This window comes from Klebsiella sp. C349492 (assembly GCF_042055345.1).
In the GTDB taxonomy this organism is placed as follows: domain Bacteria; phylum Pseudomonadota; class Gammaproteobacteria; order Enterobacterales; family Enterobacteriaceae; genus Klebsiella; species Klebsiella scottii.
On the sequence record NZ_JANQCE010000001.1, the window covers coordinates 856,192 to 910,843 of the forward strand.

The following is a 54,652-nucleotide window of genomic DNA, read 5'->3' on the forward strand; positions in this document are numbered from 1 at the left end:
AGCTGCTGATGCAGGAAGTCGAACAGCAGGCCCAGGCGCTGGCTTTCCCGCGCTTTCGCCACCGGGCGGACAACCTGCTGGGCCTGGGCGCCGTCGCGGTGCGGCGAGATAACCAGCCGGCGGGCAACCGTATTCGCCGCATCAATGCCGTAGTCTTCGCGCACCAGATGCAAACATAGATCGATGCCCGCGGCGCTGCCTGCCGATGTCATCACGTTCTCGTCGCCCACGTACAGCACATCGTCGATGACCTCCACCTGCGGGTAGCGCTGGCGCAGCTGGTCGGTATAGCGCCAGTGGGTTGTCGCCCGGCGGCCGTTAAGCAGGCCGGCGGCGGCGAGCACGAACACGCCGGAACAAATCGAGATGATGCGACAGCCGCGGGCGCGGGCGGCAACCAGCGCCGCGCAGAGCTCTGCGGGAACCGGGGCATCAATCCCGCGCCAGCCGGGTACCACAATGGTCTGCGCCGTGTTGAGTAAATCCATGCCGCCATCGGCCACCAGCCGTATACCGCCGGTCGCGCGAAGCTCGCCGCTGTCGACGGCCGCTACCGCAAACTGATACCAGCCGGCGCCCATTTCCGGGCGCGGCAGGCCGAAGATCTCTACCGCCACGCCAAATTCAAAGGTACAGAGGCCATCGTAGGCCAGCGCAACCACCCGATGGCGTGACAACGTCACGGTGGAGATTGGCATGATTTCAGCGTTTTCTGTCATGGTTGCCAGCGGATAACAAAGAGAAGGTGTCATTAAATTAGTGGTATCACAGACAAGGAGAATACGCCATGAGTGTTGTTACCGAATTTACCCCTGCCGTACCCGCTGAAGCCGCCGCCTGGTTCCGCAAAAAGCTGGGTCTTGAAACCGATTGTGCTGACGTCTACCGGGCGATGAGCGAAGGCGAAGCCGATTTTGTCCTGCTGCACGTCGTCGGCAGCGCGGAAGCTTTTGCCCGCCGCCATCTTCCCGGCGCGCTGCATATCCCGCATCGACAAATTGATGCCGCCAGAATGAGCGAATGGCCGGCGGAGACGCTGTTCGTGGTTTACTGCGCCGGCCCGCACTGTAACGGCGCGGACGTCGCGGCGCTGCGGCTGGCGCTGCTGGGGAGGCCGGTGAAGCTGATGATCGGCGGCCTGACCGGCTGGCAGGACGAAGGGCTGCCTTTCGCGGATTGAGGCGAGCGGCGGTCAGCCTGCGCAGATAAAGCTGACCGCTGGATGAAATTATTTCATCAGCCATGAAATTTTCTCGTTTGCCGATCGCCATATCGCGTGCCACTATTTGGACATATAGCCATCCAGAAGTCTATAAATTCAAATAATGAACTATCACGGTGGGCAACTAAACCGGCCCGCCGCTAAGGAGACACCATGCAACGTTCACAGGCCCCGTTCCGCGCTGATATCGTCGGCAGCTTCTTACGTCCGAATGCGATCAAGCTGGCGCGCCAGCAGTTTGCCGAAGGCGCCATTGATAGCGGGCAGCTGCGGCGGGTGGAAGATGAAGCGATTCGCCAGCTGGTACAGCAGCAGTGTGACTGCGGCCTGCACGTGGTGACCGACGGGGAGTTTCGTCGCGCGTGGTGGCACTTTGATTTCTTTGACGGCCTGCAGGGCGTCGAGCGCTACGATTCGGATCACGGCATCCAGTTCAACGGCGTGCAGACCAGGGCGCACGGTATCCGGGTGACCGGTAAGCTGGGGTTTGGCGAACATCCGATGCTGGAAGACTTTCGTTTTCTGCAAAGCATCAGCGGCGACGCGCAGCCAAAAATGACCATTCCCAGCCCGAGCGTGCTGCATTTCCGCGGCGGGCGTAAAGATATTGATTCCACCGTCTATCCGGACCTCGCCGACTATTTTGCGGACCTGGCGATCACCTGGCGCGATGCGATTCGCGCGTTTTATGACGCGGGCTGCCGCTATCTGCAGCTGGATGATACCGTCTGGGCCTACCTGTGCTCCGACGAACAGCGCCAGCAGGTACGCGACCGTGGGGAGGACCCGGACGAGCTGGCGCGGATCTATGCCAGGGTGCTGAATCAGGCCCTGGAAGGCAAGCCGGATGATTTAACCATCGGCCTGCACGTCTGCCGCGGCAACTTCCGCTCCACCTGGATCTCCGAAGGCGGCTACGAGCCGGTAGCGGAAGTGCTGTTTGGCAGCGTGAATGTCGACGCGTTCTTCCTTGAGTACGATAACGACCGCTCCGGCGACTTTGCGCCGCTGCGCTTTATCCGCCCGGGCCATCAGCAGGTAGTGCTGGGGCTGATTACCACCAAAAATGGCGAGCTGGAAAATCCCGAAGGGGTTAAGGCGCGGCTGGCGGAGGCGGCGCAGTACGTTTCTCTGCAGCAGATTTGCCTCAGCCCGCAGTGCGGCTTTGCCTCGACCGAGGAGGGAAATGCGCTGACCGAGTCGCAGCAGTGGGATAAAGTCCGCCTCGTCACCGGGGTGGCCGCTCAGGTCTGGTAATCTCTCTTCTTAGCGCAGCGTTGCACTATTTTGAGGCAACGCTGCGCCTCCAGTTTTACGCTCCCGCCGCGCGCCGCGCCTTCAGGTTGTTCAGCAACCTGGCATCTTTTTTGCCTTATCACTTCCGGTTAGTCGTTAATTCATTTTTTGTTTTTGCGATATTCAGGAGTGAACATGCAGCGTCGAACACTATTAAAAGCTTTTGCACTCTCCGCCTCTGTCATCAGCATGGGCTACACGTTTCCGGCTTTCGCCGCCGACACCATTAAGGTCGGCATTATGCATTCGCTCTCCGGGACGATGGCCATTTCCGAAACGCCGCTAAAAGACGTCGCGCTGATGGCGATCGACGATATTAACGCCAAAGGCGGCGTGCTGGGCAAAAAGCTCGAACCGGTGGTGGTGGACCCGGCCTCGAACTGGCCGCTGTTTGCGGAAAAAGCCCGCCAGCTGCTGACTCAGGACAAGGTTGCGGCGGTCTTTGGCTGCTGGACCTCGGTGTCGCGTAAATCGGTTCTGCCGGTATTCGAAGAGCTCAACGGGCTGCTGTTCTACCCGGTACAGTACGAGGGCGAAGAGATGTCGCCGAACGTCTTCTATACCGGCGCGGCGCCAAACCAGCAGGCTATCCCGGCGGTGGAATACCTGTTAAGCGAGGACGGCGGCGGCGCGAAGCGTTTCTTCCTGCTCGGGACGGACTACGTCTATCCGCGCACCACCAACAAGATCCTGCGCGCCTTCCTGCACGCCAAAGGGATTCAGGATAAGGACATCGAAGAGGTCTACACCCCGTTCGGCTACAGCGATTACCAGACGATTGTCGCCAATATTAAGAAATTCTCGGCGGGCGGAAAAACCGCGGTGGTCTCAACCATCAACGGTGACTCCAACGTTCCGTTCTATAAGGAGCTGGCGAATCAGGGACTGAAGGCCACCGATGTCCCGGTCGTCGCGTTCTCGGTAGGGGAAGAGGAGCTGCGCGGCATCGATACCAAACCGCTGGTCGGCAACCTCGCGGCGTGGAACTACTTTGAGTCGGTCGATAACCCGACCAATAAGCAGTTTGTGGCCGACTACCGCGCCTATGCCAAGGCCCATAAGCTGCCGAACGCCGATACCGTCGTCACCAACGATCCGATGGAAGCCACCTGGGTCGGGCTGCATATGTGGGCTCAGGCGGTGACCAAGGCCGGCACGACCGATGTTGATAAGGTTCGCGCGGCGATGGCCGGGCAAACGTTTAAAGCGCCGTCCGGCTTTACCTTGACCATGGATGCTACCAACCATCATCTGCATAAGCCGGTGATGATCGGTGAAATCGAAGGCAACGGTCAGTTCAACGTCGTCTGGCAGACCGACGATGCGGTTCGCGCCCAGCCGTGGAGCCCGTGGATCGCCGGTAACGATAAGAAGCCCGATCATCCGGTAAAAACCGCCAGTAACTAAGCGTCACTCAGCGTCACCTTCCCGGGCTACGGCCCGGGCGGGTGGAACGTGCTTTAACGAGCGTACGGGCGACCCGGAACGCCACAAGGAGAGCAATCATGAACGCGCTGCGCATCATGGGTTACTACTTCGCGCTGCTGGTGATGATTTTGCCGTGGCGCACACAGGCGGCGGACGCGGATGATTTCGTGACGGCCAATCGCAGCCAGCAGGCGCGGTTGCTTGAGCAGTGGGCCGCGGCCCCGCAGGCCCAGCGTCTGCCGCTGCTGCGCGCATTAGCGGCGGAAACGCTGCAGGTTGACAACAGCGGCCACGCCTTCAGCAATCAGCAGGCGCTGGGCGCGGCGGCGGAACCTTCAGGCACCCCCAAACCGGTGCGGCTCACCAACCGCCTGCGCAACCTGGCCGCCGGCGCGCTGGCCACGCACCTGCTGGTGAGTGACAGTGTCACTGAAAGAGCGGCGGCGGTGAAGATCCTCCAGCGGGAAGCTACCCCCGAAATGAGCGGTCTGCTGCAGCAGCGGCTGGCGGCAGAAACGGATGACGGAATCAAAACGCAGCTGGAGATGGCGCTGGCTCGCCTTCAGCTGAGCAGCCCTGCCAGAGAGCTGCGGCTGGCGGCGGTTGAGCGGCTGGGCCACTCCTCCGACCCCGAAACGCAGGCGCTGCTGATGCCCTTTACCGATGCGCAGCATGAGCCTGATGCCGGCGTACGCAGCGCGGCGGCCGACAGCCTGAGCCAGATCAAACAGCGGCTGCTGCTCGGCGAAATCCTCGGCCAGGCCTTTATGGGGCTGTCGCTCGGTTCGGTGCTGCTGCTGGCGGCGCTGGGGCTGGCGATCACCTACGGGCTGCTGGGGGTCATCAATATGGCCCACGGCGAAATGTTGATGATAGGGGCCTACAGCTGCTGGCTGGTGCAGCAGGCTTTGTCCCAGTTCGCCCCGCAGTGGCTGGCGCTCTATCCGCTGATTGCGCTGCCGGTGGCCTTTCTGGTCACCGCCGGGATCGGCATGGCGCTGGAGCGTACCATTATTCGCCATCTCTACGGACGCCCGCTGGAAACGCTGCTGGCGACCTGGGGGATCAGCCTGATGCTCATCCAGCTGACGCGCATGCTGTTTGGCGCGCAAAACGTCGAGGTGGCGAACCCGGCGTGGCTATCCGGCGGCATGCAGGTACTGCCCAACCTGATCCTGCCGTGGAACCGGCTGGCGGTCCTCGGCTTTGTGATCCTCGTCCTGTTCTTTACCTGGCTGATCCTGAATAAAACCCGTCTGGGCATGAACGTGCGGGCGGTCACGCAGAATCGGGCAATGGCCGCCTGCTGCGGCGTGCCGACCGGCCGGGTCGATATGCTGGCGTTTGGCCTCGGCTCCGGGATCGCGGGCTTAGGCGGCGTCGCGCTGTCGCAGCTCGGCAACGTCGGGCCGGAGCTCGGTCAGGGCTACATCATCGACTCGTTTCTGGTGGTGGTGCTGGGCGGCGTCGGTCAGCTGGCGGGAAGCGTGGTGGCGGCGTTTGGCCTCGGGATCTTTAACAAAATCCTCGAGCCGCAGCTGGGCGCGGTGCTGGGCAAAATTCTGATCCTGGTGCTGATTATTTTGTTTATCCAGAAACGCCCGCAGGGGCTGTTCGCGTTAAAAGGCAGGGTGATTGACTGATGAGCCAACCGATGACCTTACGACTTGCGCGCAAAGCGCCCCGGCCTCTGCAGTGGCTTGGGCTGCTGGTGCTAATCGCGCTGCTGAGCATGCCGTTTCTGGCGCTGCTGCCTCAGTCACACCCGCTGGCGGTGCCTACGTGGCTGCTGACCCTGACCGGTAAGATCCTCTGCTACGCCGTCGTCGCGGTGGCCTTGGATCTGGTGTGGGGCTATGCCGGCATGCTGTCACTGGGCCACGGCATCTTCTTTGCGCTGGGCGGCTATGCGATGGGCATGTATCTGATGCGCCAGGCGGCCGGCGACGGTCTGCCGGCGTTTATGTCATTCCTGTCGTGGACCGAGCTGCCGTGGTTCTGGTGGGGAACCCAGCACTTTGCCTGGGCGATGCTGCTGGTGGTGCTGGTTCCCGGGCTGCTGGCGCTGGTTTTCGGCTGGTTTGCCTTTCGCTCCAAAATCAAAGGGGTCTACTTTTCGATAATGACCCAGGCGCTGACCTACGCCGGAATGCTGCTCTTTTTCCGCAACGAGACCGGCTTCGGCGGCAACAACGGTTTTACCGGTTTCACCACGCTGCTCGGCTTTTCCGTCACCGCGACCGGCACCCGTGCGGCGCTGTTTATGGCGACGGTACTGCTGCTGCTGTTAACGCTGTGGATAGGCTTTCGCCTCGCCACCAGCAAGTTCGGCCGCATTCTGACCGCGGTGCGCGACGCCGAAAACCGGCTGATGTTCTGCGGCTACGACCCGCGCGGCTTTAAGCTGCTGGTGTGGACGCTTTCCGCCGTGCTGTGCGGGCTGGCGGGGGCGCTGTACGTCCCGCAGGTGGGGATTATTAACCCTGGCGAAATGTCGCCGACCAACTCGATTGAGGCCGCTATCTGGGTGGCGCTCGGCGGCCGCGGAACCTTAGTCGGCCCGGTGCTGGGCGCGGGGCTGGTCAACGGCGCGAAAAGCTACTTCACGATGGCGATCCCGGAGTACTGGCAGCTGTTTCTTGGACTGATTTTTATCATCGTCACCCTCTTTTTACCGCGTGGGGTGATTGGCCTGCTGCGTAAAGGAGATCGCTGATGCAACCGGATGAAGGCCTGTTTACCCGCCAGCAGCCGACGGATCGTTTTCGTGAGCAAACCGATCCGGTGCTACAGCTGGAAAAGATTAACGTCAATTTTGACGGCTTCCAGGCGCTGACCGACCTCTCGCTGCAGATTGGCGTTGGCGAACTGCGCTGTATTATCGGGCCCAACGGCGCCGGGAAAACCACCCTGATGGACGTGATTACCGGCAAAACCCGGCCGCAGAGCGGCAGGGCGCTGTACGATCAGTCCATCGACCTGATGTCCCTTGACCCGATCGCCATTGCCCGTCAGGGGATTGGGCGCAAGTTTCAAAAGCCGACGGTCTTTGAAGCGCTGACGGTGGCTGAAAATCTTGAGCTGGCGCTGAAAAGCGATAAATCGGTCTGGGCCAGCCTGCGCGCGCGGCTGAGCGGGGAGCAGGAGGATCGCATCAGCGAGACCCTGCGCCTGCTGCGTCTGGACGCCGAACGCGGCCGGCAGGCGGGGCTGCTGTCGCATGGACAGAAGCAGTTCCTTGAGATCGGCATGCTGCTGGTGCAGGAGCCGCATCTGCTGCTGCTGGATGAGCCCGCCGCTGGTATGACCGACGCCGAAACCGAATACACCGCCGAGCTGTTCCGCACCCTCGCCGGGGAGCATTCGCTGATGGTGGTCGAGCATGATATGGGATTTGTTGAAACGATTGCCGACCGGGTGACCGTTTTGCATCAGGGACAGGTGCTGGCTGAAGGCTCGCTGCGCGAGGTGCAGGCCAACGAACAGGTGATTGAAGTTTATCTTGGACGCTAAGGAGCGCCGATGCTGCAGGTTAACCAGTTACATCAATACTATGGCGGCAGCCATATTCTGCGCGGCGTTGATTTTGCTGCCCGACCGGGGGAGATTACCTGCCTGCTGGGGCGCAACGGCGTAGGTAAAACCACGCTGCTGAAGTGCCTGATGGGGCTGGTCCCGGCGCGCAGCGGCGAAGTGATATGGCAGGATAAGACCATCACGGCGCGCAAACCCCATCAGCGCGTACAGGCGGGGATCGCCTATGTCCCGCAGGGGCGGGAGATTTTTCCGCGCCTCACCGTTGAAGAGAACCTGCTGATGGGCCTTTCGCGCTTTGCCGCCCGCGACGCCCGGCAGGTTCCGGAGGAGATCTATCAGCTGTTTCCGGTGTTAAAAACGATGAAGCAGCGGCGCGGGGGCGATCTCTCCGGCGGTCAGCAGCAGCAGCTGGCGATTGGTCGGGCGCTTGCCAGCCGGCCGCAGCTGCTGATCCTCGACGAGCCGACGGAAGGTATTCAGCCCTCGGTGATTAAGGAAATCGGCGAAGTCATCCGCCAGCTGGCGAACCGTGGCGATATGGCGATCCTGCTGGTCGAGCAGTTCTATGATTTTGCCGCAGCTCTTGCCGACCACTACCTGGTGATGTCGCGAGGAGTGATTATTCAGCAAGGAAAGGGCGCGGATATGGAAGCCGAGGGCGTGCGCGGAATGGTGGCTATCTAAGCCGCAATAGCCGTTAAGCGCGGCGCCGGGCGTCGCGCTTAACGGAGTCTACTTACGCAACAATCGCTGCAGCCGCGCCTGGCGCCAGCTGCGGGTCAATCCGCCGAAGACAAACAGCCGTGCCGCTCTCACCAGCAGCAGCGCGCCCCAGATAGCGGCTACCCATGCGGACCAGTAGTTTTCGGGGCTGGTGACCCGGTTTAGCACCGCCAGCAGAACGCAAACCACCACCGCTACCGACAGAGAGCGGAAGAAGCGGCTCTCCTGATGGACCCGCTCTTTGGCTTCCTCAATACGTAAATCAAGGGATTCTTCGTGCCCGACGGGGGCGTCGCCGCTCAGTTCGGCTACGTTAACCTCAAACACGGCGGCGAGGGCGCTGAGCGTTTCCAGGCCCGGCCGATCGCCGTTTTCGATGCGCTGAATGGTGCGCACGCTGACGCCGGCCAGTTCGGCCAGCTGCTCCTGAGACCATGCGCGCTGCAGACGTAACTGTTTAACCTGATTAATGCTGTTCATCATATCTATCTCCGGGTGAAACCTGAGATGCAGCGTGATGCTTTCCGCCGTCGGCCGCCACGATCTCCTGCCGACAGTAACCCGACACCGACCCGACAGCCGCATGACGGCAGGCTTCAGGCGCTGGCGACCGGATAACCTTTTTGCCGGGGAGGATTGTTCATGCCGCGGAAAATCATCAGCCATGCGGCGATAATCGCCACCATCAGCACCACAAACAGCGACCAGTGCGGCATGTGGGTCAGGATCGCCCCGGTGATCATCGGGTTAAACGCGGCGCCAAGCCAGCCTAACGACTGGGCGGAAAAATAGCTGGCCTTCATGCCCGCCGGCGCAATGTTGTCGATCAGCATATATTCCCCGGGAGCATAAATAATTTCCCCCAGGGTAAAGACCGCCGCCGACACGCCCCACAGCAGCAGGCTGCTGCCGGAAAGAATAAACCCGCCCAGCCCGATGACAAAGCATAGCGTGCCAAAGGTCATCAGCGGGCGGATATTGCGCGCGTTCAGCCTGCGCCCGACGGCGTACTGCAGCGCCACCACCACGGCGGCGTTAACCGGTAAAACCACCGCCACCACTTTTTCAGCAAAGTCGCTATCGGCGACCACCAGTACATACTGGGAAATACAGGAGGCGAAAGAGCCGCCGACAAACGACGCCAGCAGCCCGGAGAGCGTAAACCACATTAGTGCCCGGTCGCGCAGCAGAACCGAGGGCGACCACTGGCTGCCAGTATCCGCAGCGATAGCCGCCGATGTCCGCTGGACGAAGAGCTGGATAAACACCAGCGGAAACGCAGCGCAGGCCGCGGCCAGCCAGAACGGCAGGTTAATGCTGTGCATCACCAGCAGGGTGCCAAGCGGGGGGCCAACGGTCCAGCCGATATTCAGGAAGGTATAGTTGAGCGAGAAGATCCGCGCTTTTTTTTCCGGCGACAGAACGTCGGCAAACCACGCCTTTAGCACGGTGGAGAAGACGGAATAGGCGCAGTTGATCAGGGCGAAGAAAAAGACCACCAGAGAGACGCTGTTCACCAGCGGGATCGCTACAAAGCCGCAGATAAAGGCCGTCACGGCAATCAGCATATAGCGCTTTTTATCGAACTTATCGGCCAGAATGCCGAACCCCATGCTGAACACCACGCCGACCGTCAGGGCGATAGACATGGCATAGCCGATTTTATCTACCTCCAGCTGATACTGGCGGGTAAGAAAGATGGTCATAAAAGGAAGCGTCGCGCCGCGGCCGATGGTGAGCAGCAGCGATGAGGCCAGCAGCGCTATCGTTGAGCGCCTGAGGGTCGGTATCATTTTTTCCTTGCCTGATAAATGTTATTTTTTGTGGTGCTATTCACAAATAACATGGTCTTTCAGGCTTGTATAGCATTCCCCTATGTCGGAAGGGGCATTACGACCCTGCTAAAAATAATGATCTATCCGGATGACGATTTTTTCGTTACTTTGATTTCATTGATAAAAATTAGCGTAGTAACCGAGGCGGGGTATGACACGTAAAGACGGGCTGCTGGCACTGCTGGTGGTGGTCGTTTGGGGGCTTAATTTTGTGGTTATTAAGCTCGGGCTTCACAATATGCCGCCGCTGATGCTGGCGGGGCTGCGTTTTTTACTGGTCGCCTTCCCGGCGCTGCTGTTTGTGGCGCGGCCAAAAATTCCCCTGCGCCTGCTGCTGGGCTACGGCCTGACGATCAGCTTTGGGCAGTTCGCCTTTCTGTTCTGCGCCATCGGCCTCGGCATGCCCGCCGGGCTGGCTTCGCTGGTGCTGCAGGCGCAGGCGTTCTTCACCATCATCCTCGGGGTGTTTACCTTTGGCGAACGTCTGCAGGGCAAGCAGCTGGCCGGCATCGCGCTGGCGATTTTCGGCGTGCTGGTGCTGATAGAGGCGAGCCTCGGCCCGCAGCATGTGCCGGTGGTTGGGTTTATGCTGACCCTCGCGGCGGCGCTGAGCTGGGCCTGCGGGAATATCTTCAATAAAAAAATCATGTCCCGGCAGGAGAAGCCGCAGATCATGTCGCTGGTGGTGTGGAGCGCGCTGATCCCGGTGCTGCCGTTTATGCTGGCCTCATACCTGCTCGATGGCCCGCAAAAAATGGTCGCCAGCCTGCTGCAGATCGATCTGCTGACCGTGCTTTCGCTGCTCTATCTGGCGTTTATCGCCACGATTGTCGGCTACGGGATTTGGGGTTCGCTGCTCGGGCGCTATGAGACCTGGCGGGTGGCGCCGCTCTCGCTGCTGGTGCCGGTGGTCGGGATGGCCAGCGCCGCGCTGCTGCTTGGCGAAACCTTGAGCGGACTGCAGCTCGTCGGGGCGGTGCTGATTATGGCCGGGCTGTATATTAACGTGTTTGGCCTGCGGCGCATTCGCGTCGGCGCGGCGCGGGGATAAAAAAAAGCCCCGAATATCGGGGCTAAAAAACCGGAGTCGTGCGGTTAGTTGTAGTAGGGCACGCCTAGCTCATCTGACTTGTCGCTACCGGCAGCCATATGATTGAAATCAAACGGCGAATCGTTATGTTCGGAAGGCATTATCATCGCATCGCGGTGGTTATGACGAACCGGAGTAGTGGTTTGCTCCGCATAGCTCTGACCAGAGGTCAGCGCTACCAGCACAAGGGCGGCGGAAGCCAATAGTTTCATGATTTCCTCAATACGTCTTTTTGCAGGCGATTAACAACAGTTGTTCAGTGGCATCAGATAGCGGGATTCACCCGGCATATTTGTCATGCGATATTTATGCGGCGGAACGTCGAAATAGTTTTTAAAGGTTCGGGTCAGCGTTTGCTGTGATTCAAAACCGTAGCGCTCCGCCAGATAGAGGATCGGCTCGTTGCTCTGCTTGAGCTTCTGCGCGATCTCGGTCAGCTTGCGGCTGCGGATGTACTGGCCTAGGGAGTGACCGGTCTCTTTCTTGAACATTCTTTGCAGGTGCCATTTAGAGTAACCTGAGCGCTCAGACACTTTTTCCAGCGACAGCGGCGATTCCAGGTTATCTTCAATCCACGACAAAATACTATGGATAGTGATGGCGTCGTTATTGCGTCTGGACATCATCTTACCTCTTCTTATTACGGCAGGACTTTCTTGAGTAAATACTCAAGGGTGACCACTTCATCCGCCGACAGATTTTTTGTTAACTCCTGGTGCAATTTCTGACCCACAACCTGATGACATTGCTCACATAGCGCCGCGCCGTCTGACGTTAGCTGCACCAGCACGCCGCGTTTGTCAGTGGGGTTGGGTAACCGTTCAATCCAGCCTTTACAGACCAGGCGATCGAGCATGCGCGTCATTGCGCCTGGGTCGACCGAGAGCACGGTTTTCAGCTCAACGGGGGTAATGCATACTTCGCAACGAATGGAACAGAGCACCCGGAACTGGGTGGAAGTGATATCCATCGGTGAGAGGTACTCGTTGAGCAGGCGATCTTTTTTCTGGTTAACCATCTGGATCAAGCGACCGAGGGGGATCATTTCGTTAAACAGGTCACTTGTGCTTTTCACAATGGTTGCCCAGGCAATTATTTAATTGCTGTGGATATTATTGCCCAGGCAACAATAAGTCAACCTGATGGATTCGGCGATGACACGATTTGCTAAAGCACGCCCGCGCAGGGGCTGCGAGGAAAATATCAGCGCTGGTATGATACCGACGACCAACGTTATACTCAGAGAGTAAAATTTTTAATTGTTTAATATTAACAGGGGCTTAATTAATCATGATGGAACTTTTTAAAGCGATAAGTCTGGGGCTGGTGGTGATTTTGCCGCTGGCAAACCCGCTCACGACCGTCGCATTGTTCCTCGGGCTGGCGGGCAACATGAACAACGCCGAGCGTAACCGACAATCGCTGATGGCCTCGGTATATGTCTTTATCATTCTGGCGGTGGCGTGGTATGCCGGCCAGGTGGTGATGAATACCTTCGGTATCTCAATCCCCGGTCTGCGTATCGCCGGCGGGCTGATCGTGGCCTTTATTGGTTTCCGGATGCTGTTTCCGCAGCAGAAGGCGCATGACTCCGTGGAAGCCAAAATGAAATCGGAAGAGCTGCAGGACGAACCGACGGCCAATATCGCCTTTGTCCCGCTGGCTATGCCGAGTACCGCCGGGCCGGGTACCATCGCGATGATCATCAGTACGGCGTCGACGGTGAAACACGGCGTTGAGTTTCCGGAATGGGTGATGCTGGCGGCGCCGCCGATCACCTTTGCGCTGGTGGCGCTGATTCTGTGGGTCAGCCTGCGCAGCTCCGGGGCGATTATGCGCATGGTCGGGAAGGGCGGCATCGAGGCGATCTCCCGCCTGATGGGCTTCCTGCTGGTGTGCATGGGCGTGCAGTTTATTATTAACGGGGTGCTGGAGATCATTACCACCTATCATGTCTGACGGGTGAATGGATAAAAAAAGCCGGGCAGCGTCGCGCTGCCCGGCTTTTTTATGGTGGCTATCAGGAGTGGTGAGGCCGCTCTTCCAGCGACACCGGCCAGCGGCGGAAGATCATCACCGACCAGACCAGCGCCACCAGCGCCGGAATGGCTCCGACGTAGCCGATGGAGGCCATTGACATATGGGTGCTCACCTGGCTGCCGACCAGCGCGCCGGCGCCGATGCCAATATTAAAGATCCCCGAAAACAGCGACATGGCCACGTCGGTAGCATCCGGCGCCAGCGCCAGTACCTTAACCTGCATTCCCAGGCCGATTATCATAATCGCCACGCCCCAGAAGATGCTCAGCAGCATCAGGTGGTTGGCATTTTGCGATGCCGGCAGCAGCAGCAGCAGACAGGCCAGCAGCAGGCCAATCGCGACATTAATCAGGCCCGAAGCGTGCTGATTGCCCAGTTTACCGAACAGCACGCTGCCGATAATCCCCGCGCCGCCGAGCACCAGCAGCAGCACGGTGGCGAAATTGCCGCTCAGACCGGCCACCGTCTGCACAAACGGTTCGATGTAGCTATAGGCGGTGTAGTGCGCCGTCACCACGATAGCGGTCAGCAGATAGATGCTGAGCAGCGCCGGGCGGCGAAACAGCAGCGGCAGGCTTTTCAGCGAACCGGAGTGCTCGCTGGGCAGCTTCGGCAGCAGCTTGTAGAGACACACCAGCGTCACCAGCGCGCCGAGGCCGATGACCAGGAAGGTCGTGCGCCAGCCGAAATACTGGCCAACGATGCGGCCGATTGGAATACCGAAGACCATAGCCAGCGCGGTGCCGGTAGCAATCAGGCTCAGCGCCTGGGCGCGTTTTCCCGCTGGCGCCATGCGGATCGCCAGCGCCGAGGTAATGGACCAGAACACCGCGTGCGCAAAGGCGATACCGATACGGCTGATCACCAGCACGTTAAAGCTCCACGCAAAAAACGACAGCACGTGGCTGGCGATAAACAGAATAAACAGGCCAATCAGCAGGCGGCGGCGCTCCATCTGGCTGGTGAGCAGCATAAACGGTAGCGACATCAGGGCCACGACCCACGCGTAAATAGTCAGCATTATGCCGACCTGCGCGGTTTCCATGCCGAAGCTGTCGGCAATATCTGACAGCAGGCCGACCGGCGCGAATTCAGTGGTATTAAAGATAAAAGCGGCGATCGCCAGCGTGACTACCCGAAGCCACGCGACCTTGCGTGAAACCGTGTTTGTAATCATAGGTTCTGAACTGAGTGCTTAGAAGAAGAATAGAAGGCGATCTTAAAACGATTGCTGCTGAAAATACAATCATTTTGTGATCTGCGTCTCATTATGCCGTCGCGGAAATAAAATGGCTAACAGATTAATTTTTATATAGATCGTGTGCATATCCCGCTTTTATGTCATGTTGAGGATAAGTAAAAAAAAAGGACTACGACAATGCAAAAAATTGATTTTTATCTGGTGGATGCTTTCAGCGATCGTAACTTTGGCGGCAACGCCGCGGCGGTATGCCCGTTAACCGAGTGGCTGCCGGACGAGACGCTGCTGAAAATGGCCCAGCAGCACAATCAGTCGGAGACCGCCTTCTTCGTGCGCACCGATGAAGGCTATGAGCTGCGCTGGTTCACGACGCAGTATGAGATAAACCTCTGCGGCCACGCCACCCTGGCGGCCTCGCACGTTATTTTTGAATATCTTGACTATCCCTCTACCACCATCGTTTTCAGCACCCGTTTTGTCGGCGAGCTGCGGGTTACGCGCAACGGCGACTGGCTGACCCTGGACTTTCCGGCGTGGTCAGCGGAGGAAGTCGCCGCGCCGCCCGCCGAGCTGTTTGCCGGGCTGGGAATCAGCCACGCGGTGGACGTGCGGGTTGGGCGCGACTACCTGGTGGTGCTGGCCGATCGCCAGCAGGTCGAAGCCGTCCGTCCGGATATGCACCAGCTCCAGCGGCTTGGCAAAATGGTCTGTATCAGCGCGGCGGATGAGGAATATGACTTTGTCAGCCGTTTCTTCTGTCCTGGCGAAGGGGTTGCCGAAGATCCGGTCACCGGCTCTGCTCACAGCATGCTGATCCCTTACTGGGGCGAAAGGCTTGGCAAAACGCAGATGCAGGCGCGTCAGGTATCGGCTCGCGGTGGCGATCTGCGCTGCCAGTGGCAGGGGGAGCGGGTGCTGATCGGCGGTCAGGCGATAATCTATCTGACTGGCACCATCACCCTACGCTAAGGAAAATCGTGAAAGAGGCTGCAATGTCTCCTGGCGGCAGACTCTTTCTGCGCTGAGTGGCGTCGCGGGGGCCGCTCGCGACGCCTGTGGCGCCAGGCCATATCTTATTCGAGGCGGGCGATATTGGCTTTTATCACCGCCACTGAATGACGGAACTTCTCACTTTCCTCCGGCGCTAGCTGCAATTCTATAATCTGCTGCACGCCGTTTTGCGCCAGCACGGCCGGTACGCCGACTGCTGCGCCGCGAATACCGTACTCGCCATCGAGAATGCAGGAGATGGCCAGCGCGCGGTGGCTACCGGTAAAGATATTGCGGCAAATCTCGGCGATGGTTCCGGCGACGCCATATTCGGTGCAGCCTTTACCGGCATAGATCTCAAACCCGAGTTTGCGAACCCGGTCGGCGATTTGCTGACGGTCCAACGCCTTACCGGTATGTTTTTGGTAAACCTCGGCAATCGGCGAGCCGTACACCGACGAGTGGGACCACACCGGAAACTGGGTATCGCCATGTTCGCCGAGAATAAAAGCATCGATACTCTGGGCGCCAATATCCAGCGCCTGCGCCAGCAGGCGGCGCAGGCGGGTGGTATCCAGCCAGACGCCGGTACCAATCACCTGGCCGCGCGGCAAGCCGGAAAGCTGCCACACCTGCCAGGTAATAATATCGCAGGGGTTGGTGGCAATCAGGAAGATACCGTTGAAACCGTTGTCCATCATCCGCGGGACAATGCCGCGGACGATTTTCGCCGTACGGGCCAGCTCGTCCAGGCGACTTTCGCCCTCTTTCAGCGCGCCACCGGAGACGGTGATCACCGCGATATCCACATCGGCGCAGTCGCTGGCATCGCGTACTGAAATGGCCATCATTCCCGGCATATAGGCGGCGGCGTCGCTAAGGTCCTGAGCGTGCGCCTGGGCCCGCGTTTTATCGAGATCGACGAGGATCAGCTCTTCGCAGATATTCTGGTTTAATAATGCATAGGCCGCCGAGGTGCCGACATTGCCTGCACCGATGATCATCACCTTGCGCGCTTTGCTATTCATGGTCCGCTCCTGATATCAACCGTCATGGCATAAAATTACTGCGGCTCAATTGGTTAGCGCAAGAGGATGCCGGAGGTATAAGTTAATGCTATGAGAAACAGCTGTACGCGTTGCGCTACAGTGGCTCAAAAAAAGGAGCTCGCCTATGTACACCATCGCCCCGACCTCGTTGTCCCATCCCGATCTCACCGCCCTTATTGCCCAACTGGACGCTTTCCAGGAGTCGCTCTATCCGGCGGAGAGTAACCACCTCGTTGACCTGAGCCAGCTAAAGGCGGAGTCGGTTATCGTGCTGCTTATCCGGGATGAAAACCAGCAGGCGGTGGGCTGCGGAGCTATCGTCCTCGGCGACGATGGCTTTGGCGAAATGAAGCGGGTGTTTATCGACCCCAGCCATCGCGGACAGATGCTGGGTGAAAAGCTGCTGCAGGCGCTGGAAGAAGAGGCCCGCCGGCGCGATTGCCACACCGTGCGTCTTGAGACCGGCATCTATCAGCAGGCCGCCGTCAGGCTCTATACCCGCAGCGGCTATCAAACGCGCAGCGCTTTTGCTCCCTATCAGCCCGATCCGCTGAGCCTGTTTATGGAGAAACTGCTCGTTGCCGATCTTCGTTCAGCAGCGCTATAAACGCCTCCAGCTGGCGGGTTTTCGCCCCGCGCCGCCACACCAGCCAGGTGGTTAGCCAGCGCCACTCTTCGGCAAGCGGCCACGCGGAAACCTGCTGATGGCCGGGCATACTCTCCAGCATGCTGCGCGGGATCAGCGCCAGCCCGGCCCCGGCAATCACGCACGCCAGCATGCCATGATAGGACTCCATCTCATGGATCCGCCCGGGCGTGGCGCGATCGGCGTGAAACCAGCTTTCAAAATGCCGTCGGTAGGAGCAGTTGGCGCGAAACGCGTAGACGTTGACGCCGTTCACCTCGCTGGCGCGGGTAATGGGGGCATGACCCACGGGCGCGACGATCATCATCTCCTCCGGAAATACCGGCAGGCCTTCAAGGCCGGGGTGCACCAGCGGGCCGTCGATAAATGCCGCGCTCAGGGTGCCTTCGAGCACGCCGTCAATCATATTGCCGGATGGGCCGGTCGAGAGCGCCAGATGGATTTTCGGATAGCGCTGGTTATAGAGCGCCAGCGCCGAGGGGATCCTTACCGCGGCGGTGCTCTCCAGCGACCCTAGCGAAAACAGCCCCTGCGGCTCATCGCCGGCAACCACCATTCTCGCCTCGTCGACCAGCGCCAGGATCTGCTGGCTGTAGCGCAGAAAGCTATGGCCGGCAGGAGAAAGGCGCAGGCGCTGGTTCTCGCGGATAAACAGCTCAACGCCGAGGTCGGCCTCCAGCTGGCGAATGCGGGTGGTGAGGTTAGAAGGGACGCGATGCACCTTCTGAGCCGCCTGGGTAATGCTGCCCGTCGCGGCGACGGCGTTAAACATCTCAAGCTGGGTCAGGTCCATAGTCTTCTTCTTTTGTGAACAGGTTGCTTAATATTATTCATTTTCAATGAATGGAAGCGTAAGCCAGAATGAGGTCAGTTCGCAATCAACATTCGCCATCAACACAGAGAGAATAACGATGAATTTATCTGCAACTCATGCGGTTTCCCTGAACCCGACCACCGGTGAAATTGTGTCGTCTCTGCCCTGGGCTACTGAACAGGAGGTCGATGCGGCTATTGCTCTCGCGGAGCTGGGCTATCGCCAGTGGCGCGCGACAGGCGTAGACCAGCGCGCCGCTGCGCTGCGTCAGGTCGGCAGCGTCCTGCGTAGCCGGGCGGAAGAGATGGCGCAGATGATAAGCCTGGAGATGGGTAAGCCGATTGCCCAGGCCCGCGGCGAAGTGACCAAATCGGCCAATCTCTGCGACTGGTATGCCGAGCACGGTCCGGCAATGCTGAAAACCGAAGCCACCCAGGTCGAAGATAATAAAGCCGTTATCGAATACCGCCCGCTGGGCGCCATTCTGGCGATTATGCCGTGGAACTTTCCCCTGTGGCAGGTACTGCGCGGCGCGGTACCGATCCTGCTGGCAGGCAACAGCTATCTGCTCAAGCATGCGCCGAACGTCATGGGCAGCGCGGCGCTGATCGGCGACATCTTCACGCAGGCGGGGCTGCCAGCCGGCGTATTCGGCTGGGTCAACGCCACCAATGAAGGCGTATCGCAGACCATTAACGATCCGCGCATAGCCGCCGTGACGGTGACCGGTAGCGTTCGCGCCGGGAAGGCGATTGGCGCCCAGGCCGGAGCCGCGCTGAAGAAGTGCGTCCTCGAACTGGGGGGATCGGACCCGTTTATCGTGCTGAACGATGCCAGCCTGGACGAGGCGGTGAAAGCGGCGGTGATCGGACGCTACCAGAACACCGGACAGGTGTGTGCGGCAGCGAAGCGCTTTATTGTCGAAGCCGGGATTGCCGATGCGTTCAGCAAAAAATTCGTTGCCGCCGTTGAGGCGTTGAAAATGGGCGACCCGCGCGATGAGGCCAACTATCTGGGGCCAATGGCGCGTTTCGACCTCCGTGACGAGCTCCATCAGCAGGTGGCGGCGACGCTGGCGGAAGGGGCGACCCTGCTGCTCGGCGGCGAAAAGGTTGCCGGCGCCGGTAACTACTATGCCCCGACGGTGCTGGGTAACGTGACCGCTGAAATGACCGGCTTCCGCCAGGAGCTGTTTGGTCCGGTCGCCACGATAACCGTGGCTCGCGACGCCGCGCATGCCCTGGAGCTGGCTAATGACAGCGAATTTGGCCTGTCGGCCACCGTCTTTACCGCCAGCGTCGAAGAGGCCGACCGCTTCTCCCGTCAGCTGGAGTGCGGCGGGGTCTTTATCAATGGCTACAGCGCCAGCGACGCGCGGGTGGCCTTTGGCGGCGTGAAAAAAAGCGGTTTCGGCCGCGAGCTCTCGCACTTTGGGCTGCATGAGTTCTGTAACGTGCAGACCGTATGGAAAGACCGTCGCTAATCGACGTTAGCGCCTGACGCCCGTCGCCGCGCTCTGCTATACTCGCAGCCCGAATTTGGATGTGGGCAAGGAGCCGGGCGTGGCGACGGTCATCAATAATGCAATGCTGGATGCGATTCTGGCAGAAATCAGGCCGCTGATTGGGCGCGGTAAGGTGGCGGACTATATTCCGGCGCTGGCCAGCGTGAGCGGCAATAAGCTTGGCATCGCGATCAGCACGGTTGACGGGCGGCACTATTTTGCCGGTGACGCCCATGAGCGTTTTTCCATTCAATCCATCTCTAAAGTGCTCAGCCTGGTGGTGGCGATGAACCACTATCAGGAAGACGAGATCTGGCAGCGGGTGGGGAAAGATCCCTCCGGCCAGCCGTTTAACTCGCTCCTGCAGCTGGAAATCGAGCAGGGAAAACCGCGCAACCCCTTCATTAATGCCGGGGCTCTGGTGGTTTGCGATATGCTGCAAAGCCGCCTCAGCGCGCCGCGCCAGCGGATGCTGGAAATTGTCCGGCGGCTGAGCGGAGTGGCGGATATCGCCTACGACCCGCTGGTGGCGCGTTCCGAGTTTGAGCATTCGGCGCGCAATGCGGCGATTGCCTGGCTGATGAAGTCCTTCGGCAATTTCCATAACGACGTCGCCACGGTGCTGCACAACTATTTCCACTACTGTTCGCTGGAGATGAGCTGCGTTGAGCTGGCGCGGACCTTTCTGTTCCTCGCCGATCGCGGTATCGCGCCGCACCTCGATACGCCGGTGATTGCGCCGATTCAGTCGCGTCAGGTGAATGCCCTGATGATGACCAGCGGAATGTATCAAAACGCCGGGGAGTTTGCCTGGCGCGTCGGGCTGCCGGCAAAATCGGGCGTTGGCGGAGGGATCGTGGCGATCGTTCCCCAGGAGATGGCTATTGCCGTATGGAGTCCGGAGCTGGATCAGGCCGGGAACTCGCTGGCCGGGGTTGCGGTGCTGGAAAAACTCACTCAGCAGGTGGGAAGGTCGGTATTCTGATGGTTAACATGAACAGTTTATTTAGCCGGCTGGAGCGTTCCGCGTTTCGCTCCCGTTTTAAGCTGGGAATTAAAGAGCGGCAATACTGTTTCGATAAAGGGGCGGAGACCATTGACCAGCACGCGGCGGATTTTATTGCCCGCCGCCTGGCGCCAGCGAATATCCCCAATGACGGCAAGCAAACGCCAATGCGCGGCCATCCGGTCTTTATCGCCCAGCACGCCACCGCCACCTGCTGTCGCGGCTGCCTCGAAAAGTGGCACGCGATCCCTCCAGGCCGGGCGCTGAGCGCCGACGAGCAGCGGTACGTCGTGCAGGTTATTCACCATTGGCTGGTGCTGCAGATGAATTCTTCCGGCCATTGATAGTGAGCAACAATCAGGCATATGTATGCCTGATAAATATTCTCATGCTATGATAATCCGCTAACTAATTATTAACATAATAATTGCCTGAAACAATTAGACGGATAATTACTGAATGTCTTCACTGTCGATTCGGTCATTCACGCTGTTTCGTGAGGAGCAGCCCGTGCGTGATGCGCTGGTGTTATTCACGTTAACGCTGCTGCTTCATTTCTTTGGCGCCATGCTGCGTCTGGTGCAGGAACTCTCGTTTTTCTGGCCGCTTAATGCCGTGATGGCGGGGATCTTTGCGCGTTACGTCTGGCTAAACCGCAGCTATTTTTATGCGGTTTGTTTTGCCGCGATGCTGGTTTATGACGGCCTGACGTCGCGCTGGGGAATGGGCTTCGCTTCGCTGCTGATTAACTTCTCCAATATTGTTTTTATTGTGATCCTGGCGCAGCTGGTGCTGTGGGATAAGCGACGCGCTGATTCTATGCCGGGGCCAATTAATGCGCTGAACCTGTTTTGTTATTGCCTGCTGGCGGCGCTGCTGTGCGCTGCCGTCGGCGCGCTGGGGTCGGTGGACGTAGAGCGCGCCACCTTTATTCCTCAGCTGGCGGACTGGTTTAGCGAGCAGTTCTCGACCGCGGTGCTGATCCTGCCGTTTATTCTGACGCTGACGCTGCCTTCCACGCTCGGCGCCTTTCGTTTCCGCCAGCTGCTGCCGGTTATCGCGCTGGTATTGTCGATTATTCTCGGGGTTAGCGTCGGCGGAGCGGGGAGCATCACTTTCCCGCTGCCGGCGCTGATTTGGTGCGCCATTCGCTATCCGCTGCCGCTGACCTGTCTGCTGACGTTTATTACCGGCATCAGCGAAATTCTGCTGGTAGCCAACTCGCTGATTCATCTCTCTCCCGACGCGCGGATGCAGCCGTGGCAGCTCTTCTCCACGCGTCTGGGGATCGCCGCGATGCTGATTAGCCCGGTGATTGTCGCCTCGAGCGTAGAAGCGATTAATAACCTGGTGAAACAGCTGGCGCTGCGCGCCGATTTTGATTTCCAGACCCGCGTTTACTCACGCTCCGGGCTCGGCGAGGCGCTCAAACGTCAGACGCTGGCTGAAGGGCAGCTGCTGACCGTGATGGTGCTGGATATTGACGGCTTTAAGCGGGTCAACGACAGCTGGGGGCATGAGTGCGGCGATTGCGTCCTGACGCAGTTTGCGCAACAGGTGCGCCAGCTGGCGGGCGAGCAGGGGCTGGTCGCGCGGATTGGCGGGGAGGAGTTTGCCGTGGCAACCCTGAGCTCGTCGATGCAGGAGAGTCAGGCGCTGGCGGAGAAAATCCGCCAGGGCGTCGAGGCGCAAACCTTTGTCTGGGGGCAGAACAAGATCCGCCTTACCGTGAGCATGGGGCTGGAGTCTCGTCCGGTGGGGAGCGAGCGGATAACCGAGCTCTTTAATCAGCTGCTGATGGCCGCTGACGACTATCTGGTGAGCGCCAAGAAAGCGGGACGCAATCGGGTTTGTACGCCCGGGCTGGTCTGAAAGCGGTAATAAGAAAATACGATAGTGATTTTGCTTGAGTTAAATTTAGGTTAAAAACATAGTGATGTGGTCAATTTTAAGGAACTGATCATGGCCACATCCTTTTCCCTGCGCACGCTCTCGCGTGAAGAAATCCTCGAACAGCTTCAGCCGTTAAGCGACATTTTGACCAGCTGCGTGAACGGCGGAGCGTCGGTCAGCTTTATGCTGCCGTTCTCACCGCAAACTGCCAGCGACTTCTGGAACCGTACGGCGCAGAGCGTTGCCGCGGGAGAGCGTATTGTGATGGTGGCAGAAAATGAACGCCATCAGATCGTCGGTACCGTCCAGCTCATTGTCAGCCAGCCGGAAAACCAGCCTCATCGCGCCGACGTGGCCAAACTTTTGGTTCACCAAAATGCCAGGCGTCAGGGGCTGGCTAACGCGCTGATGAACTATCTCGAAGAGGTCGCCCGCGACCAGGGCAAGTCCGTGCTGGTACTGGATACCGCGACAGGGAGCGGCGCAGAGCGCTTCTACGTTCAGTGTGGCTGGGAAAAAGCCGGGGAAATTCCGCGCTATGCGCTGATGCCGGACGGAAAGATGACCGCCACCTCGTTGTTCTATAAGTTCCTGCAATAACTGCCGATGGTTTGATCAAAACGGGGTTTTACTGGTAGAGAAAGCTGATAAGTTATTACACCAATTACTCAGGCTGTATGACTACTCTATGAGGGAACCCCTTGTGAAAACACTCAACCGTCGCGATTTTCCCGGCGCGCAGTATCCTGAACGCATTATCCAGTTCGGTGAAGGCAACTTCTTACGCGCCTTTATCGACTGGCAGGTCGATCTGCTCAACGAGCACACCGACCTGAATGCCGGCGTAGTCATCGTGCGCCCCATTGAGAGCGAATTCCCGCCGTCGCTGAGCGTTCAGGACGGTCTCTATACCACGATTATTCGCGGGCTTAACGAGAAGGGCGATGCGGTTAGCGATGCGCGAATGATCCGCAGCGTCACCCGGGAAATCAGCGTCTATGCGGACTATGCTGAATACCTGCGCCTGGCGCACAACCCGGATATCCGCTTTGTGTTTTCTAATACCACCGAAGCGGGAATTAGCTACCACGCGGGAGATCGTTTTGACGATGCGCCGGCGGTGAGCTATCCGGCTAAGCTGACTCGCCTGCTGTTTGAGCGCTACAGCCGCTTCTCTGGCGCCAGCGATAAAGGCTGGGTGATCATACCATGCGAGCTTATCGACTATAACGGCGAAGCCCTGCGTGAACTGGTGCTGCGCTACGCCGAAGAGTGGGCGCTGCCGGAAGCCTTTACCGCGTGGCTGAATGAGGCGAATACCTTCTGCTCGACGCTGGTGGACCGTATCGTCACCGGCTATCCGCGCGATGAAGCACTGCAAATCGAGCAGCAGCTCGGTTATAAAGACGCCTTCCTGGCCACCGCGGAACACTTCTATCTGTTCGTTATTCAGGGGCCTAAATCGCTGGCAGCGGAGCTGCGCCTCGATAAACTGCCGCTTAACGTCCTGATTGTCGACGATATTAAGCCTTACAAAGAGCGTAAAGTGGCGATTCTCAACGGCGCGCACACCGCGCTGGTGCCGGTTGCCTTCCTGGCCGGGCTGGATACCGTCGGTGAAGCCATGAACGATCGCGAGATCTGCTCTTTCGTCGAAAAAGCGATTTATGAGGAAATTATTCCGCAGCTGGATTTGCCGCGCGAAGAGCTGGAGACTTTCGCCCGCGCGGTTACCGGGCGCTTCCGCAATCCCTATATAAAGCATCAGCTTCTGTCGATTGCGCTTAACGGCATGACGAAATACCGCACCCGCATTCTGCCGCAGCTGCTGGCGGGGCAGGCGAAAAACGGTAAACTCGCGGCCAGGCTAACCTTTGCGCTGGCGGCCTTGATTGCGTTCTATCGCGGGGAGCGCAATGAGCAAAACTATCCGGTGCAGGACGATGCCGAATGGATGGAGCGCTATCGGGCGCTGTGGTCCGCGCATCGGGATGCGCAGTTGAGTACCAGTGAACTGGTGAAAGCCGTACTGTCGGTTGAGGCGCACTGGCAGCAGGATTTAACCAAAATCAGCGGTCTGGTGGAGCAGGTGACTCTCGACCTTGATGCCATACTGCTCGGCGGAATGCGCGCGGCGGTGAAGCCGCTCTGCTAATTCAAATTTGACCCGGCGCGTGCCGGGTTATTTATCCCGTCTTATTAGTTACAACATACTTTTGAACGACAGATAAATAACCCTGCCAGGCCTGATACTCCTTACCCGCTTCGTCATGCAGAACGGAGGGAGGCGCTTTCTGCCGAGGGTGCGCGGCATCCTGCGGATGACGAAAAACACTGAAAATGTGCGAATTTACGACCTCGATCGTGTTTTGGGACGCCCTGACGCCGCGGCTCATCTATAAATGAGCCTCAATTCAGCACCGCAGGAGCGATCATGATGTTCAGAAGAGGGTTTGTTTTATTATCGGCTTTACTGGTCTGTATACAGGTCCACGCATATCCGGGTTTTCGTCAGCTGGCGTTAAGCGACCCGCAGGGGGAAAAGCTGGATGTCGCCGTATGGTATCCAACGTCTGCAGAAGGAAAGACGGAAAATGTCGGCGCGAATCCCGCTTTCGAAGGGGTCACCGTTATTCGCAATGCGCCTCCGCGGCCCGGAGCGCACCCTCTGCTGGTTATCTCCCACGGCTATAACGGCAACTGGCGCAATTTGTCATGGATTGCGGCGGCCCTGGCCACGCAGGGATATATTGTCGCCGCCCCGGATCATCCCGGCACCACCACTTTTAATCAGAATCCGCTCGACGCTAAGCGCCTGTGGCGACGCCCGCAGGATCTTACCCAGGTGATTGATTTCACTCTGCGCTCCTCCGCTCTGCTCGGGGAAGCGGACGCCGGTCGAATTGCCGCTTTAGGGCACTCCCTCGGCGGATGGACGGTCATGTCTCTGGCGGGAGCGCGCTTCGATTCCGCCCGCATGCTGCGCGACTGCCGGCACCATGCGCAGCGCGGCGACTGTCGGTTAACGCACAAACTCGGCGTCGATGGCGCCCGCTCGCAGGATGCGCGCTTTGCGGACCTGCGGGATGCCAGAGTCAAGGCGGTAGTCTCTCTGGATCTCGGCTTCGCCCCCGGCTTTACCCCCCGGAGCCTGCGCGCGGTCAGCGTTCCGACGCTGATTCTTGCGGCCCAGGCGGACAAGCTGGCGGATCTTGATGCGCAACAGGAATCCGGCTACCTTGCGGCCGGCATGAACAGGCAATACGAGGTCGTTGAAGGGGCCACCCATTTCAGCTTCATGCAGCTATGCAAGCCTGCCGGCGAGGCGCTTATTGAGGAGGAAACGCCCGGTGATGGCATCGTTTGCCAGGACGCAAGCGGAGGAAACCGCTCCGCTATTCACCAGGCGCTGATACCTAAGATCGGCATGTTTCTCAATTCGGCGCTGGATTATCACGCGCCTGCTGACGGAACGAGGTCGGCGACAGGCCGCTAATGCGCTGAAACTCGCGGTTAAAATTGGACCTGGTGGTAAATCCCGACTCGAACATGATTTCGGTAACGGGCAGCGGGGTGCTTCGCAGCAGCGCCTGCGCCCGTTCAATCCTTAAACCGTTAATCCACTGCGAGACATTACATTGACTGATAGCGTTGACCGCGCCTGAGAGCTGACGCGCGGGGATCCCCGTTTTTCGGGCAAGCAGGCTGAGCGTAAGGTCGGGATTGAGATAGATCTCCGTTTCCCGAACCAGCTTCTCAAGGGTGGCGTAAATTCCCGCCAGCTCTCCCGCAGGAAGCGCGGCCCGCGTCGGTGGCGCCTCCCGGCTATCAGACTGCGCAACCGCAGCCGGCCGCCCCGCGCAGACGATCGCCGCGCCAATAAGCGGAAGGAGCGCTGCCTGAAAACCCATCACGATCGCCGGAGCCAGCTTGCCGCCGGTTACGCTGAAGTCAAACGCCACCGCGAGATCGGTCAGCGCCGATATACAGAGAAAACAGCCGGCAAAAAAGGCCATTTTCGTCGTATGCGGCGACTCTGTGAGTCGGCTGAGGGTAAAGCGGTGCTCCCCGCGCCAGGCGAGCCGCAGCAGGCTGTATCCATAGCCGGCAAAAAGGAAAAAGAGGATCGAATCCGTCGCTGGCGGCCAGAGTATCCTGATAGCGATGGCGAGAACGGCGGGGGCGAACAGCAGCATCAGGTGACGCCGCCGGCTGATTTCAGTCAGCGAGATAAAACAGTGCCAGGCGATCGGCGGCAGCATTATGGCCAGCCCGGACTGGAGATTGCGCAACATGCTGGACTCATATTCCCAGCGCAGCGTGCTGACGGCAATAAGGACGATACAGGAAAGCAGAAAACGCAGGGTACCCGCGTGGCGCTGCTTGTGTGCAAACAGAGCCATTGCCAGCAGAAAAAGCAGGGCGGATAAGGTAATAAGCGGAAAAGGAACCGAAAGCATGTCAGCCGTACCACAACGAAAAGTTACCGGGAATATTTACACATATCCCGGCGCGCTGTCGCCTCTGACGTGACGTTCTGTAACGCTGGCCTTTATGAAGGGCTTTATTTCCGGCTGCTGGAGGATCTGACCTTTAGCCTGCCGGCCAGCATAACGTGCGTCGCCGCATCTTCCTGATTGCACAGATACTCCACCGCCAGCCGCCCTAATTCACTGTAGGGCAGCTGAATGCTGGTGAGCGGCGGGGTGAGCTGTTCCGATATTTTCTGATCGTCGTATCCCGCCAGCAGAAGATCCTGCGGCAGCCGTATGCCGTTGACCGCCAGCGCCTGATAGCAGCCGATCGCCAGCCAGTCGCTGGCGCAAAAGATGGCGTCCGGGCGATCCTGCTGTTCCAGCAGAGAGCAGGTGGCCGTAAAGGACTCGCTGAACTGCCAGTTTGTCCGGCGCACCAGGCTCTCATCGTACGCCTGTCCGGCCTGCTCCAGCGCCGCCTGATATCCCGCCAGCCGCTGGCGGGTTGCCTCCATCCAGCTTTCGCCGGTGATGTGCGCGATGCGCCTGGCGCCCATGGAAATCAGATGACGGGTCACCTGAAACGCGTTGGCGTAGTCGTCGGGGACAAACGAAGGCAGCAGCGGCGAATCCGGGTCCCGCTGGTTGAGCAAAACCAGCGGCAGGCGGGTGCAGTCCTGAAAATCGGTCATATCCACAAGCGTGGTCACCGGGGAGGCGAGAATAATTCCGATGCAGTTACGCTGCTCCAGCTGACGGATAATATTGATCGCCAGCTCCACGTCGTCGCCGTAATCATATACGGTCAGCAGCACTTCATTGCGCCAGGCCGCTTCTCGCGCCTGGCTGATAGCATCGATAAAGGGGTCGTAGCTTTGCAGCGTGCTGACCAGCAGCGCCACTTCTTCCTGATTCCGCGGAGCGTGAATCGCCGGAAGGCGGTCATAGCCGAGCTCAGTCGCAACGGCGATCACCCGCTGACGGGTCTCCTCGCTAAGCTTGATATTCCGGGATTGATTAAGGACCAACGATACCGTTGCCTGTGAGACGCCCGCCGTACGGGCGATATCGTTCATCGTTACTTTGTTTTTCCGCTTCATCATCCCTCTCCCCTTGAGAAGCCGCATTATACCTTAACGACCAGGCACATAGGCAGACTAAAGCGATGTCGATCGCGTTTCCGGTTCGTTATCGGGCAAGGTTTGTGACCCTCATCGCTTTTAGCGGCCGTAGTAAGGGAAGCAATAGCCGTTAACCCTCCTGGGATGGCAAATTGCGTCCGTAGCGCTTGAAGTAATTTCCTTCCGGGAAAATAATGGCTTATTCGCATGAGGTGGGAGGGCACGATGGTCATCGATATACGCGAGCTGCATTCGCAGGACAAATCGCAGTGGCTGCAGCTGTGGGAGGGCTATACCAGTTTCTACGGCAGCCCGCAGCCTGACGATGTGACGGAATACACCTGGCAGCGCCTGCTGGACAGCGCCTCTCCCGTTATTGGCCGGGTTGCGGTGGTCGATAGCCGGGTGGTCGGGTTTGCGATTGGCGTTCTTCACGAAGGCACCTGGGTGAAAACGCCCGTTTGTTATCTGGAAGATCTGTTCGTCGACCCGCAAATGCGCGGGCGCGGAGTCGCCAGAGCGCTGGTGCAGGCCCTGCATTCGGAAGGTAAAGCGAAAGGGTGGTCGCGCTTATACTGGCATACGCGCGCTGATAATCCTGCTCGCAGGCTGTATGATGAATTCACCCCTGCGGATGATTACGTCCGCTATCGTGTGATGCTATAAGCCGTCAGAGATAAGAAGTTATTAAGATTTTCCCTGTCTAATAGCGGAAAACGACTCAGGAGAATCAAATATGGAAAAACGAATCGAGACAACCGTTAATCTGATCATCTTTCTTTCCCTGCTGGCTACCGCCTGGGATCTCTCCCTGGTGCACCATCTCCCCTGGTAAATCCGGCAGTACGGCGCCTGCTGTGGCGCCGTTAATTATCCCTTGAACTATCCCGGCAGCATCTCGCCGCGGCTAAAGCTCCAGTCCTCGGTATGATTAAACTGAATGACCACCATCACATCATCGGGGGCAATACCGAGCTCCGCCTGCAGCCGATCGCACAGTCGCCGGTAGAGGCGCTTTTTCTGCTGCGCGCTGCGGGCTTTGCCGGCAAAAATATGAAACAGCACAAAGTCGCCGCTGCGCCCGCCGCTGAGGTAGTGCGGATCGACGATGCGCCGGGCATCGGGCAGAGCGTCGATAAACTGGAATTTATCCGCCGGGGGAACCGCAAACTCGTCCACCAGCGTTTGATGGAATAGCGCTGAAAGCCGCGCAATCCATTCATCGTCATAGCCGGCGCGCAGCGTTATCCGGGTCAAAGGCATGTTGCTCCCTCCGGCGGTATGCAGGAGAGCGCGGTGACGGCCGCCGGCCAGCCGGCATAAAAGGCCAGGTGGGTAAAAACCTCGGTTATTTCGGCGCGGGTCAGGCCGTTGTTAGCCGCAAACTCAATATGCCACGGCAGCTGTCGTTCTCTGCCAAGCGCCGTCAGGGCAGCAAGGGTTATCAAACTTCTTTCCCGGGGCGACAGCTCGCCTCGGGCCCAGATATCGCCGAAAAGCACGTCTTCAGTCAGCTGGGCGAGTTTTGGCGCGATCCCGGCCAGGTTATTGCGGGTAGGTGATGCCATCGTTCATATCTCCGGTTGCCATGAGAGAGGATGAACAGAGAGTGGCACAGGGAAATTCTTCTTAATATCGCAACATTTTGGATAGTCCATCCTGAAAAACAGGATGGTCAGCGATAAAAGCCGGGCGACGTCCTGCGTGCCCGGCAAGCGCTATCAGGCTGCGATCTGGCGACGGGCGACGATTAACAGGCGAGGGAACAGCAGCAGCACCTTCCCGTTACACTGTAACGGATAGTGCGCCTGCAGTAGCGTCAGATAACGGCTGAGAAACGCGTCGCGCTGGCTGTCATCGAGTCGCTGCAGGTACGGACGCAATCCCGTGGACTGCAGCCAGTCAATAATTGCCTGATGGGAATCGAGCTGATGATAATAGGTGGTGCGCCAGATATCGACCTCGCAGCCGCTGGCCGTCAGGATATCGTAATACTGCCGGGCGGTGGGAAGCGGGTGGCGTCCGCTTTCCGCATGCCCAAGCTCCTGAGCTACCTGACGCATCAGGGTATGGGAAGGCTCCTGCCAGTTATCCGGCATCTGCACCGCCAGAATGCCGTTATCCGCCAGCCGTTCGACGAGCTGCGGGAACAGCGTCTGGTGCTCGGTAAGCCACTGCAGGGAGGCGTTTGCGTAGATCACATCCGCCGGACGTTCGGGCCGGTATTCCCGGATATCAGCGGCGACGAACCGGCATGCGGGCAGCGCCCGGGCCGCCTCTTCCAGCATCGCGGGCGAATTATCCACTCCGACAACCGTCGCCGCGGGCCAGGCATGATGCAGCAGCGCGGTACTGTTTCCCGGCCCGCAGCCAAGGTCAACGGCGAGCGTAACGGGATGATGGGCGATACGAGCGAGCAGTTCGGCGGCGGGGCGCGTACGCTCGGCGCCGAACTGTAGATACAGCGAGGGATTCCAGTCTGCCATCGGTGACTCCGGGTTAGATAAACTCGTTCATCAGCATAGATGGCATTGACCGCAGGTAAAATGACTTTACGCATTTTATTAGTTACGTGACAGCGTCACGTAACGCAATATAGAGCGAAGGGTTCTCGCCAGTCCGCAGGCCTAATCGGCGTCCTTTAACGACTCCGCGCGTTTGGCGGTGGCATAGACAAAATCCAGCATCGGCTCAAGATCGGTATCGTATCCGGCCTGGATTATTTTCCCCCGCAGCCACTCAATTTCGCTGGTGATATCCGGATGGAAAATATTATTGTCCTGCGCTTTACGCAGCCATTTCAGCAGGAAGTTATTTTTTCCTCTGATCCCGCCCGCTTTCTTAGATTTTCCGTGTATTTTCAGCGCGACTAATATGCAGTAATAGAAATGAACCCGCTGATTAAAACTTTGATGCATGTATGTATTTCCCGCCAGAGTCAGGAATTCACCGTCCAGGCCAGTGATTCGGATTGGGCATGATAACGGGCACGGATCGTCTGTTATTCGATCTCTGATATATCACCCGTTTCGCCAGTACGCCCGTTGCCAGGCGCTGTTCGGATGGTGTCACGGATGCCGAATAACAGTCAATTCTTGATTACTTTTTTACCTTTTTCAGCGGGGCGGCCCGCGGAACACAATTCCTTACGCCCGCCGCAAACCGGCGCGTTGTTGCAGATATACGCGTAATATCAAGATAAACGCCATGACCACAACCGCCGCGGCCAGCAGATAAATAGTTCCCAGGCTGTAATACCCGGCAACCCAGCCGGCAACGGGGCCGGTGAGCCCGAGAGCCAGATCGAGGAACGCGGAGTAGGTGCCCAGCGCGGTGCCCTGGTTTTGCTCCTCGACCTGTTTCACCGCCTCGACGCCCAGCGCCGGGAAGACCAGCGAGAAACCGGAACCGGTCAGGAACGCGCCGATGCCGGCAACCCACGCAGAAGAGGCCTGCCAGATAATCAGCAGGCCGATGCATTCGATAACAAAGCAGGCCAGCGATACCGGAACGCCGCCGTAGCGGGTGATGGTGTTGCCCAGTATCAGACGAATGCAGATGAAACCGACGCTGAACAGCGATAGCGTAAACGCCACGCCCTGCCAGTCGTGGGCGGAAAAGTAGAGGGTAATGAAGGTTGCTATCACCCCGAAGCCCACCGTCCCCAGCGCCAGCCCCAGACCGTAAGGCCAGATTTTGCGCACCACCACGTGGAAGGGGGCGCGAACGCCGCCGCTGACGCTGACGTCCTGGCGGGTGCGGGCAAAAAGCAGGCCGATAAAGGCCACCAGCACCACCACGACGGCAAAACCGCTAATGCCAAAATAGCCGTTGAGCAGAACTCCCAGCGGGGCACCGACCGCCATCGCCACGTAGGTCGCCACGCCGTTCCAGGAGATCACCCGGGAGGTATGGATCGCGCCGACGGTTTTAATTCCCCACAGCGTCGCCCCGGTGGCGGTAAAGCTCTCGCCGACGCCAAGGAGTATTCGGCCAATGAGCAGAGCGGCCACCGCCAGCAGCGGAACGGACTGCAGCAGCACCGCAGCCAGCGTAAAAACCCCGCTCAGCAGGCAGCAGACGATACCGAGGCTGACGACTCTTTTCGGCCCCCAGATATCGGCGTAGCGCCCCGCGTGCGGCCGGCTGAAGAGGGTGGCAATGTACTGCAGACTGATCACCACGCCAGCAACAAAGGTGCTATAGCCCAGCTGATAGTGAATATAGCCGGGTAAAACCGCCAGCGGCAGGCCGATCGACAGATAGCAAATGCAGGTGAATACAACGATCGAAATGATGCGCAGATTTAGCTGAGTCTGAGTGGCTGAAGGAGTCATAACGTCAGGTATTTAAAACAAAAGGGGGGTTAGCATAGCGCAGACCCTGCGGCCAGCACGAGCGCGGGATGTGATTTCCGCACGTTTCACTTACTATGCCGCTAGTTTTATTCAGAATCCGCGCTTTCGCAGTCAGGCAATGTCCGTCACCGCTTTTTTCATTTGCCGCACGGCTGCTGACGCTAGCCCCGGGTCTCGATCGGGCCGACGCTCGCACCCCTAATGGCCTGTGCAGAAGCGCCTGTTCGCGGTATAAGATTTATCTCGTCGCAGCATATTAACCATCAACGTCAGGAGGGAGTATGACAGCCGATTTAGCAGGGATTGAGGTTCTGTTCGTCGCCGGGTTTGGGCCGATAACCCGCAGCACCGAAAGTAGCCGGTCCTTTTACGCCGAGGCGCTGGGTTTGCCGTTGAAAGAGATGGCGGGTAACGCCGACTACCTGCTGACGGAGCAGGATGCGCTGGCCGGAGTTAAGCACTTTGCGCTGTGGCCGCTGGAGCAGGCGGCGCAATCATGTTTTGGCGTTGCCCGCTGGCCGGCGGATCTCCCGCAGCCTCAGGCGTGGATCGAGTTTGAGGTGCGTGATATTCAGGCGGCGAGCGACAGCCTGCTGGCGAAGGGCTATCGCTTGCTTATTGCGAACCGCGTGGAGCCGTGGGGTCAGACGGTGACGCGGCTGCTCAGTCCGGAAGGGCTGCTCACCGGCGTGACCATTACGCCGTGGCTGCGTGAGTAGATGTCGTCCGTTCCTCCTCTGCTGCCATCCGTCGGCTGCCGCCGCTTGTTGGCGGCAGCACCGGGGCCCTCTTAATATCTGACATATTTCGTTAACCGACGAAGTATCCGCCTGCATTTCCTTCTAGTCTTCTCTGCTGACGATACCCGGCGCTGGCCCAATGCCGCTTGCCTGCCCGTTAATTTATAATCATACTAAATTAAGAATTTAAATTAACAATGATTCTTTATTTGAGATTAATGATCTAAGAGGAGTGCGCAAGGTGACTGAATACAGGCCAGAACTTAAGGCTTTCCTGCTGGCGCTGGCCGGTTCGGTGGTGCTGATCGTCGGGATGGGATACGGGCGCTTTGCGTTCACCGGGATCCTGCCGCTGATGCTGGATGAGCACATTTTAACCCTGCGCGAAGGGAATCTCGCCGCGTCGGCGAACTACGCGGGCTACCTGCTGGGGGCGCTGATGCTGGCTAGGGCCAGGCCGGCCGATGCGAAATGGTTAAACCTCGCGTCGGTACTCTTAACCGTGCTCTGCCTGGCGGCGATTGCCTGGCTACGGTCGCCGCTGGCGATTATTGCGCTGAGAGGCATTGCCGGCGTGCTGAGCGCGGTCACCCTGATCGCCGCCTCGCTTTGGCTGCTGCAGCACATGAAGCATCATAACGGCGCGCCGATCCTCTATTCAGGGGTCGGGATGGGGATTTTTCTGTCGGCGGAGTTTATTTCGCTCGCCAAAAGCCATGCGTTTACCAGCCCGCAGATTTGGCTAATCTGCGCCGCCAGCGCCGGGCTCTTATTTGCGCTGGTTCTGCGCCTGCTGCTCAGCCCGTCTGACTACCTTATTGCCTACAAGCCGCCGGTATCGGCTCAGGCGCAAGGCGCAGAAGGCCAGCGCGGGGATGCATGGAAGTTATTGATTATCTACGGCTTAGCCGGATTCGGCTATATCATCACCGCCACCTATTTGCCGCTGTTTCTCTCCGGCTCGCTCACCGGCATCGACCCGGTGCAGCTGTGGGCGCTGTTTGGCCTGGCGGCGGTACCGTCCTGTTTTGTCTGGCACAAGCTGGCGCTCAAGCTCGGCTACCGGCGAGCGTTTACCATCAACCTGATGGTGCAGGCGACAGGCGTGATCCTGCCCGCCTGGAGCCACTCGTTAGCGTTTTGCATGCTGAGCGCCCTGCTGGTTGGCTTCACCTTTATGGGCACCGTTACCCTTGCCCTTCCTGAAGGGCGGCGGCTGAATCATCTGGTGACATTCAACATGATCGCCGCCATGACCGCTACTTACGGCATCGGCCAGATTATTGGCCCGCTGGCGGCCGGCGTTCTGTACGGTCTGAGCGGATCTTTTAATGCCGCCCTCGGCGCCGCGGGCGGGGCGCTGTTTGTGGCCGCCGCACTGGTGACGATCGGCAAACCCGCCGGGCAACAGCGGGGGAGTTAACTATCGGCCGCCAGCAGCAGCTGCTGGCGCATGGCATCCAGCGCCGGCGAAACGTAGCCCTGGCGCCAGATAAGCTGGGTTATCGCCGTGCCGACCGGCTGCGAATCGCAGCCTTCCGGTAACGTCATTAGCGCCAGCACGCTCTGCGGGACGATCCCGGCATATCCGCCGGAGGCAATGCAGGCAATGACCGCGTGATACGAACCGATCTCCTGTATTTCAACGTTTTTCATTGCGGACAAAAATGATTCCGCCCGCTTGCGATAGCTGCAGCCCTGCGCAAACGCCGCCAGCCTGAACTCCTCCCGTCCCGCGGGGCTTATCAACATCAGCTCCTCGGCGAAGATCGGCAGGTATTCCAGCGCCTCGGGACACTCCGGCTGGCCGCTGGCGTTCAGCGGCAGGCTCACCAGTGCGCAGTCGAGCGCGGCGCTAAGCACGCGTTCGACCAGCTGCTGGGTAGGCATGGTTTGTAAGGTCAGGGCGACCGCCGGGCACTGCTGGTGAAAGCGCGGCAGAATCGAGGTTAAGCGGCTGGCGGCGGCGGCCTCCATTGCCCCCATCCGCAGGCTTCCGGCGGGCTGCGTCGGATGCAGCGCCTGTTTCGCCTCTTCGGCCAGGCTCAGGATCCGCAGCGTGTAGTCAAGAAAGCGTTCTCCGGCGGCGGAGAGCACCATCTTTTTATTGCCGCGAACGAACAGCTCAACGCTGAGCTCTTCCTCAAGCTGCTGAATGCGCGTGGTGATGTTCGATTGCGCGCGGCCCAGCCTTTTTGCCGCCCGGGTTACGCTTTGCTCCTGCGCCACAATTTTAAAGATTTCCAGCGTGCTGTGGTTCATGTTTTTCTTCTAAATATGGAAATAATATTGATCTTAACATCTCAAAAAGAGATGTTAAGCACCGGATATCACAAATTTACGCAGGATCAATCATCATGAACCGCCTGACGCAGCAGCTTGATATTGTCTATCCCATTATACAGGCCCCGATGGCCGGCGTGTCCACGCCTGAACTGGCGGCGGCGGTCAGCAATGCCGGCGGCCTGGGTTCGCTGGGATTAGGCGCTTCCTCGGTGTCTCAGGCGCGGGCGCTGATCGGCAAAACGCGCCAGCTCACCGCCCGACCGTTTAACGTTAACCTTTTTTGCCACCTTCCGGCACGCAGAGATCCGCAGGTCGAAGCGCAGTGGATTGAGCGGCTACTCCCGGCGTTTGCCCAGGCGGGAAGCCAGCCGCCGCAGGCGCTGAGGGAGATTTATCAAACTTTCCTCGGGCACCAGCCGATGCTTGAGCTGCTGCTCGAACTGGCGCCGCCGGTGGTCAGTTTTCACTTCGGTATTCCGCCACGCAGCGTCATTCTGCGTCTGAAGGAGAGAGGCATTGTCACTATGGCCAGCGCGACCAGCGTTCAGGAGGCCCGGCAGATAGAGGCGCAGGGAGTGGATATCGTTATAGCTCAGGGCTACGAAGCGGGCGGCCATCGCGGGATCTTTGACCCGCGCGGCGACGACCAGCAGCTGAGCACCTTTACGCTGGTCCAGAGGCTGAAGCGGACGGTGGGCCTGCCGATTATTGCCGCCGGCGGCATTATGGACGGCGCGGGAATTTGCAGCGCCATAAGCCTCGGCGCCGAGGGCGCGCAGCTGGGGACCGCATTTCTGCTGTGCCCGGAATCGGCAGCGGATAGCGGCTATCGGCGGGCGATTAAAAACGGTCCTGACCAGCAAACGGTGCTGACCGCGGCCATCTCCGGCCGTCCGGCGCGCTGCGTGCATAATGCCTGGAGCGCGCTGGCGCAAAAGGTTGACGCCTCGGCGATCCCGGCTTATCCGCTGGCCTATGATGTCGGTAAAGCACTGGCGACCGCGGCTAAGGCCCAGGGCGATGAGGGCTACGGCGCCCATTGGGCAGGACAGGGGGTTGGTCTGATCCGCGAGCTGTCGGCGACGGAGCTGATGCAGACCTTAATTCACGAGTGCGGCTTCCGCTAGCGGCGGGGAAAAAGGGCGATGGGGGATCATCGCCCTTGCTGAGTCTAACGGCGGTGCGCCAGGCGGCGAACCAGACGGTCTCCGGTCATCTGTACGCCCTGGACCATCGCCACCAGGATCAATACCGTGCCTACCATCACCTCGTTATTAAAGCGCTGATAGCCGTAGCGGATCGCCAGGTCGCCCAGTCCGCCGCCGCCAATCACTCCGGCCATCGACGAAAAGCCAATCAGCATAACGATCGTCAGCGTTACTCCGGCCAGCAGGGTCGGCAGCGCTTCCGGCAGCAGGGATTTAAAAATCACGTGCCAGATGTTGCCGCCCATCGATAAAATCGCCTCAATCCGCCCGTAGTCCACCTCGTCCAGCGCGTTTTCCGTCAGCCGGGCGAAGAAGGGAAAGGCGCCGATAGTCACCGGAACCACCGCGGCGGTGCTTCCCAGGGTGGTGCCGATAATCAGTCGGGTAAACGGGATCAGCGCAATCAGCAGCACAATAAACGGCAGCGAACGGCCGAAATTGATCGCCGCCCCCAGCAGCGCGTTGAGTTTTGGCATCGGCAGCAGGCCGTTTTTGCGCGAGATAAACAGGATAATCCCGGTCGGTAGCCCGAGCAGAACGGTAAAAAATGCCGCCAGCCCGACCATATAAAGGGTATCCAACGTGCCGCCCACCAGCAGCGGCCAGAGGTCTTCCCAGCTCATGCTACTCCGCATAAAGGCCTCCCGTGAAAGCCGTGACGCGCCAGAAAATCACGCTCCGTTTGCGGATCGTGCAGCAGCGACTGACGCAGTTTTGACCACGGCGCCACCAGCAGATCGGCAATTTTACCGCTTTCAATAATTTCTCCTTTTTCCAGCAGCGCGGCGTGATCGCACAGGGTTTTAACCACTTCAAGTTCGTGGGTGATAAGCACGATGGTCAGATGCAGGCGCTGATTGATATCCGCCAGCAGCGCCAGCACCGAGGCGGTGGTTTCCGGGTCCAGCGCGCTGGTTGCTTCGTCGCACAGCAGCACGTCCGGCCTCGCGGCCAGCGCCCGGGCGATCCCTACGCGCTGCTTTTGCCCGCCCGAAAGCTGGGAGGGAAAGGCCTCGGCCTTATCGCTGAGCCCCACCAAATCGAGCAGTTCCTCCACCCGGGCCCGGCGGTCGGCCTTCGCCATGCCGGCGATTTCCAGCGGCACCGCAATGTTGTCGGCGACGCTGCGCGCATGGAGCAGATTAAAATGCTGGAAGATCATGCCGGTTCGCAGGCGATAGGCGCGCAGGGACGATTTGTCCATTTGCGTAATATCATGCCCGTTCACAATAATGCGGCCCGTAGTGGGCCGCTCCAGCAGATTCAGACAGCGTATCAGCGTACTTTTGCCCGCGCCGCTGCGCCCGAGGATGCCGTACACGGCGCCCTTAGGAACGTGCAGCGAGACATCGTTTAGCGCCGGTCGGCCCGTTCCGGCATAAGTTTTACTCAGCCCCAGCACCTCAATCATGACTGCGGCGTGACCGGTATCACGGAGCCGTTATACTGTTTGCGGATAAATTCCGCCACCTGCGGCGAAGTCAGATCCTTCGCCAGCTGCTTGATCCGCGGATCGTTAGCCAAAGAGGGGTTGGTGACGAGGATATTGGCGTAGGGGTTATGCTCTGCGCTTTCCAGGCCCAGCGCATCTTTTGCCGGCGTCAGCCCCGCTTCCAGCGCATAGTTGCCGTTAATCACCGCCAGGTCGACGTCGTCGAGCGAGCGGGGGATTTGCGGCGATTCAATCTCAAGAATTTTGAGATGCTTAGGATTCTCCACAATATCCTTTGGCGTTGCCAGAGTGGTGGCCGGGTCGGTAAATTTCGCCGCCAGCTTGATCAGCCCCTGGCTCTGCAGCAGGAACAGCGCCCGGCTCAGGTTGGTGGTGTTGTTCGGCACCGCGACGGTGGCATTCTCCGGCAGGGATTTGAAATCTTTATGTTTACGCGAATAAATACCCAGCGGTTCAATATGTACCGTTGCCGCGACGGTAAAGGTTTTACCCAGCGCTTTCTCCTGGTCTTTCAGGTAGGGAACGTGCTGGAAATAGTTGGCATCCACGTCGCCGTTAGCCAGCAGCTCGTTAGCGTTAACGCCGCTGGTCAGCTCCACGATCTTCAGATCGAGGCTCGGATCGATTTTCTTGATGTAATTCAATATCTCCGCATGCGGAACCGGGTCAGCGGCGACGCGCAGCGCGGCGGCCTGCGCCGACGTCCATGCCAGAGAAAGAGACAGTGCTACCCCTGCCAGTTTAAAAGCGGCATTTTTCATGGTGTTTTCCTTTATTGTTATGTTTAAACGATCAGTTGTTCGGCGCGTTCGCGAAACACATCCTGGTAGTAGCGTTCGGCAACGTCCGGATGCGAGCGCAGGCGCCCCTTCAGGTAGTTCCAGCCCACCTCCCGCAGCAGCGGATTCTGCGGATCGCTATCCGGCCCGAGCGCCTCCTGCGCCAGTTCAGGCGGCAGGGTGTAGACCGGAACCACGGCGTCCAGCTGCGCGCCGAGGAAGAAGGCGATAGAGAGGCGCTGCTGGTTCGCCGGCGGCGACACGACGCGATGCACCGTAGCGCGCAGATAGCCATTGGTCGCCAGCTCAAGAAGTTCGCCGATATTGACGACAAAGCTGCCGGCCAGCGGGGTCGCATCGATCCAGCGGCCGGGGGAAACCTCAACCTGCAGCCCTTTTTGCTCATCCTGGAGTAAAAAGCTGAGGAACCCCGAGTCTTTGTGGGCGCCAACGCCCTGGGTGCTCTGCGTCTCCTGCTGGCCGGGGTAGCGGATCAGTTTGATATGCTCATTGGGCTGATTACCGTACAGGGTATCAAAGGCGTCATTGGGCAAATTCAAGGCTTCGGCAAACGCGCGCAGCACGGTAATACCGACCTGCGTCATCGCGCTTTGCCAGCTCAGCAGCGTCGGTTTCAGGTCAGGTAATGCTTCCGGCCACAGGTTAGGCCCCTGCAGGCGCTGCCAGCGCGGCGCATCGTCACTCAGCGTCAGAGCGGGGCGCTCGGCGCCAATATCGAACTGTTCGCGCCAGTCCGGCTGCCCACGGGTGAGCTCAGACGCGGCGCGGTTATAGCCGCGAAAATGCGGAGAGTGGATCATGGCGACCGGCTGCTTTTGCTCATCGGCCAGCGCGAAGAAGCGGCGGGAGAGCTGCTGCACGCTGCGCTGCAGTTCGTCATCCACTCCATGATTGATCAGATAAAAGAAGCCGATATCGCGCGCGGCGTGGCGCAGGTCGGCGAGAAAAGCGGACTTTTCAGCGGGGTCCGCGTAGCGAGCAAGATCGAGAATCGGCAGCGTGGTTGCGTTCATTGTGTTCTCCGAAGGCGGTGTGCATATATTTTCGTGTATCCAGATTCAGGGTTCGGGGACAACAACAGCGCATAATCATTTCCTCAGTCAGGTGGTCAAACACAGCTTGCCCTAAGCGAAAATAATCAACCAATAACCTTCTTTTCTAATTTATGACCGTCGGGGGTTCAGTGCTTTTGCGAATAGTAGATAAGGGCGCTAGCGCTCGCCGCCCGCCTTGCGAGTTGCGCGGGGCCGAAGGAGTCAGTATGGTGTGCGCAATTTCTCAGGTATTTCAGGACAGGACATTATGCAGCCTTCAAAAGATCCCCTGCACGGCGTAACTCTTGAGGCGTTACTCAACGCTCTGGTGGCGAAATATGGCTGGGCGGAGCTGGCAAAGCGCATCAATATTAACTGCTTTAAGAGCGATCCCAGCGTCAAATCCAGCCTCAAGTTTTTACGCCGGACGCCCTGGGCGCGCAAGGAAGTGGAAGAACTCTATATTGATAGCCTGGAAGATATTGCCGATGAACGGGAGGATATGCCCACCGACGGCCCGTGGGCAAACTGGCAAAGTAAGAAGGAACCGCGCTAGCGACGGTTAAGGCGCCTGCCTGCGCATCTGCCGCCACTTCACGGTGTGATAAATAAAATAGCCGGCGGCTAAAGGCAACGTCAGCGGCACTAATGCGAAGAGATACAGCGCGCCAAATCGGCCCATTCCCCCGCCGTTAATCGTTTCAAATGTGCGCTCCGACGTCAGGTGAAGAAGCGTGTCATCGGCCCCGCGTTTCGCAAAGGGGAACAGCAAAATAGAGAGCCAGCCGAGCGCAATAAGCGGCCAGCCGACCTCATCATAGAGGTCGTAAATAAGCAGGCCGAAAAGGAAAATGCCGCACGCCAGCTTACCGATAAAATCCGGACGCTTAATAAAAAGCACCGCCGGATGCACGATGCGGACCGCGCGCTGCCGCGGCCTGCGGCTTCCCGTTTTCCGCGATCGGCGGTGGCTGTTTTTTCTGCTCACTTCCTGTTAATTATCCTGCTTAGCCGGGACGCAATAGCGCATGCCCCATAGTGATATTAACCGGCGAATTGAGCAAATATAATTCATCCGCACTGCCAAAAAACGGGAGGCGGATATTCTGCCTATATCTCTTCCCCGGGCGAAATAGCGCGCAGGGCGCCTGGCGCCTGGCCGGTAATACGCTTGAAAGCGCGGCTAAATGCGGCATGGGAGCTGTAGCCCAGCTTAAAGGCCACCTTTTCCAGAGCCTGGCCTTCATGGGAAATGTACTGAACGGCCAGACGCATGCGTAATTCGGTCAGGTAGCGCGCGGGCGTCGTGCCGGTCGCCGCCAGAAAGCGTTCGGCAAACACCGAACGCGAGGTGCCGGCCTCACGGGCCAAATCCTCAACCTTCCAGTTAACCCCCGGCTGCTGATGCATCACGTAGATAGCCCGCGCCAGCTTCGGGTCGCGCAGCACCTGCACCCAGCCGGTGGCATTGCCGCAGCCGCACTCCACCCAGCCGCGAACGATCAGCGCCGCCACCACGTCCGCCAGCCGCGCCAGGATACCCGCATAGCCCGCCTGGCGGGTGAGGGTTTCTCTCTCCATTGCCGCCAGAAGAGGCTGGATCTCAGGCCGGGTGTTCAGCAGGCTGCTCACCATCATCACCTCCGGCATCGCTTTTACCAGCGGCTGCATGCCGCCGAGCTCAAAGTCCATACAGCCGCTGAAAATAATGGCGTTGTCCTGCTCCGGCTGCGGACCCTCGTTTTTGATGCAGCACACCGTACTGCACACCGGCTCGGTGGGCAGCTGCCGGACGTTGACGATCTGCGCCCCGGCGTCGGACATCAGCACGTGGCCGTCGCCGTTGGGAATAAACAGCGCATCGCCGCTCTCCAGCCTGAGCTGCTGCCCGCTGGCCATGCGCAGCAGAACCGGGCCGCGGCTGACAAAATGAAACTGCGCCTTGCCCGGCACATAGCTGAACTCCACCCCGAACGGCCGGCCGGATTCAATGCGCCGGTAGTTGACGCCTGAAAGGCGCATGCCGCGCAGCAGTTCACTGGTGAGATCGAGGGCCTGATGAGTCATAACGCGAATCCCGGACGAATTATCAATAATGGCAGAGTATGCATCATAGATCGTCCGAAGAGAAGTTTCTAAGCTGTGTCGGATTGTTAACTGTTCTGGAGAGATGTATATGAGTTCCTGCATTGTAGCCGATGAGAGCCAGCTAAACGCAAAACCCGCATGGCGGGCCGTTTATGCGCTGGCGCTGGGCGTTTTCGGCCTGATTGTTGCAGAGTTTCTTCCCGCCAGTCTGTTAACGCCGATGGCGGCAAGCCTGGGCGTGAGTGAAGGAATGGCGGGGCAGGCGGTGACCGCCACGGCTCTGGTGGCGCTGGTTACCGGGCTGCTAATCACCCCGGCGACCAGAAATATCGACCGCCGCTGGGTGCTGATGTTTTTTTCGCTGCTGCAAATTATCTCCAGCATGATGGTCGCATTTGCGCCTTCGCTTGAGTTTTTACTCCTCGGCCGTCTGCTGCTGGGGGTTGCGATCGGCGGGTTCTGGTCGATGTCCACCGCTACCGCAATGCGTCTGGTTCCCGCCGCGTATGTGCCAAAAGCGCTGGCCATCATTTTCTCCGCCGTATCGATAGCGACCGTCGTGGCCGCGCCGCTGGGCAGCTATTTAGGCGGCCTGATCGGCTGGCGCAACGTATTTATCATCTGCGCGCTGCCGAGCCTGGCGGCTCTGTTCTGGCAGCTGTGGGTTCTGCCCTCAATGCGCCCGGAAAGCGCAGGCAGCTTTGCGACGCTATTTAAGGTGCTGCGCCGGCCCGGGATGCTGGGCGGCATGCTGGCAACCATTTTGATCTTCAGCGGCCATTTCGCGTTCTTTACCTACCTGCGGCCGTTTCTGGAAACCGTCGCCCAGGCGAGCGTGGAAGGGGTTTCACTGATCCTGCTAGGCTTTGGGTTGGCGAACTTTGTCGGGACCTCTATTGCCGGGCATTTACTGGCCCGCAGCCTGCGCCTGACGCTGGCGCTGGTGCCGTTTGCGATGAGCATTCTGGCGCTGATGATGGTGACATTCGGACATCTGATGCTGCTTGATGGTCTGATGGTAGCCATGTGGGGCTTCGCCTTTGGCCTGGTGCCGGTGGGCTGGTCAACCTGGCTTGCCACCACGGTGCCGGATGAGGCCGAAAGCGCCGGCGGGCTGCTGGTTGCCTCCATACAGCTGGCCATCAGCGCCGGGGCAGCCGGCGGCGGGGCGGTGTTCGACATCACCGGCGCCAGCGGGGTCTTTACCGGCAGCGGGGTGCTGCTGCTCAGCGCGATGATCATTGTCCTGGTCGGCGTACGGGTAAAACCGGTGCCGAACGGAGAGTAAAGCAAGCGCCTGCGGGCGCTTTTTTCGTTTCGCCGTCAGCCGGCACGCTTCAGCGATCGGCCGGTCGGATCTTTTTTCCTGGCAGCCCTGGCGCCGCTTTTCCCCGCCAGCTCAACAAGACGCCTGAAGGTAGGGCACTCCATATGCGAAGGCGCCGGGCAGTCGGCAACGTGGCGAAGCGTATCGCGCAGGGCGGTTAGCTGCTGAATCTGGCGGTCAATGCGCTCGGCTTTCTGGTGCAGCTCCCCGCGCGGCAGCTCGGGCGTTCCCTGTTTGCCGAACATGCTCGCGATCTCATCGAGCGAAAAACCCGCCGCTTTGCCCATGGTGATGAGTTTAAGGTGCAAAAGCACGTCATGCGGAAACTGCCTGCGCAGCCCGTGCCGCGAAATAGAAGAAATCAGCCCGATCTCTTCGTAGTAGCGCGGCACCGAGGGTTTGATCCCGCTCTGTGCCGAAACTTCGCCGATATCCAGAAATTTCATGCTTGACCTCAATTCGACTTGAAGTCGTAGCATGCTCCCGAACCGAATTTCCGGCAAGAGGGCAAAACAGTGGCGCAAGCAGAAATACCGATCCCGACAAATAAACCGGCGGCAGTAACGGCTGCGCTCGCGCTATGCATGCTGCTGGCCTCGCTGGGCACCAGCATCGCCAACATTGCGTTGCCCACTCTGGCGGCGGCCTTTTCCGCGCCTTTCTCGCAGGTCCAGGCCGTGGTGACCGTCTATCTGGCGGCGCTGACGATCTCGGTGCTTGTTGCCGGTCGTCTGGGCGATAAATGGGGGCTGAAGACGATGCTGATGGTCGGCCTCGGCCTGTTTATCGTGGCGTCGTTGCTCTGCGCCCTGGCCGCCAGCCTGTGGTTTTTGACCGCCGCGCGGGCGTTACAGGGAGCGGGCGCCGCTTTCCTGATGACGCTGAGTATGGCCCTTATGAGGCAGGCCGCCGGGAAGGAGCGAATCGGACGGGCGATGGGGCTGCTGGGTACCACTTCGGCGCTGGGAACGGCGCTCGGCCCCTCCTTCGGCGGGCTGCTGATAGCCTGGGCGGGATGGCGCGGCATTTTCTGGGCTCAGCTGCCGATCGCCTGCCTGGCGCTGTTGCTGATTTTTATCGTCTTACCCGCCGATTTACGCAGTCGTTCCGAGGTTCAGGTCGGCCAGCGGTCGGCGCTGGCCAGGCGTCTGGCGCCCTGGCTGCTGGTGAATCTTCTGGTGGCGGCGGTGATGATGACCACCCTGGTGGTTGGGCCGTTTTATCTGAGCATCGCGCTTGGCCTGAAGACCGCGGCAGTGGGCTTCGTGATGGCGATCGGCCCCGTGATCTCTATCTTTTGCGGCGTGCCTTCCGGCCGGTTGGTTGATGGCTGGGGCACCCGCCGCACGCTTAATATGGGACTGATCCTGTTAGCGGCAGGGGCCTTTATGCTGGCATACCTGCCGAACCAGATCGGCATTATCGGCTACGTGCTGTCCGTTATGGTTCTGACCCCCGGCTACCAGCTCTTTCAGGCCGCCAACAATACCGCCGCGCTGCTCGACGTGATGCCGGGCCAGCAGGGCACGGTATCCGGATTACTCAGCCTTGCGCGTAATATGGGGCTGATCGCGGGGGCCGCCGCGATGGGGAGCGTTTTTGCGTTTGGCGCCGGCACGGAAGACTTCGTCCATGCATCGGCGTCGGCTATCGCCGGCGCCATGCGGTACACCTTCCTGCTTGCTGGCGTAATGATGGCCGGGGCGATCGCCATCGTGCTCGCCAGGCGCCTGAATGAGTGACGCTCCCGCTGCGGGTCAATCCAGGAACGGCAGCTGGCCGAGGATCTCCTGCAGATCGCGCCTTTCCTGACCGCCAAGCGTCCGGAGGGGGAACGGCAGGCACGGCGCCGGCGCGGCTCCAAGGATCTCGGCCACGGTCGCAATTACCCGCAGGCTCCCGTGGCGACGATAGAACGCCCACAGCGGCTCAAGGGCCGCGCTAAGCCGCTGCGCCTCGCCACTCTCTCCGCCTGAGGCCGCCTGGGTCAGGCTCCGGGAGTAGCGGGGAAACAGCCCTGCAAGGACGGAATACCAGACGTCGCAGCCGGCAATCAGGCCGGCCGCGGAGCGGGCGTCGCCGCTGATGCCGAGAGTGACCCGTTCGGCGATCCGGCCCTTCAGGGCGGCGATGCGTCGGCAGGCCGCGCTCCAGTCCGCCGGAAGGTCGCCGAGTTTTATCGACCGGACGTGGTTAAGATTCGACAGGGCGACTAACAGCTCGTCGGAAAAGACAAATCCGGTTGTTGCCGGATTGTCATAGATGCACAGCGGAACCGATAGCCCGGCGGTGACGCGCTCGTATAGGCGATACGCCTCGTCGGCGCTCAGTTTCTGATACGACAGCGGCGCCAGCAGCACGCCGCGGACGCCGGCTGTTTGCGCATCCTCCGCCAGCCTCATAACTTCGTCTGCGCTGATGCTGCTAATGCTGGTCATCACCGGGATACCCGACGCGGCGCTGACCGCCAGCGTTGTGACCCTCAGCCGCTGCTCCCGCGTCAGGTAGGCGTAACTGCCGGTAGACCCCAGCGCGCCTATCGAATCCACGCCGGCATCGACAAGGTTCTCAAGCAGTGAAACAAACGACTTTTCGTCGATCTCTGCGCCGGCCAGCGGGGTGAGAGGGAATGCGCTCAGGCCTGTAAACATCGTTGATTCCTCATAAGAAAATGGTGGCAATACGCAACGGCGATTGCGTTTTATCTGGCAAATTTTCTCGATCCGATAACGCACAGGATAACGCCCAACGTGACGAAAACCATCATCGGACTGACCGTTTCATGCAGCAGGATAGCCGACAGCGCAAGACCAAAAAATGGCTGCAGCAGCTGAAGCTGGCCGACGGCGGCAATCCCGCCGATAGCGAGCCCTTGGTACCAAAAAATAAAGCCGATCAGCATACTGAAAAGCGAAACGTACCCCAGCGCCGCCCAGGCCGACGGCCCAATGCCGCTGAAGGTCGCGGGCATGGTGATAAAGGATGCGATCAGCATCAGCGGCAGGGAGATAATCAACGCCCAGCTGATAACCTGCCAGCCTCCGATCGCCCGGGTGAGCTTTGCGCCCTCGGCGTAGCCCAGGCCGCAGACAATGACCGCGCCGAGCATCAGCAGATCGCCGGTCGGCGACGCCGAGGCGTTTTGCGAGAGCGCGAAGCCCACAACCAGCAGGCTGCCGATGACCGAGAAGATCCAGAAGGCCGTTTTCGGGCGTTCACCGCCGCGCAGGACGCCGAAAATGGCCGTGGTGAGCGGCAGAAGGCCGAGAAAGACGATCGAGTGCGCGGAGGTGACATGCTGAAGCGCCAGGGCGGTCAGCAGAGGGAAACCAACGACAACGCCCAGCGCTACGACCATCAGCGGGACGATTTGCGAGGCGTGAGGGCGCCGTTGGCGTAAACAGCAAATCAGCATGCAGGCCACGATTCCGGCGATGGAGGCGCGCAGAAACGTCAGGAAGAAGGGGGGCATCTCAAGCACCGCCACGCGGGTGGCGGGTAAAGAACCGCTGAAAATAATGACGCCCAGCAGGCCGTTGAGCCAGCCAGAAATTGCGCCGGGATCGGCTTTGTGTACCGCTGAATTCTCCACTGTAACCTCATCTGTTGCTTAACGTTTGCGGACTTGAGCATTTGGTCAGCGGATGGTAGCCTCGCTAATCCGATACAATCAAATTATTGTCATGGATACATTTGATGAAAGCCCGCTACAAAGGCATTGTTGATAAATTCGCGGAGTGGATTCGAAACGGCGAGATGTCACCGGGAACCCGCCTGCCGACGCACCGCAGGCTCTCCTCGCAGGAGCATATTTCTTTGGCGACGGCAACGCGGGTCTATAGCGAGCTGGAGGCGATGGGGCTGGTCAGCGGCGAAACCGGGCGCGGCACCTTCGTCAGAGAGACGTCGCTGCCCCCCGGTCATGGCGTCGATCAGCAAACGGTGGCGACGGACGTTATCGACCTGAACTTTAACTATCCGGCGTTGCCCGGGCAGGGAGAGCGGCTGCGGGACGCGCTGCGGCGGCTATCGACGGCCGGCGATATCGAGTCGCATCTGCGCTATCAGCCCCATGCCGGCAGGCTCAACGAGCGCGAGATTATGGCCGGGCATTTTTCCAGGAACGGATTTCGGCCAACGGCGGACAATCTGCTGATCGTCAACGGCACCCAGCATGGGCTGACCGTTACGGTCATGGGGCTGCTGAGACCGGGAGACGTTGTGGCCGTGGATGCGCTGACCTATTCGGGATTCAAAGCGCTGGCCGAGCTCTACCATCTTGAGCTTATCGCCATTCCATCCCTGGCCGATGGCCCGGATTTAGCGGCCCTCAGGCAGCTCTGTCAAAAAAGGCGCGTCCGGGCAGTATACGTTATGCCGACGTTGCACAATCCGCTGGGCTGGGTACTTAGCCGCGCCCAGCGCAAAGCGCTGGCAGAGATTGCCCGGGCTCACGATCTGCTGATCGTCGAAGACGGCGCCTATGCCTACCTGGCGCGTCGGCCGCCGCCGCCGATGGCGAGCTATGCGCCAGAGCGCACCGTTTATATCAGCGGATTTTCAAAAAACGTGGCGACCGGCCTGCGGGTCGGGGCGGTTATCTGCCCTGAAGCGTATCGTCCCGCGCTGGAAAGGGCGGTGCGCGCCACGACCTGGAATACCCCCTCCGTGATGACGGCCCTGGTCTGCGGCTGGATCCAGGATGGCACCGTCAGCCGCTTTGAAATGCTGAAAAGGCGCGATGCGCGCCAGCGGCAGGTTCTGTTACGAGAGGCGCTAGGGGATCTCCCCTGCGTTAGCCATCCGGAATCCTATTTCGCCTGGCTTCCGCTGCCGGACGAGGCGAGGGCGGATCGGGTGGTCAAGGCGCTGATGGACAAGAATATTTCCGTTTCTACGGCGGAGCCTTTCAGTACCGCGCAAAGCGTCCCTCAGGCCATCAGGCTGGCGCTGGGGTCGGTCACGCTGGATAATTTGCGGCGCGCGCTTGTTCAGGTCCGTGAGGCGGTGGAAGCCGAACGGTACCGCTAGCGGATATCGCGACCATCAGGCGCTGCGTATGCAGGCCGCATGCATCAAGCCGCCGGCGACGCCGGCATAAACGGGCCATCCAGCCGGCTACTCAAAACAAACGCTGCGTTCCCGGCACTCGTCGCAGCTCGGTGAGCGGCAGGTGACTTCGCCCTGCTGAAGCAGGCAGCGCTGGCGATAGAAGAACTTTTTCCAGCGCATATTGTGTTCGTTCATCACCACCAGCTGCGGAAAGCAGTCGCTCATCAGCTGGCGCAGCTCGGCCCGCGACTCAAGGCCAAGATCCTCCCAGAGATGGTTATAGGCCAGAGAAACCTCGGCGACGATCTGCGCCATAGGTTCGGCCTCCTGCCGCATCCAGTCCGCCAGCCACATGCCGAGCTGCCTGCGCTCCTCTTCGCGGATGGCGTTCAGCTCCGCCATCAGGCGGCGGCGGGTTAGCGTCTCGCCGTCCAGCGGCGTTTCGACCTGAGCCAGACGCTGGCCTAATGCCTGCCAGTCGCTCTGGCTGAGCCCCATCCGCAGGGGAAAGCTGCCTTTCCCCGCGTGATACAGCAGCCACAGGCGGTTTAACCAGGCGCGCGGCAGCATCAGGCAACCCCCTGATGCGCCAGCGCGGCGGGCCAGCTGCCTCGGCGCTGCCGCCACCAGTCGGGGAGCACCTCGGAAACCGGTCGCCATGCGCCCTCGACGCAGGGCTCAATTCCCGCCTGCTCCAGCTTTTGCCACGGCGTATGGCCGATACGCACGCAGAATACGGCTTTAACGTCCGCCAGCAGCGCAAGGATCGCGGCGAACCTGGCGTCGTTATCCTGCGGTTCGCAGTCGTCGCTTCCGCGGCAATATTTCGGCGTAAACCGCTCATTGACCAGCACCATGCCGGCGGCCGACAGGCTGTAAATATAGAAACGGTCGGCGTGGCCAAAGTGGCTGTCAATGATGTCGCCGCGGCCTGACGCAACGGCAACCAGGCAGGCGTCGTCGGCCTCGGACTCTCCGCGGGTGGCGATGCTGGCATGAAGCTGGGCGCGCTGATGGAGAATGGGCAGCCAGGCCGGGAGGCTCGCCGCGGACGGCAGTTCGGTAAACTGCTGGCTGCGATCTTCCCCCAGCATACCGATAGCGTCGGCGCGGCACTGATGGCAGTGGGTCATCTGCGGCATCACTTCGCCGCAGCGTCTGCGGGTGGCGGCGAGCATTTCGGCATCCGGCTCCGGCTGGCCGTTAAGGCCGAATACCGTGCCGTGCTCCGGTCTGGCGATCAGCGGCATAATATTATGAATAAAAGCGCCGCTGGCCTGCAGCCGACGGCTGACGTCGGCCATGCCGCTGGCGTTAATCCCCGGGATCAGCACCGAATTTATCTTCACCAGCACCCCTTTGGCGGTTAGCCTGCTGACGCCCTCCAGCTGGCGGGCGATGAGGATCTCTCCGGCTTCGCGCCCGCTGTAGCGCTCGCCGTCCAGCCATAGCCAGGCATAAATTTGCGCGGCGACATCCGCATCCAGCGTATTAATGGTGACCGTGACGTGGTCAACGCCGACGTCCAGCAGGCGATCCACCGCGTCGGGCAGCATCAGGCCGTTCGTCGACAGGCAGAGCTTCAAATCCGGCAGCTGTTCACGTATCAGTTCGAGGGTGCGGAAGGTGCGGGTGAGGTTGGCGAGCGGGTCGCCTGGACCGGCGATCCCGACCACTGAAAGCTGCGGGATAGCCTGGGCGACCTGGCGTACTTTGAGCACCGCTTGCTCGGGCGTCAGCAGCGTCGACGATACGCCGGGGCGGGATTCGTTGCTGCAGTCGAACTTGCGATTACAGTAGTTGCACTGCAAATTGCAGGCGGGCGCGACCGGCAGATGCATCCGCGCAAAACGGTGGTGCCCGCTGCGGGAATAGCAGGGGTGCGCGGCGACCTTATCGGCAACAAAAGGCGTTAACGCGCCGTTGTCCGCAGCGTGACAGGCTTTACCGGCAGGGGAAGAGGAGCAGGAAGTCATGGTCGTACCTTCATGGTTGGGCGATACCTTCCTGCTGCAAATGCTGTACCAAACGTTTAATTGTCAAATTACTGAAATTTAAAGATAATGTCCGGCGATAAATTGTCGCAATTCCGCCCCGGTGCTGACAATGTCCTGAACCTCACACGGCGGGTCAGATTCGCGGCATGGTGATGTCCATGATTTGGATCCGGTAAGCGACCTGGCGCGGCGTCATCCCGAGCAGGCGCGCCGCTTTAGCCTGAACCCAGCCCGCCTTTTCCAGCGCGGCAATCAGCCGCTGGCGCTCATCGAGCGTATTGTCGAGCCAGCCATCTTCTGACGGACCGCTGGCGGGCAACGCTTTCGGCATCGTGTCGTAATGATTGAACAAAATCACGTCCCGGTCGATCAGCCCGCTCTCCGACATCACCGCCGAACGTTCAAGGCAGTTTTCCAGTTCGCGCACGTTTCCCGGCCAGCTATACTCCATCAGCAGGCGGATCGCGCCGTCGCTGATCCGCAGCGTCCGGCCCTGGTTCTGGGCGATTTTGCGCACCAGAAAATGCGCCAGCTCGGCGATATCCTCCTGGCGTTCGCGCAGCGGGGGCAGGGCGATAGGCATCACGTTCAGGCGATAGTAGAGATCCTCGCGGAAATTCCCCAGCCGCACTTCCTCCTCCAGATGACGGTTGGTCGCCGCGATGATGCGCACGTTCACGCGCAGGGTTTCATCGCCGCCCACGCGCTCCATCTCTCCCTCCTGCAGGATACGCAGCAGCTTGGCCTGAAACGAGGCGCTGCTTTCGCCAATCTCATCGAGAAACAGGGTGCCGCCGTCCGCCAGCTCAAAGCGCCCCTTGCGCTGACGCACCGCCCCGGTAAACGCGCCTTTCTCATGGCCGAACAGCTCGCTCTCCAGCAGGGTGTCCGGCAGCGCCGCGCAGTTAAACTTTACGAACGCGGCGGCGGCGCGCGGTGAATTATGGTGAATGGCATTGGCAATCAGCTCTTTCCCGGTTCCGCTCTCACCGCGTACCAGTACCGTGGTATCCCAGCGGGAGACCTGACGAATAATCTCCATAATCTGGCGCATCGACGGGCTTTTGCCGACCATCGTCTCAAGGCCAAAACTGCGCGACGGCGCGCAGGTGCGCGGCCGCTCGGCCCTTGAGAGCGTCTGAGGCGGCTGCTGCCCGGGCGCCGGGAGGATCATCAGGCGAATGGTCTGGGCTATCAGGTTGGCGACGGTTTCGAGAAACCGCGTGCAGGCCGGGAGACGCTCATCCTGACGCACCATCGGCTGCGCCGACAGCACGCCGATGGGCTGAGAATTGGGCCCCATCAGCGGCACCGCGATAAATGGCAGATCGTAATCATACAGGCTGAGGCGATCGAGAAACCGCCGATCGTCGGCGACGCGCGGCAGCACCAGCGACTGGCCCCGGGCCAGCACGGTGCCGACTAATCCTTCCCCCGGCCGGTAGCGGATCTGCGTACTGCCCGGCAGCGTCTGATGCTCGGTTTGCTGTAGCGCTTCGATGCTGAGAATTTCCTGCTCGCTATCGTAAAGGCAGATCATGCCGTGCTGCATAAAGGCATCGTTGTATAACACGCTCAGCACCTCCTGGAGCGTCTTGCTGGCCTCGGTGGCGCGGCTCAGCACGACGCTGATGCGCTGCATGGCGGTGAACTGCTGAGAGAGATCAAAGCGCCTGACGGTGGTGTCTGAGTCGGGTTTGTGGGTCATAGCTCACCTCCGGTCAGGGTGTTGAAGAGGGGGAAACGCAGAACAAGACAGGTTCCCCCCTGCGGGCGGGAAGTTAGTTCGATGGCGCCACGATGATGGGCGACCAGGGTCTGGATTAACCGCAGCTCCATCCCTTTGCCGGGAGAGTTTAAGGCGTCCGGGGAGTGGGTATAGCGCACCTGCAGCAGCGGCACATTGTCATTAAGGTATAGCGAAAGCCAGCCCTCTTCTTCTTCGGCGTAGAGCTGCATCTCCAGCGCCACGGAGGGCAGCTCGGCGGCGAGCGCCAGCGTGCGGTCGAACCACAGGCTCAGGCAGGCCAGCAGCTGCGTGCGCTGGCCAAAGCCGATCAGGTGCGGGGAGGCCATATCGACCAGCAGCAGGCCGCGATCGTCGAAGCGGGTACGATAGAGCGCGCACAGATCGTCGAAGAAGGGCTGCAGCGGCCAGGCGGCGTTGCTTTCCAGCTCCAGGGAGGGCCGGCAGCGCTGCAGGCGGGCCATCGCCTCTTCACCTTCGCGCCACGCCGCCTCCAGCGCCACGTTACCGCCGCCTTCGCCGTTGAGCCGGCGGGCCGCTGCCAGCATGTTGATCGGACAGTTTAGCTGAATTAACGCCGCGTCCAGAGACTCGCGAATGGCGGCCAGCAGCTTACCGGCGGTCATCTGCTGTTTGAGCCGATCGAGGCGGCCCTGCTCCTGCTGCTGGCGCTGCTGCGAGCAGTCGGTAATGACGACCAGCGTCCGCGCCGGGGCGCTGTCGACAAAGTAGCGGCTGGCTTCTTCGCTGACGCCGGGCAGCGCCCAGCAGGTCACCGACAGCCAGCGCACCGCGCCGCGTACCGCCAGCGGCAGGATTTGCTCCGCGCCGGGCCCCATTTTACGCGGCGAAACCTGCAGTTCGACCAGCAGCTCTTTCCCGCCGCAGTCCGCGCAGAAGGTTTTGTAGGCGAGGTTATCCATCACCACCCGATCCTGCTCGTCGACCACCACCACGGCGGCGGGAATATTATTGAGCACGGCCTCCATCAGCGTCATGTGATTGCGCAGGCGCTGCTCCAGGGTGTAGCTGACGCTGATATCCCGCTGCATCGCCAGATAGTGCTCCAGCTCGCCCTGGGGATTCAGCACCGGCGTGATGTCGATATCCACCAGATACAGGCCGCCGTCGCGGCGCTGATTGATCAACTGGCCGCGCCAGGGCTGGCGCTGGAGCAGCGTTTGCCACATCTGCTGGTAGATCTCGCGCGGCGTCTGGCTGCTGGCCAGCAGCCGCGGGTTCTGGTTCAACAGCTGCGCCAGCGAATAGCCGGTCTGGCGGCAAAACGCCGGATTGGCGTAAATAATATTGGCTCTCGCATCGGTGAGTGAAATCGCCACCGACGCCTGTTCCACCATGGTAAAAAACAGCCCCGGATGTTGTTGAGTCAGCGCGCCGGCAATCGCCTCCGGCACGGCGTTATCGAGCATCATATTCAGGGTCATCGCAAACTCCTGTGTCGCAGTTATGACAATTTGTCCGACACCGCGACGCCAACGCCGCGGTTTTATCCGCATGCGGATAACCATGCAAACCGTGAGCCCTTATCCAAACGACCTGATGAAACATTGATCCAACAGCGGGAAATCAGGCTATTTTGGCGTTTTTCAGGCCCGGCTGCGGGCGCGAGAAGGGGCAATGAGCGATCGTTATGGGGCAGGCGTGAGCCGCGATAGTGCAAATAAACCTGGCACAGCCTTCGCAATACCCCTGGCGATAACTCGTGTTTTAAACACCTTTCCCGACAGGAGCGTAATATGGCGAACATTGGCATTTTCTTCGGCACCGATACCGGCAAAACGCGCAAAATTGCGAAGCTGATCCACAAGCAGTTGGGCGACGTAGCGGATGCCCCGGTAAACATTAACCGCGCGACGCTGGATGAGTTTATGGCCTATCCGGTACTGCTGCTGGGAACCCCGACGCTGGGCGACGGCCAGCTACCGGGCCTTGCGGCCGGCTGCGAGAGTGAATCATGGGGCGAATTTATCCATACGCTCGACGGCATCAGCCTGAGCGGTAAAACCGTGGCGCTGTTCGGCCTTGGCGATCAGCAGGGCTATCCCGACAACTTCGCCAGCGGAATGCGCCCGCTGTATGACGTCCTCGACGCCTGCGGGGCGCAGATTATCGGCAGCTGGCCGAATGAGGGATATGAATTTAGCGCCTCATCGGCGCTGGAAGGCGAGCGGTTTGTGGGACTGGTTCTCGACCAGGATAACCAGTTCGATCGCACCGAAGAGCGCCTGACTGCCTGGCTTGAAGAGATTAAACGCATCGTGCTGTGAGTTTTCGCGGGTAGCCGCAAAGGCTACCCGCACAGCCCCGGCTGGCGTGAAATCATCTGCTGCAGCCACTGGCGCTGATGGCGCTGCTGGCTTTGCTGCCACAGATAATCGCGGGCGCTCTCCAGCGCCTTATGCCGATCCATCGGCGCGGCGGGGCGAATCGCTTCACACCATAACAGGTGCCATCCCAGCTCACTGGCGACGGGCGGGCTCAGCGCATTTTCCGCGAGCGCAAACAGCGCCGTCTCCAGCTGCGGATAGAGCAATCCCCGGCTAATCCAGCCTAAGCGCCCGCCCTCCAGCGCGCTCGGGCACTGAGAATAGCGCTGCGCCAGCGGCGCAAACGCATCTCGGGAGGCGCTGATTTGCTGGTGCAGCCCCTGGATTTGCTCATGAACCGCCTC

General features: G+C 59.8%; 58 protein-coding genes (2 of these 58 running past the window's edge). 27 read left to right on the top strand and 31 right to left on the bottom strand.

The features are described 5' to 3' along the window. Window positions 1-719, bottom strand: the 5' portion of a protein-coding gene (gene ftrA / locus NWP14_RS04130) for a transcriptional regulator FtrA (RefSeq protein WP_095103366.1). Its footprint begins 295 nt before the window's first position; 719 of the gene's 1,014 nt are visible here — the first part of the coding sequence; its start codon is at window positions 717-719; its stop codon lies beyond the left edge, outside the window. Between the two features lie 68 nt (window positions 720-787). Here ftrA and NWP14_RS04135 point away from each other — a divergent pair, with 68 nt between their 5' ends. The 7 genes from NWP14_RS04135 to urtE all read left to right on the top strand — a co-directional run bounded on the left by NWP14_RS04135 (window position 788) and on the right by urtE (window position 8,167). Next, window positions 788-1,180 (top strand): rhodanese-like domain-containing protein, encoded by a 393-nt coding sequence (locus tag NWP14_RS04135; protein WP_375214817.1) that lies wholly within the window; start codon window positions 788-790, stop codon window positions 1,178-1,180. A 195-nt stretch (window positions 1,181-1,375) separates the two neighbouring features. Next, complete coding sequence (locus NWP14_RS04140; RefSeq protein ID WP_375214818.1) at window positions 1,376-2,479, top strand: cobalamin-independent methionine synthase II family protein; 1,104 nt, start codon at window positions 1,376-1,378, stop codon at window positions 2,477-2,479. A gap of 174 nt (window positions 2,480-2,653) precedes the next feature. Then, window positions 2,654-3,925 carry an urea ABC transporter substrate-binding protein gene (urtA, locus tag NWP14_RS04145; protein WP_095103371.1) on the top strand — a complete coding sequence of 424 codons (1,272 nt, stop codon included), beginning with the start codon at window positions 2,654-2,656 and terminating at the stop codon, window positions 3,923-3,925. 98 nt (window positions 3,926-4,023) lie between these two features. Continuing rightward, a complete protein-coding gene (urtB, locus tag NWP14_RS04150; protein WP_375214819.1) occupies window positions 4,024-5,589 on the top strand; it encodes an urea ABC transporter permease subunit UrtB in 1,566 nt (521 codons plus the stop codon). Then, a complete protein-coding gene (gene urtC / locus NWP14_RS04155) occupies window positions 5,589-6,662 on the top strand; it encodes an urea ABC transporter permease subunit UrtC (protein ID WP_095103375.1) in 1,074 nt (357 codons plus the stop codon). The genes urtB and urtC overlap by 1 nt, the downstream gene beginning before the upstream one ends. Continuing rightward, window positions 6,662-7,459 carry an urea ABC transporter ATP-binding protein UrtD gene (urtD, locus tag NWP14_RS04160; RefSeq protein ID WP_346431454.1) on the top strand — a complete coding sequence of 266 codons (798 nt, stop codon included), beginning with the start codon at window positions 6,662-6,664 and terminating at the stop codon, window positions 7,457-7,459. The genes urtC and urtD overlap by 1 nt, the downstream gene beginning before the upstream one ends. A 9-nt stretch (window positions 7,460-7,468) precedes the next feature. After that, on the top strand, window positions 7,469-8,167 hold the full coding sequence (gene urtE, locus NWP14_RS04165; protein WP_346431455.1) for an urea ABC transporter ATP-binding subunit UrtE: 699 nt from the start codon (window positions 7,469-7,471) through the stop codon (window positions 8,165-8,167). Window positions 8,168-8,215: 48 nt separating this feature from the next. Here urtE and NWP14_RS04170 read toward each other — a convergent pair whose 3' ends face one another. Together NWP14_RS04170 and ydeE are read right to left on the bottom strand one after the other, a co-directional pair. Then, complete coding sequence (locus tag NWP14_RS04170; protein ID WP_346432090.1) at window positions 8,216-8,686, bottom strand: helix-turn-helix domain-containing protein; 471 nt, start codon at window positions 8,684-8,686, stop codon at window positions 8,216-8,218. A gap of 116 nt (window positions 8,687-8,802) precedes the next feature. Beyond that, on the bottom strand, window positions 8,803-9,999 hold the full coding sequence (gene ydeE, locus NWP14_RS04175; protein WP_095103383.1) for an efflux MFS transporter YdeE: 1,197 nt from the start codon (window positions 9,997-9,999) through the stop codon (window positions 8,803-8,805). Window positions 10,000-10,192: 193 nt separating this feature from the next. On the opposite strand from ydeE, the gene eamA reads away from it, so the two are divergent. Next, complete coding sequence (gene eamA / locus NWP14_RS04180; RefSeq protein WP_095103386.1) at window positions 10,193-11,092, top strand: O-acetylserine/cysteine exporter; 900 nt, start codon at window positions 10,193-10,195, stop codon at window positions 11,090-11,092. 44 nt (window positions 11,093-11,136) lie between these two features. Here the strand turns inward: eamA and marB are convergent, their stop codons facing one another. The 3 genes from marB to marR are packed head-to-tail and all read right to left on the bottom strand — an operon-like array spanning window position 11,137 to window position 12,206. Further along, on the bottom strand, window positions 11,137-11,343 hold the full coding sequence (gene marB / locus NWP14_RS04185; RefSeq protein WP_375214820.1) for a multiple antibiotic resistance protein MarB: 207 nt from the start codon (window positions 11,341-11,343) through the stop codon (window positions 11,137-11,139). Window positions 11,344-11,373: 30 nt separating this feature from the next. Then, window positions 11,374-11,754, bottom strand: a complete 381-nt coding sequence (marA, locus tag NWP14_RS04190) for an MDR efflux pump AcrAB transcriptional activator MarA (RefSeq protein ID WP_004862191.1) — start codon at window positions 11,752-11,754, stop codon at window positions 11,374-11,376. A gap of 17 nt (window positions 11,755-11,771) precedes the next feature. Next, complete coding sequence (gene marR, locus NWP14_RS04195; protein WP_375214821.1) at window positions 11,772-12,206, bottom strand: multiple antibiotic resistance transcriptional regulator MarR; 435 nt, start codon at window positions 12,204-12,206, stop codon at window positions 11,772-11,774. A 215-nt stretch (window positions 12,207-12,421) separates the two neighbouring features. Between marR and NWP14_RS04200 the strand changes: the two genes are divergently transcribed. Further along, window positions 12,422-13,090: a MarC family NAAT transporter gene (locus NWP14_RS04200; protein ID WP_331834244.1), complete on the top strand. Its 669-nt coding sequence runs from the start codon at window positions 12,422-12,424 to the stop codon at window positions 13,088-13,090. 61 nt (window positions 13,091-13,151) lie between these two features. Here NWP14_RS04200 and NWP14_RS04205 read toward each other — a convergent pair whose 3' ends face one another. Continuing rightward, window positions 13,152-14,348, bottom strand: coding sequence for a sugar transporter (locus NWP14_RS04205; protein ID WP_095103394.1), 1,197 nt, complete (start codon window positions 14,346-14,348; stop codon window positions 13,152-13,154). 201 nt (window positions 14,349-14,549) lie between these two features. Between NWP14_RS04205 and NWP14_RS04210 the strand changes: the two genes are divergently transcribed. Next, window positions 14,550-15,341 carry a PhzF family phenazine biosynthesis protein gene (locus tag NWP14_RS04210; RefSeq protein WP_095103401.1) on the top strand — a complete coding sequence of 264 codons (792 nt, stop codon included), beginning with the start codon at window positions 14,550-14,552 and terminating at the stop codon, window positions 15,339-15,341. Window positions 15,342-15,445: 104 nt separating this feature from the next. On the opposite strand, the gene NWP14_RS04215 is transcribed toward NWP14_RS04210, so the two are convergent. Further along, a complete protein-coding gene (locus tag NWP14_RS04215) occupies window positions 15,446-16,390 on the bottom strand; it encodes an L-lactate dehydrogenase (RefSeq protein ID WP_095103404.1) in 945 nt (314 codons plus the stop codon). A 145-nt stretch (window positions 16,391-16,535) separates the two neighbouring features. Between NWP14_RS04215 and NWP14_RS04220 the strand changes: the two genes are divergently transcribed. Next, on the top strand, window positions 16,536-17,018 hold the full coding sequence (locus NWP14_RS04220) for a GNAT family N-acetyltransferase (RefSeq protein ID WP_095103405.1): 483 nt from the start codon (window positions 16,536-16,538) through the stop codon (window positions 17,016-17,018). Here the strand turns inward: NWP14_RS04220 and NWP14_RS04225 are convergent. Further along, window positions 16,972-17,850: a LysR family transcriptional regulator gene (locus NWP14_RS04225; RefSeq protein WP_095103407.1), complete on the bottom strand. Its 879-nt coding sequence runs from the start codon at window positions 17,848-17,850 to the stop codon at window positions 16,972-16,974. The two genes, NWP14_RS04220 and NWP14_RS04225, sit on opposite strands and share 47 nt — an antisense overlap. Before the next feature lie 118 nt (window positions 17,851-17,968). Here NWP14_RS04225 and sad point away from each other — a divergent pair, with 118 nt between their 5' ends. The 7 genes from sad (at window position 17,969) to NWP14_RS04260 (ending at window position 25,770) form a co-directional block, all read left to right on the top strand. Beyond that, window positions 17,969-19,354, top strand: coding sequence for a succinate-semialdehyde dehydrogenase (gene sad, locus NWP14_RS04230; protein ID WP_375214822.1), 1,386 nt, complete (start codon window positions 17,969-17,971; stop codon window positions 19,352-19,354). A gap of 79 nt (window positions 19,355-19,433) precedes the next feature. Continuing rightward, window positions 19,434-20,360 (top strand): glutaminase B, encoded by a 927-nt coding sequence (gene glsB, locus NWP14_RS04235; protein ID WP_095103411.1) that lies wholly within the window; start codon window positions 19,434-19,436, stop codon window positions 20,358-20,360. Continuing rightward, window positions 20,360-20,725 carry a DUF4186 domain-containing protein gene (locus NWP14_RS04240; protein ID WP_095103413.1) on the top strand — a complete coding sequence of 122 codons (366 nt, stop codon included), beginning with the start codon at window positions 20,360-20,362 and terminating at the stop codon, window positions 20,723-20,725. Before glsB ends, NWP14_RS04240 begins: the two co-directional genes overlap by 1 nt. 115 nt (window positions 20,726-20,840) lie before the next feature. Continuing rightward, window positions 20,841-22,253 carry a GGDEF domain-containing protein gene (locus NWP14_RS04245; RefSeq protein ID WP_375214823.1) on the top strand — a complete coding sequence of 471 codons (1,413 nt, stop codon included), beginning with the start codon at window positions 20,841-20,843 and terminating at the stop codon, window positions 22,251-22,253. A 90-nt stretch (window positions 22,254-22,343) separates the two neighbouring features. Further along, window positions 22,344-22,874, top strand: coding sequence for a GNAT family N-acetyltransferase (locus NWP14_RS04250; protein WP_331834240.1), 531 nt, complete (start codon window positions 22,344-22,346; stop codon window positions 22,872-22,874). Window positions 22,875-22,977: 103 nt separating this feature from the next. Further along, a complete protein-coding gene (locus tag NWP14_RS04255; RefSeq protein WP_331834239.1) occupies window positions 22,978-24,429 on the top strand; it encodes a tagaturonate reductase in 1,452 nt (483 codons plus the stop codon). A gap of 282 nt (window positions 24,430-24,711) precedes the next feature. Continuing rightward, entirely contained in the window at window positions 24,712-25,770 is a 1,059-nt protein-coding gene (locus NWP14_RS04260; RefSeq protein ID WP_375215095.1) for an alpha/beta hydrolase family protein, read from the top strand. On the opposite strand, the gene NWP14_RS04265 is transcribed toward NWP14_RS04260, so the two are convergent. Together NWP14_RS04265 and NWP14_RS04270 are read right to left on the bottom strand one after the other, a co-directional pair. Then, window positions 25,709-26,734: a helix-turn-helix domain-containing protein gene (locus NWP14_RS04265; RefSeq protein ID WP_375214824.1), complete on the bottom strand. Its 1,026-nt coding sequence runs from the start codon at window positions 26,732-26,734 to the stop codon at window positions 25,709-25,711. The two genes, NWP14_RS04260 and NWP14_RS04265, sit on opposite strands and share 62 nt — an antisense overlap. Before the next feature lie 104 nt (window positions 26,735-26,838). Further along, window positions 26,839-27,849, bottom strand: coding sequence for a LacI family DNA-binding transcriptional regulator (locus NWP14_RS04270; protein ID WP_331834349.1), 1,011 nt, complete (start codon window positions 27,847-27,849; stop codon window positions 26,839-26,841). A 246-nt stretch (window positions 27,850-28,095) separates the two neighbouring features. On the opposite strand from NWP14_RS04270, the gene NWP14_RS04275 reads away from it, so the two are divergent. Then, window positions 28,096-28,536 carry a GNAT family N-acetyltransferase gene (locus NWP14_RS04275; protein WP_375214825.1) on the top strand — a complete coding sequence of 147 codons (441 nt, stop codon included), beginning with the start codon at window positions 28,096-28,098 and terminating at the stop codon, window positions 28,534-28,536. Window positions 28,537-28,752: 216 nt separating this feature from the next. On the opposite strand, the gene NWP14_RS04280 is transcribed toward NWP14_RS04275, so the two are convergent. The 5 genes from NWP14_RS04280 to NWP14_RS04300 all read right to left on the bottom strand — a co-directional run bounded on the left by NWP14_RS04280 (window position 28,753) and on the right by NWP14_RS04300 (window position 32,207). After that, entirely contained in the window at window positions 28,753-29,133 is a 381-nt protein-coding gene (locus NWP14_RS04280; RefSeq protein WP_095103429.1) for a tautomerase family protein, read from the bottom strand. Continuing rightward, window positions 29,124-29,438, bottom strand: a complete 315-nt coding sequence (locus NWP14_RS04285; RefSeq protein WP_375214826.1) for a carboxymuconolactone decarboxylase family protein — start codon at window positions 29,436-29,438, stop codon at window positions 29,124-29,126. Before NWP14_RS04285 ends, NWP14_RS04280 begins: the two co-directional genes overlap by 10 nt. A gap of 153 nt (window positions 29,439-29,591) precedes the next feature. Further along, window positions 29,592-30,356 carry a trans-aconitate 2-methyltransferase gene (tam, locus tag NWP14_RS04290; protein ID WP_375214827.1) on the bottom strand — a complete coding sequence of 255 codons (765 nt, stop codon included), beginning with the start codon at window positions 30,354-30,356 and terminating at the stop codon, window positions 29,592-29,594. Between the two features lie 141 nt (window positions 30,357-30,497). After that, window positions 30,498-30,788, bottom strand: coding sequence for a hypothetical protein (locus tag NWP14_RS04295; protein WP_095103433.1), 291 nt, complete (start codon window positions 30,786-30,788; stop codon window positions 30,498-30,500). A 228-nt stretch (window positions 30,789-31,016) separates the two neighbouring features. Next, window positions 31,017-32,207, bottom strand: coding sequence for an MFS transporter (locus tag NWP14_RS04300; RefSeq protein WP_375214828.1), 1,191 nt, complete (start codon window positions 32,205-32,207; stop codon window positions 31,017-31,019). A 302-nt stretch (window positions 32,208-32,509) separates the two neighbouring features. Between NWP14_RS04300 and NWP14_RS04305 the strand changes: the two genes are divergently transcribed. Together NWP14_RS04305 and NWP14_RS04310 are read left to right on the top strand one after the other, a co-directional pair. Next, the gene (locus NWP14_RS04305; RefSeq protein ID WP_095103436.1) at window positions 32,510-32,947 is read left to right on the top strand and encodes a VOC family protein; all 438 of its coding nucleotides are present in this window, start codon (window positions 32,510-32,512) and stop codon (window positions 32,945-32,947) included. Between the two features lie 334 nt (window positions 32,948-33,281). Further along, window positions 33,282-34,391: a YbfB/YjiJ family MFS transporter gene (locus NWP14_RS04310; protein ID WP_375215096.1), complete on the top strand. Its 1,110-nt coding sequence runs from the start codon at window positions 33,282-33,284 to the stop codon at window positions 34,389-34,391. Here NWP14_RS04310 and NWP14_RS04315 read toward each other — a convergent pair. Continuing rightward, the gene (locus NWP14_RS04315; protein WP_346431462.1) at window positions 34,388-35,230 is read right to left on the bottom strand and encodes a LysR family transcriptional regulator; all 843 of its coding nucleotides are present in this window, start codon (window positions 35,228-35,230) and stop codon (window positions 34,388-34,390) included. The two genes, NWP14_RS04310 and NWP14_RS04315, sit on opposite strands and share 4 nt — an antisense overlap. Before the next feature lie 95 nt (window positions 35,231-35,325). Here NWP14_RS04315 and NWP14_RS04320 point away from each other — a divergent pair, with 95 nt between their 5' ends. Then, a complete protein-coding gene (locus NWP14_RS04320; protein ID WP_375214829.1) occupies window positions 35,326-36,381 on the top strand; it encodes an NAD(P)H-dependent flavin oxidoreductase in 1,056 nt (351 codons plus the stop codon). A 44-nt stretch (window positions 36,382-36,425) separates the two neighbouring features. On the opposite strand, the gene NWP14_RS04325 is transcribed toward NWP14_RS04320, so the two are convergent. From NWP14_RS04325 to NWP14_RS04340, 4 genes are read right to left on the bottom strand one after another with little or no spacing between them, the layout of a single operon-like run. After that, a complete protein-coding gene (locus tag NWP14_RS04325; RefSeq protein ID WP_166646187.1) occupies window positions 36,426-37,085 on the bottom strand; it encodes a methionine ABC transporter permease in 660 nt (219 codons plus the stop codon). Further along, a complete protein-coding gene (locus tag NWP14_RS04330) occupies window positions 37,082-37,873 on the bottom strand; it encodes a methionine ABC transporter ATP-binding protein (protein ID WP_375214830.1) in 792 nt (263 codons plus the stop codon). The genes NWP14_RS04325 and NWP14_RS04330 overlap by 4 nt, the downstream gene beginning before the upstream one ends. After that, complete coding sequence (locus NWP14_RS04335; protein ID WP_375214831.1) at window positions 37,870-38,676, bottom strand: MetQ/NlpA family ABC transporter substrate-binding protein; 807 nt, start codon at window positions 38,674-38,676, stop codon at window positions 37,870-37,872. Before NWP14_RS04335 ends, NWP14_RS04330 begins: the two co-directional genes overlap by 4 nt. A gap of 23 nt (window positions 38,677-38,699) precedes the next feature. After that, the gene (locus tag NWP14_RS04340) at window positions 38,700-39,728 is read right to left on the bottom strand and encodes an isopenicillin N synthase family dioxygenase (RefSeq protein WP_375214832.1); all 1,029 of its coding nucleotides are present in this window, start codon (window positions 39,726-39,728) and stop codon (window positions 38,700-38,702) included. 289 nt (window positions 39,729-40,017) lie between these two features. Between NWP14_RS04340 and NWP14_RS04345 the strand changes: the two genes are divergently transcribed. Then, window positions 40,018-40,305, top strand: coding sequence for a VF530 family DNA-binding protein (locus NWP14_RS04345; RefSeq protein ID WP_095103584.1), 288 nt, complete (start codon window positions 40,018-40,020; stop codon window positions 40,303-40,305). A 6-nt stretch (window positions 40,306-40,311) separates the two neighbouring features. On the opposite strand, the gene NWP14_RS04350 is transcribed toward NWP14_RS04345, so the two are convergent. Then, window positions 40,312-40,737 (bottom strand): hypothetical protein, encoded by a 426-nt coding sequence (locus tag NWP14_RS04350; protein WP_375214833.1) that lies wholly within the window; start codon window positions 40,735-40,737, stop codon window positions 40,312-40,314. Between the two features lie 122 nt (window positions 40,738-40,859). Further along, window positions 40,860-41,816: an AraC family transcriptional regulator gene (locus tag NWP14_RS04355; protein ID WP_375214834.1), complete on the bottom strand. Its 957-nt coding sequence runs from the start codon at window positions 41,814-41,816 to the stop codon at window positions 40,860-40,862. 109 nt (window positions 41,817-41,925) lie between these two features. Here NWP14_RS04355 and NWP14_RS04360 point away from each other — a divergent pair, with 109 nt between their 5' ends. Continuing rightward, window positions 41,926-43,125 (top strand): MFS transporter, encoded by a 1,200-nt coding sequence (locus NWP14_RS04360; RefSeq protein WP_375214835.1) that lies wholly within the window; start codon window positions 41,926-41,928, stop codon window positions 43,123-43,125. 35 nt (window positions 43,126-43,160) lie between these two features. Here the strand turns inward: NWP14_RS04360 and NWP14_RS04365 are convergent, their stop codons facing one another. After that, window positions 43,161-43,610: a helix-turn-helix domain-containing protein gene (locus NWP14_RS04365; protein ID WP_375214836.1), complete on the bottom strand. Its 450-nt coding sequence runs from the start codon at window positions 43,608-43,610 to the stop codon at window positions 43,161-43,163. Window positions 43,611-43,679: 69 nt separating this feature from the next. Between NWP14_RS04365 and NWP14_RS04370 the strand changes: the two genes are divergently transcribed. Then, window positions 43,680-44,906 (top strand): MFS transporter, encoded by a 1,227-nt coding sequence (locus NWP14_RS04370; RefSeq protein ID WP_375214837.1) that lies wholly within the window; start codon window positions 43,680-43,682, stop codon window positions 44,904-44,906. A 15-nt stretch (window positions 44,907-44,921) separates the two neighbouring features. Here NWP14_RS04370 and NWP14_RS04375 read toward each other — a convergent pair whose 3' ends face one another. Then, a complete protein-coding gene (locus NWP14_RS04375; RefSeq protein WP_375214838.1) occupies window positions 44,922-45,815 on the bottom strand; it encodes a dihydrodipicolinate synthase family protein in 894 nt (297 codons plus the stop codon). A gap of 50 nt (window positions 45,816-45,865) precedes the next feature. Then, on the bottom strand, window positions 45,866-46,756 hold the full coding sequence (locus tag NWP14_RS04380; protein ID WP_375214839.1) for a DMT family transporter: 891 nt from the start codon (window positions 46,754-46,756) through the stop codon (window positions 45,866-45,868). Window positions 46,757-46,860: 104 nt separating this feature from the next. Between NWP14_RS04380 and NWP14_RS04385 the strand changes: the two genes are divergently transcribed. Next, window positions 46,861-48,195 carry a PLP-dependent aminotransferase family protein gene (locus tag NWP14_RS04385; RefSeq protein WP_375214840.1) on the top strand — a complete coding sequence of 445 codons (1,335 nt, stop codon included), beginning with the start codon at window positions 46,861-46,863 and terminating at the stop codon, window positions 48,193-48,195. A gap of 87 nt (window positions 48,196-48,282) precedes the next feature. Here NWP14_RS04385 and NWP14_RS04390 read toward each other — a convergent pair whose 3' ends face one another. The 4 genes from NWP14_RS04390 to nifL all read right to left on the bottom strand — a co-directional run bounded on the left by NWP14_RS04390 (window position 48,283) and on the right by nifL (window position 53,405). Further along, window positions 48,283-48,786 (bottom strand): nitrogen fixation protein NifQ, encoded by a 504-nt coding sequence (locus NWP14_RS04390; RefSeq protein ID WP_375214841.1) that lies wholly within the window; start codon window positions 48,784-48,786, stop codon window positions 48,283-48,285. Further along, complete coding sequence (gene nifB / locus NWP14_RS04395; RefSeq protein WP_375214842.1) at window positions 48,786-50,192, bottom strand: nitrogenase cofactor biosynthesis protein NifB; 1,407 nt, start codon at window positions 50,190-50,192, stop codon at window positions 48,786-48,788. The genes NWP14_RS04390 and nifB overlap by 1 nt, the downstream gene beginning before the upstream one ends. Before the next feature lie 154 nt (window positions 50,193-50,346). Continuing rightward, window positions 50,347-51,921, bottom strand: a complete 1,575-nt coding sequence (gene nifA / locus NWP14_RS04400) for a nif-specific transcriptional activator NifA (RefSeq protein ID WP_375214843.1) — start codon at window positions 51,919-51,921, stop codon at window positions 50,347-50,349. After that, a complete protein-coding gene (gene nifL / locus NWP14_RS04405) occupies window positions 51,918-53,405 on the bottom strand; it encodes a nitrogen fixation negative regulator NifL (protein ID WP_095103472.1) in 1,488 nt (495 codons plus the stop codon). The genes nifA and nifL overlap by 4 nt, the downstream gene beginning before the upstream one ends. A 312-nt stretch (window positions 53,406-53,717) precedes the next feature. On the opposite strand from nifL, the gene NWP14_RS04410 reads away from it, so the two are divergent. Further along, the gene (locus NWP14_RS04410; protein WP_095103474.1) at window positions 53,718-54,248 is read left to right on the top strand and encodes a flavodoxin; all 531 of its coding nucleotides are present in this window, start codon (window positions 53,718-53,720) and stop codon (window positions 54,246-54,248) included. A 23-nt stretch (window positions 54,249-54,271) separates the two neighbouring features. Here NWP14_RS04410 and nifM read toward each other — a convergent pair whose 3' ends face one another. After that, window positions 54,272-54,652, bottom strand: partial view of a nitrogen fixation protein NifM gene (nifM, locus tag NWP14_RS04415; RefSeq protein ID WP_331834221.1) — the 3' portion only. It continues 420 nt past the right edge of the window; the window shows 381 of its 801 coding nt (coding positions 421-801); its start codon lies beyond the right edge, outside the window; its stop codon occupies window positions 54,272-54,274.

Excerpts from the sequence above, each read along its gene's own strand:
- NWP14_RS04135 (WP_375214817.1), top strand. The coding sequence starts at position 788 with ATGAGTGTTGTTACCGAATTTACCCCTGCCGTACCCGCTGAAGCCGCC.
- NWP14_RS04140 (WP_375214818.1), top strand. The coding sequence starts at position 1,376 with ATGCAACGTTCACAGGCCCCGTTCCGCGCTGATATCGTCGGCAGCTTC.
- urtA (WP_095103371.1), top strand. The coding sequence starts at position 2,654 with ATGCAGCGTCGAACACTATTAAAAGCTTTTGCACTCTCCGCCTCTGTC.
- urtB (WP_375214819.1), top strand. The coding sequence starts at position 4,024 with ATGAACGCGCTGCGCATCATGGGTTACTACTTCGCGCTGCTGGTGATG.
- urtC (WP_095103375.1), top strand. The coding sequence starts at position 5,589 with ATGAGCCAACCGATGACCTTACGACTTGCGCGCAAAGCGCCCCGGCCT.
- urtD (WP_346431454.1), top strand. The coding sequence starts at position 6,662 with ATGCAACCGGATGAAGGCCTGTTTACCCGCCAGCAGCCGACGGATCGT.
- urtE (WP_346431455.1), top strand. The coding sequence starts at position 7,469 with ATGCTGCAGGTTAACCAGTTACATCAATACTATGGCGGCAGCCATATT.
- NWP14_RS04170 (WP_346432090.1), bottom strand. The coding sequence starts at position 8,686 with ATGAACAGCATTAATCAGGTTAAACAGTTACGTCTGCAGCGCGCATGG.
- ydeE (WP_095103383.1), bottom strand. The coding sequence starts at position 9,999 with ATGATACCGACCCTCAGGCGCTCAACGATAGCGCTGCTGGCCTCATCG.
- eamA (WP_095103386.1), top strand. The coding sequence starts at position 10,193 with ATGACACGTAAAGACGGGCTGCTGGCACTGCTGGTGGTGGTCGTTTGG.
- marB (WP_375214820.1), bottom strand. The coding sequence starts at position 11,343 with ATGAAACTATTGGCTTCCGCCGCCCTTGTGCTGGTAGCGCTGACCTCT.
- marA (WP_004862191.1), bottom strand. The coding sequence starts at position 11,754 with ATGTCCAGACGCAATAACGACGCCATCACTATCCATAGTATTTTGTCG.
- NWP14_RS04200 (WP_331834244.1), top strand. The coding sequence starts at position 12,422 with ATGATGGAACTTTTTAAAGCGATAAGTCTGGGGCTGGTGGTGATTTTG.
- NWP14_RS04205 (WP_095103394.1), bottom strand. The coding sequence starts at position 14,348 with ATGATTACAAACACGGTTTCACGCAAGGTCGCGTGGCTTCGGGTAGTC.
- NWP14_RS04210 (WP_095103401.1), top strand. The coding sequence starts at position 14,550 with ATGCAAAAAATTGATTTTTATCTGGTGGATGCTTTCAGCGATCGTAAC.
- NWP14_RS04215 (WP_095103404.1), bottom strand. The coding sequence starts at position 16,390 with ATGAATAGCAAAGCGCGCAAGGTGATGATCATCGGTGCAGGCAATGTC.
- NWP14_RS04220 (WP_095103405.1), top strand. The coding sequence starts at position 16,536 with ATGTACACCATCGCCCCGACCTCGTTGTCCCATCCCGATCTCACCGCC.
- NWP14_RS04225 (WP_095103407.1), bottom strand. The coding sequence starts at position 17,850 with ATGGACCTGACCCAGCTTGAGATGTTTAACGCCGTCGCCGCGACGGGC.
- sad (WP_375214822.1), top strand. The coding sequence starts at position 17,969 with ATGAATTTATCTGCAACTCATGCGGTTTCCCTGAACCCGACCACCGGT.
- NWP14_RS04240 (WP_095103413.1), top strand. The coding sequence starts at position 20,360 with ATGGTTAACATGAACAGTTTATTTAGCCGGCTGGAGCGTTCCGCGTTT.
- NWP14_RS04245 (WP_375214823.1), top strand. The coding sequence starts at position 20,841 with ATGTCTTCACTGTCGATTCGGTCATTCACGCTGTTTCGTGAGGAGCAG.
- NWP14_RS04250 (WP_331834240.1), top strand. The coding sequence starts at position 22,344 with ATGGCCACATCCTTTTCCCTGCGCACGCTCTCGCGTGAAGAAATCCTC.
- NWP14_RS04260 (WP_375215095.1), top strand. The coding sequence starts at position 24,712 with ATGTTCAGAAGAGGGTTTGTTTTATTATCGGCTTTACTGGTCTGTATA.
- NWP14_RS04265 (WP_375214824.1), bottom strand. The coding sequence starts at position 26,734 with ATGCTTTCGGTTCCTTTTCCGCTTATTACCTTATCCGCCCTGCTTTTT.
- NWP14_RS04270 (WP_331834349.1), bottom strand. The coding sequence starts at position 27,849 with ATGAAGCGGAAAAACAAAGTAACGATGAACGATATCGCCCGTACGGCG.
- NWP14_RS04275 (WP_375214825.1), top strand. The coding sequence starts at position 28,096 with ATGGTCATCGATATACGCGAGCTGCATTCGCAGGACAAATCGCAGTGG.
- NWP14_RS04280 (WP_095103429.1), bottom strand. The coding sequence starts at position 29,133 with ATGCCTTTGACCCGGATAACGCTGCGCGCCGGCTATGACGATGAATGG.
- NWP14_RS04285 (WP_375214826.1), bottom strand. The coding sequence starts at position 29,438 with ATGGCATCACCTACCCGCAATAACCTGGCCGGGATCGCGCCAAAACTC.
- tam (WP_375214827.1), bottom strand. The coding sequence starts at position 30,356 with ATGGCAGACTGGAATCCCTCGCTGTATCTACAGTTCGGCGCCGAGCGT.
- NWP14_RS04295 (WP_095103433.1), bottom strand. The coding sequence starts at position 30,788 with ATGCATCAAAGTTTTAATCAGCGGGTTCATTTCTATTACTGCATATTA.
- NWP14_RS04300 (WP_375214828.1), bottom strand. The coding sequence starts at position 32,207 with ATGACTCCTTCAGCCACTCAGACTCAGCTAAATCTGCGCATCATTTCG.
- NWP14_RS04305 (WP_095103436.1), top strand. The coding sequence starts at position 32,510 with ATGACAGCCGATTTAGCAGGGATTGAGGTTCTGTTCGTCGCCGGGTTT.
- NWP14_RS04310 (WP_375215096.1), top strand. The coding sequence starts at position 33,282 with ATGGGATACGGGCGCTTTGCGTTCACCGGGATCCTGCCGCTGATGCTG.
- NWP14_RS04315 (WP_346431462.1), bottom strand. The coding sequence starts at position 35,230 with ATGAACCACAGCACGCTGGAAATCTTTAAAATTGTGGCGCAGGAGCAA.
- NWP14_RS04320 (WP_375214829.1), top strand. The coding sequence starts at position 35,326 with ATGAACCGCCTGACGCAGCAGCTTGATATTGTCTATCCCATTATACAG.
- NWP14_RS04325 (WP_166646187.1), bottom strand. The coding sequence starts at position 37,085 with ATGAGCTGGGAAGACCTCTGGCCGCTGCTGGTGGGCGGCACGTTGGAT.
- NWP14_RS04330 (WP_375214830.1), bottom strand. The coding sequence starts at position 37,873 with ATGATTGAGGTGCTGGGGCTGAGTAAAACTTATGCCGGAACGGGCCGA.
- NWP14_RS04335 (WP_375214831.1), bottom strand. The coding sequence starts at position 38,676 with ATGAAAAATGCCGCTTTTAAACTGGCAGGGGTAGCACTGTCTCTTTCT.
- NWP14_RS04340 (WP_375214832.1), bottom strand. The coding sequence starts at position 39,728 with ATGAACGCAACCACGCTGCCGATTCTCGATCTTGCTCGCTACGCGGAC.
- NWP14_RS04345 (WP_095103584.1), top strand. The coding sequence starts at position 40,018 with ATGCAGCCTTCAAAAGATCCCCTGCACGGCGTAACTCTTGAGGCGTTA.
- NWP14_RS04355 (WP_375214834.1), bottom strand. The coding sequence starts at position 41,816 with ATGACTCATCAGGCCCTCGATCTCACCAGTGAACTGCTGCGCGGCATG.
- NWP14_RS04360 (WP_375214835.1), top strand. The coding sequence starts at position 41,926 with ATGAGTTCCTGCATTGTAGCCGATGAGAGCCAGCTAAACGCAAAACCC.
- NWP14_RS04365 (WP_375214836.1), bottom strand. The coding sequence starts at position 43,610 with ATGAAATTTCTGGATATCGGCGAAGTTTCGGCACAGAGCGGGATCAAA.
- NWP14_RS04375 (WP_375214838.1), bottom strand. The coding sequence starts at position 45,815 with ATGTTTACAGGCCTGAGCGCATTCCCTCTCACCCCGCTGGCCGGCGCA.
- NWP14_RS04385 (WP_375214840.1), top strand. The coding sequence starts at position 46,861 with ATGAAAGCCCGCTACAAAGGCATTGTTGATAAATTCGCGGAGTGGATT.
- NWP14_RS04390 (WP_375214841.1), bottom strand. The coding sequence starts at position 48,786 with ATGCTGCCGCGCGCCTGGTTAAACCGCCTGTGGCTGCTGTATCACGCG.
- nifB (WP_375214842.1), bottom strand. The coding sequence starts at position 50,192 with ATGACTTCCTGCTCCTCTTCCCCTGCCGGTAAAGCCTGTCACGCTGCG.
- nifA (WP_375214843.1), bottom strand. The coding sequence starts at position 51,921 with ATGACCCACAAACCCGACTCAGACACCACCGTCAGGCGCTTTGATCTC.
- nifL (WP_095103472.1), bottom strand. The coding sequence starts at position 53,405 with ATGACCCTGAATATGATGCTCGATAACGCCGTGCCGGAGGCGATTGCC.
- NWP14_RS04410 (WP_095103474.1), top strand. The coding sequence starts at position 53,718 with ATGGCGAACATTGGCATTTTCTTCGGCACCGATACCGGCAAAACGCGC.